Origin of the sequence: Streptomyces sp. NPDC091377, assembly GCF_044757045.1 — a bacterium.
Classification (GTDB): domain Bacteria; phylum Actinomycetota; class Actinomycetes; order Streptomycetales; family Streptomycetaceae; genus Streptomyces.
In genome coordinates this window covers 433376-476187 of sequence record NZ_JBIVUE010000003.1, presented here as the reverse complement: position 1 = coordinate 476187, position 42812 = coordinate 433376, and the positions used below count along the sequence as shown (strand labels likewise).

The window sequence follows — 42812 nt, the reverse complement described above, 5'->3', positions numbered from 1 at the left end:
GGGGGACCAGGTCCGTGCGACCGGGGCCGGGGGGACCAGGTCCGTGCGACCGGGGCCGGGGGGACCAGGTCCGTGCGACCGGGGCCGGGGGGACCAGGTCCGTGCGACCGGGGCCGGGGGGACCGGGTCAATGGGATCGGGTCAATGGGACCGGGTCAGGGGGGCGGAGTCGGGGCCGATCGGTCTCAGTAGCGATCGGCCTGCGGCGGACCGTCCGCGCCGGAGGCGTCTCCGTCAGCCCCCGCGCCTCCCCCGGCGGCACCCTGATCGCCCTCGCCGGCACCGCCGTCGCCCCCGGTGCCCAGGGTGGCGCCCACCTCCGCCAGCGCCGCCGTCACGGGCTGGAAGAAGGTCTCCCCGCCCGCCGTGCAGTCGCCGCTGCCCCCCGAGGTGAGGCCGACGGCATGGCCCTCCCGGGTGAACAGTGAGCCGCCGCTGTCGCCGGGTTCGGCGCAGACGTCGGTCTGTATGAGACCGGTGACGGTGCCCTCCGGGTAGTTGACGGTGGCGTTGAGGCCGAGGACCTGACCGTCGAAGAGGCCGGTCGTGCTGCCCATCCGGAAAACCGGCTGGCCGACGACAGCATCGGCGGCCTGGGTGATCGGGACCGTCCTGTCGCCCAGGTCGACCTCGCTCGGCGCCTGGGTGCCCGGGTCGTCGTACGTGACGAGCGCGTGGTCACCCGTCCCGGGGAAGACGGACTGCTCGACGGTGGCGACGGGGGCGTCGCCCAGGGTCTCGGACCACTGCTCGCCGACCTCCCCGCAGTGTCCGGCGGTGAGGAAGGCGGGGGTGCCGTCGTTCGCGGTGACGTTGAAGCCGACGGAACACCGGGCCTCTCCGGCGAAGATGGCGTCGCCGCCGGAGAGGAAGGTCCTGAAGGTGCCGGACGACTTCTTCAGGGTGGCCATGCCGTGGCCGAGGCGCTGGACGGTCGACTCCAGCACGTCCCAGCGCTCGCCGGTGACCGTGCTGTCGGCCGTGACGCGGAGCTTGTTGGTGCGCGGGTCGACGGCCCACGAGGTGCCGGGGATGGTCGCCTCGCTCCTCAGCGTCCTGGCGGCGGACATGAGTTCGGCGGTGCTGTTGTCCACCTCCCGAACGGCCGCGCCGGCCTTCTCGGCCCGGTCCACGAGCCTGTCGTCGTACCCGGCGACATTCACCACGAGTTGCCGTTCACCTTCGTCGTAATAGGAGCCGGCGAAGGCCGCGCCGAGGTCTCTGGCGACGCGGGTGGCGAGCACGGAGGCGTCCTGCGCCTTGAGGGTCCGGGGCGTCGGCGGGTCCGACGCTCCGTCCTGCGAGGCGTTGGCGTGCGGCAGCAGGACGGCCGCCGCTCCGATCACGACGACACTGCTCGCCGCGATCGCGGCCTTGCGCTTCGGGGTTCTCTTGTGAGTCAACTTCGTTCCTCCTGGGCACAGTTCCGCCCGGCGCGACGGCGGCGGACGGGGAGTCTTGAATGGCCACTCGTACGCAAAGGGCGTCGGGGCCGTTCAATTCCTCTCACACCCGAGGGAGTCGGCGGCCGAAATCCGCCGTCGGATTTCTCCGCGGCCCGACAAGGGTCCAGGGCGGCCACGTTCCGCGTTCACCCGGCCACGCACCGCCGATGTCGCGGGCCCGGCTCCCCCGGTCGGTGAATCTGCACATCGGATGCCCAGCGGGGTCACCGCAACCTGGGCTTCTGCACAATTCCGCACGCCCCCGCCCGTCCGTTGCGACCGGAGTGCCGGATTCGCCGCGCCCGGTCCGCGGTGGAGGCCGCACCCGGCGGTCGAGCCCTGTGAAGAAGTCGCCACCAAGGCGTGCCCGACCGTGCCGGGCCGGTCACCGCCTGGTCTCAAGTGCCCTGGTGGGACAGGGGTTTGAGTGGAGCCGTGCGGACGGCGCGTGCTTTGATCCATCGCACCGCAGGGACCGCGACAGCGTCCTTGCGACGGGCACCGAGCATCTGCGTGCACGGCCGCCCGGCTGTCCCCGGAGGGGGCCGCTCCCCCTTGACGAAGATCCATACGAAGGGAAGTTCCATCATGAACTCCACCCCCCAGGTCGAGACCGTCGAGATCTCCGACGCCGAGCTGGACAGCGTCTCCGGTGGCCTGTCGGTCAACGCCGTCGGCACCCTCACGGGCGCGGTGGACGACATCGCCCCGGTCTCCGGCGTGGTCGACACGGTGGTGGGCACCGTCGAGGGTGCCACCGGGCTGAACACCGCCCCGGTCACCAACCTGGTCGCCGGTCTCTGACCCGACCCGTCGTGCCATCCGGTCCCGGAGCCGTCATCCCGGCTCCGGGACCCCCGGGCCGCCCGCGCCCCACCGGGCCGCCCGCCGTCTCCTGCGTCCTCCGCGTCCTCCGCGTCCTCCGTGTCCTCCGGTGAGGGAAGATCCGTGCAGTTCCGCCGACAGGCCCTCACCAAGCTCCAGTCCCCCGACGAGCTGGACCTGCCGGTACGGCTGGCCCGTCCCGAGGGCCGGCTCGTGCTGTCGGTGACCGTCGCGGCGTTGGCCGCCGCCGCCGTGTGGGCGGTGACCGGTTCGGTCACCTCGACGGTCAGCGCCCCCGCCGTCCTCACCCACGGCCGGGGCAGTTACGTCCTCCAGAGCCCCGTCGCCGGTCAGGTGACGGAGATCCTCGCGAAGGAGGGCGAGTGGCTCCCCGCCGACGCCCCCGTCCTCACCGTCCGTACGGCGGACGGCGAGAGCCAGGTCCGTACGGTGGCCGCCGGCCGGCTGACCGCGCTCGCCGCGACCGTCGGCCAGATCGTCACCACCGGGGCGGACATCGCCGCCGTGGAGAAGGGTGCCCGCGCCGACGACCCGCTGTACGCCACCGTGTACGTCCCCGCCGAGAACGCCGCGTCCATCGAGACCGGCACCTCGGTCGACCTCACCGTGCAGACCGTGCCGGCCCAGGAGTACGGGGTGCTGCGCGGCCGGGTGGAGTCGGTGGCCCGCACGCCTCGGTCGGCCCGGCAGATCGGCGCGTTCCTCGGCGACAGCAGACTCGGCGAGCAGTTCACCGAGAAGGGCCGCCCGGTCGCCGTCACGGTACGGCTCGACAAGGCGGCCGGCACCAGGAGCGGATACCGGTGGTCGACGGCCGAGGGACCGCCGTACCCGCTCACCACCATGACCATGGCCTCGGGCTCCGTCCGGCTGGCCGATCAGCGCCCCGTCGATTGGCTGCTGCCGTGAGCGCCCAGGAGTCGCCGTGACCACCACCCGGGGGACGAGGAGCAGGCGCCGGGCCGCGCCCCCCGCGCGCAAGGTGCCGAAGGCCCGGGGACGGTCCGTGCGGACCCCGACGGTGCTCCAGATGGAGGCCGTCGAGTGCGGTGCCGCGTCCCTCGCGATGGTGCTCGCACACCACGGCCGGCATGTCCCGCTGGAGGAACTGCGCGTCGCCTGCGGAGTCTCCCGCGACGGATCACGCGCCGGTAATCTGCTGAAAGCCGCGCGCGGGTACGGCCTCACCGCCAAGGGCATGCAGATGGACCTGACCGCGCTCGCTGAGGTACCCGCGCCGGCCGTGCTCTTCTGGGAGTTCAACCACTACGTCGTCTACGACGGCATGGGCCGCCGCCTCGGCCGCCGCGGCGTCTTCGTCAACGACCCCGGCAAGGGCCGCCGGTTCGTTCCCATGGAGGACTTCGACGGCAGTTTCACCGGGGTCGTGCTGACCATGGAACCGGGCGACGGCTTCACGCGCGGCGGGCGCAGGCCCGGGGTGTGGGGCGCGCTGCCCGCCCGGCTGCGGGGCACCGCGGGCGCCCTCCCGGTCGCCGTGCTGGCGAGTCTGCTGCTGGTGCTGGTGGGTGCGGCGGTGCCCGCGCTGAGCCGGACGTACATCGACCTGTTCCTGATCGGCGGACAGACCTCGCCGCTGGATGTGCTGTTCCTGTCGATGGGCGCGTGTGTGCTGTTCACCCTGGTGCTGACCTGGTTGCAGCAGGCGAATCTGCTGCACGGCCGGATCATCTCCTCCACGCTGTCCAGCGCCCGCTTCCTCCGGCATCTGCTGCGGCTGCCGGTCACCTTCTTCGCCCAGCGCAGCCCGGCCGACCTGGTGCAGCGGCTCCAGTCGAACGACGCCGTCGCCGAGACCCTGTCCCGAGATCTCGCGGCGGCGGGCGTGGACGCGGTGGTCGTGGTGCTGTACGCCGGGCTGCTCTACACCTACGACCCACAACTGACCTTCGTCGGGATCGGCGTGGCTCTGCTGAACCTGGTCGCCATGCGGGTGGTCGTCCGGCTGCGGGCGACCCGTACGGCCAAGCTGCGGGCGGACAGCGCGCGGCTCACGCACACCGCCTACACGGGGCTCCAGCTCATCGAGACGATGAAGGCGACCGGCGGCGAGGACGGCTACTTCCGCAAGTGGGCCGGGCAGCACGCCACCACGCTGGAGGAGCAGCAGCGGCTCGGGGTGCCGAGCGCCTGGCTGGGCATGGTGGCGCCGACGCTCGCGATGCTCAACAGCGCGCTGATCCTGTGGATCGGCGGGCTGCGGGCCATCGAGGGGCATCTGTCGGTGGGGCTGCTGGTGGCGTTCCAGGCGCTGGTGACCCGGTTCACGGCGCCGCTGACCCGGCTGAACGCGGTCGCGGGCCGGATCCAGGACTTCGCGGCGGACGTGGCGCGGCTCAAGGACGTGGAGAACTTCCGCGCCGACCCGCTGCATCTGCGGACCGGCGGGGAGTCGACGCGCCGGCTGCACGGCCATGTGAAGCTGGAGAACGTCTCCTTCGGCTACAGCCCGCTGGACCCGCCGCTGCTGACCGGCTTCGACCTGACGGTGGGTCCGGGGCGGCAGGTGGCGCTGGTCGGCGGTTCGGGCAGCGGCAAGTCGACGGTGTCCCGGCTGATCGCGGGCCTGTACCAGCCGTGGGAGGGCGTCATCCGGATCGACGGGCGGCGGCTGGAGGACATTCCGCGGGGCGCGCTCGCGGCGTCCGTCTCCTTCGTGGACCAGGACGTGTTCCTGTTCGAGGGCTCGGTGCGGGACAACGTGGCGCTCTGGGACCCGTCGATCCCGGACGACGCGGTGGCGGCGGCGCTGCGCGACGCGGCGCTGTACGACGTCGTGATGCGTCGGCCCGGCGGTCTGCGCAGCCGGGTCGAGCAGGACGGCCGCAACTTCTCCGGCGGGCAGCGCCAGCGGCTGGAGATCGCGCGGGCGTTGGTGCGCCGGCCGAGCATTCTCGTGCTGGACGAGGTGACCAGTGCGCTGGACGCGGAGACCGAGCTGGTGGTGATGGACAATCTGCGCCGCCGGGGGTGCGCGTGTGTGGTGATCGCGCACCGGCTGAGCACCGTGCGCGACAGCGACGAGATCGTGGTCCTCCAGCACGGCTCGGTCGTGGAACGCGGGCGGCACGAGGAGTTGGTGGCGCGCGGCGGTGTGTACGCGGCGCTGGTCAGGGAGCGGTGAGATGACGTCCGAGGGCTCCGACGGCGGGGGCGATCCGGTGCTCGGGGCGCTGGGCGGGGCCGGCACCCGGCTGGACCCCGCCGGTCATCAGCGGCTCGACCTGGCGGGGCCGCAGGTGCTGTGGCTGGTCGAGGCGGGCGCGCTGGACCTGTTCGCGGTGGACGCGGCGGCCCGGGGCCACTGGCATCATCTGGGCCGTCTGGAGGCGGGCTCCCTGCTGCTCGGCCCGGTGACCGGCCCCCGGCACACCCTGGTCGCCCGTCCGGCGCGTGACTGTGTGGTGCGCCGGATCGGGCTGCGGGAGCTGTACCGGCCCGCGACCACCCAGACCTGGGCCTACGACGTCCACGGCACCCCGCAGTACGTGCCCCCGACGACGAGTGCGCTGGAGTACGCGCTCGCGCTGGGCGTCGGCCGGGGCCTGTCGGTGCTGTTCCAGGCGCCCACGGCGGACGAGCGGCCCGCGGAGGTGTCCGCCGACGACGATGTGCTCTGGATGCAGGTCCCGCCCGGCAGCGTGCAGTACGGCGCGCTGTACGGCGCTGAGGCCGCCGCCGATCTGCTGATGGACCCGGCGCTGTGGCAGAGCCTGGTCGATCAGCAGTTCCGCCTGCTGACCGCGCTGGACCGCTGGATCGAGCAGGTGGAGCGCACCCACGAGACCCGGGCGGCGGCCGGGATCAGGGCCGGTGAGGCGGTGCGCGACGCGGCGGACCGTACGCTGCTCGCCGCGATCGGCGGCACCTCCGCCCGGCGCGCGACGGCGGCCGACGCCGATGCCACGTACGCCGCCTGCCGGTTGGTCGCCCGTGCGGCGGGGATCACGCTGGCCGAACCGGCGCAGGGCGGCGCGGAGAGCGACCGGCTGGATCCGGTGGAGCGGATCGCGCTGGCCTCGCGGCTGCGCACCCGCCCGGTACGGCTCGACGGGCGCTGGTGGCGGGAGGACGTGGGCCCGCTGGTGGGGCACCGGGCGCTGTCCGGGGCGCCGGTGGCGCTGCTGTGGCGGCGGGGCGGCTATGTGGCGGTGCATCCGGCGACGGGGCGGGAGACATCGGTCGGGAAGGCGAACGCGGCGGAGTTCGAGCCGCGCGGTGTGATGTTCTACCGTCCGCTGCCCGATCGGGGGCTGGGTCCGCTGGGGCTGATGCGGTTCGCTCTGCGCGGCACCCGACGCGATGTCATCCGGCTGGTGCTGAGCGGGCTGGTGACGGTGGCGATCGGCGCGCTGGTGCCGATCGCGACCGGCAAGGTGCTCGGCGCGTTCGTGCCGCAGGCCCGCTCGGACCTGATCGTGCGGGTCTGTCTGGCGGTCATGGTCTCCAGTGTGGTCGCGGCGGCGTTCATGCTGCTCCAGAATCTGACGATCCTGCGCCTTGAGGGCCGGATCGAGGCCACGCTCCAACCCGCGGTGTGGGACCGGCTGCTGCGGCTGCCGACCGGGTTCTTCACGGGCCGTTCCACCGGGGAACTGGCCTCCGCCGCCATGGGCGTCAGCGCGATCCGGCGGCTCCTGGCGGGGGTCGGTCCGGTGCTCGCGCAGTCGGTGACGGTGGGGGTGATGAACCTGGGGCTGCTGCTGTGGTTCAGCGTGCCGATGGCGCTGGCGGCGCTGGGTGTGCTGGTGCTGATCGCGGGGGTGTTCCTGGGGCTCGGGCTGTGGCAGGTGCGCTGGCAGCGGCGGCTGGTCGTGCTCACCAACCGGTTGAACAACCAGGCGTTCCAGACCCTGCGCGGGCTGCCGAAGCTGCGGGTCGCGGCGGCCGAGAACTACGCGTACGCGGCCTGGGCGGACGCCTTCGCGCGCAGCCGTGACCTCCAGCAGCGGGTGGGGCGGATCAAGAACCTCACGGCGGTGCTCGGCGCGGTCTGTCTCCCGGTCACCTCGCTGCTGATGTTCATGCTGCTCGCCGGGCCGGCGCGGGGTTCGATGTCGGCGGCGGACTTCCTGGCGTTCAACGCGTCGGTGACCATGCTGCTGACCTCGGTCACCCAGCTCACGGGGGCGTTCGTGTCGCTGGTGGGCGCGCTGCCCCTGTACGAGGAGATCAGGCCGGTCCTGTCGGCGACGCCCGAGGTCCGCGCGGCGAGCACCCGGCCCGGTGTGCTGTCCGGGGCGTTGGAGGCGCGGCGGCTGTCCTTCCGCTACTCCGAGGACGGGCCGCTCGTCCTGGACGACGTCTCCTTCGAGGTGCGGGCGGGCGAGTTCGTGGCGGTGGTCGGCCCGAGCGGCTGCGGCAAGTCGACGCTGCTGCGGCTGCTGATCGGCTTCGACCGTCCGGTGTCGGGCAGTGTGCTGTACGACGGTCAGGATCTCGCGGCGCTGGACCGGTCGGCGGTGCGGCGCCAGTGTGGGGTGGTCCTCCAGCACGCGCAGCCGTTCACGGGCTCGATCCTGGACGTCATCCGGGGCGCCGAGCCGTACTCGGCGGAGGAGGCGATGGCGGCGGCGGAGATGGCGGGGCTGGCCGAGGACATCCGGCGGATGCCGATGGGGCTGCACACGGTCGTCGCGGGCGACGGGGCGGTCTCCGGTGGCCAGCGGCAGCGGTTGATGATCGCGCAGGCGCTGATCCGCCGGCCGCGCGTCCTGTTCTTCGACGAGGCGACCAGCGCGCTCGACAACGAGACGCAGCGGCGGGTCATCGAGAGCACCAAGGCGCTCGACGCCACCCGGATCGTGATCGCCCACCGGTTGTCCACGGTGCTGGACGCCGACCGGGTGATCGTGATGGAGCACGGCAAGGTGGCCCAGCAGGGCCCGCCCGCGCGGCTGCTCGCGGACCCGGGCGGCCGGCTCCACGAACTGGTGCGGCGGCAGTGGGCGTGAGGGGCCCGGGGCCGGGGTCAGTCCGCGCGCGGGACGGGGGCACCGGAGGGCACTCCGGCGTCGAGGTAGGCGGCGTAGTACGCCTTCCAGGGCTCGGTGAGCCCGGCGTGCGGGCCGGTGAACCCCACCCCGTGGGCCTTGGCGTCGAGGGCCGAGAGACAGACCTCCCAGCCGGCGCCGTTGCGCGCCGCGGTGTCCTCGGCGATCAGCACGTTGGTGAGGGTGAAGCGGGTGCGCCCGGTGTCGAGCGGTTCCAGGTCGAAGTGGAGTTCGTCGCCGCCCCAGTCGAAGGAGAGATGGCGGGGCGGCTCGACGGCGATCACCCGGCCGGGGAAGTCCTCCATGGCCGGGTCGCCGGTGAAGCTGACCAGGCCGCCCGGCCGCAGTTCCATCTCGGCGCGGGCGGGGAACCATCCGGCGAGTTCGTCGGGGTCGGTGACGAAGTGCCAGACCTTGTCGACGGGGTGGTCGTAGACCCGGCTGAAGCGGACGGCCGGGCGGCCGTCGTCGAGGGTCAGGAAGGTGCCGGTGAGGTCGGTGTGCTCGGCGGTCATGGCGCTCAGTCCTTCGGTGGGGGTGAGGGGGTTCCGGTGGGGTCCGGTGCTTCGTCCAGACGGTGGCCCAGGGTGTCGAGGCTGCGGTTCCACAGCCTGCGGTAGGGCGTGAGCCAGGCGTCGAGGGCGGCGATGGGCGCGGGGTCGAGGGCGTAGACGCGCCGCTGGGCGTCCCGCCGTACCCGCACCAGGCCCGCCGCGCGCAGCACCTTCAGATGCTTGGAGGTGCTGGGCTGGCTCAGTCCGCAGCGCTCCACGATCTCACCGACGGGCCGGGGCCGCTCCAGGAGCAGCGCGACGATCGCCCGCCGGTGCGGATCGGCGAGGGCGGACCAGAGCGAGTCGTCGGACATGCCTCCAATATGCCTCGGCGGTTATATGCCCGTCAAGGCATGCAAGCGTCGGCCGACACGGACGCGCCCCGGGCGAGGTGCTCGCCCGGGGCGCGAAGACTTGAGAGGGTCGGCGGGCGGCCCCACTCCGCCCACCGACCCTCTGTGCGAGACCGCGGATGTTCCCGTGCCGGGCACCCGCACTCCCCATTCGCGGGCCTTCCCACACACCCACGGGGATCCACGGCCTCGGTCCATGGGGGCCGGTCGGGAGCGACCGGCCCATGGCCTCCTAGAAGGCGAAGAAGCCCGCCCCGTACGACCGCATCACGCAGTCGTTGGAGAAGGTGCGCTCGTAGGCGACGCGGTGGCCCTGCCAGACGCCGTTGACGGTGACGACGACCGGGCGGTAGTCACGGGTGCACAGCACGCCGGGCTCGCTGACGAGGGCGTCGAAGTCGCCGCGGGCTCTGGTCAGTTCGGTACAGGCTCCGGCGGGCGCGGGGTGCGTGCCGCTCGGCGTGGGCGTACAGCTCAGGGTGACCGCACGGTCGGGGCCGACGGCGGTGGCGACCTCACCGCGGGCGACGGTGAGCACCAGGGCCGACGGGGCGTAGAGCGAGGCGGGAGCCGGGGCGGCGACGGCGGCCCCGGTGAGGGGCCCGCTGACGGCCGTGACGGCGAGACCCAGGGTCGCCGCCCAGCGCGCGGTGTTCCGCATTGTGTGCATCCTTCCGCTTGATTCGACGGGTGCCGGTCCGTGCCCGGTGGGGCCAGGAGCGGCGAGCGCGAGTCTGCCGAGTCCGGCGCCGAAACTCATCTCGACCCCATCCCTTTCAGTAACCTTGCGTATTGAATCAGTGGCGTGAAGTCACGGAAGCGGAACGACACGGCCGCGATTCCATGCGGCTCTTGATCGTCGGGGCTGGCCGAATGGTCGCTTTGTCCAGGCTCTTTAATCGGCCTGAAACACTCCGATTCCGCTGTCGGCGGACCGGACCGGAAGACCTTGCCTTTCTGACGCAATGGAGTAATCGTCATTACATGATTACTTCGGAGCAGATGGAGAAAGTACGCGGCTGGTTCGCGGGCCGGCTGCCCGACGACCTCTTCGAGGAGGTCACCGAGGTGACGGCCGACCGCGAGGAGATCACCGTGATCGGCCGGATCGCCGAACCCCGGTCGGCCGAGGACGCCTCGGCCGCCGAGCGGGAGGCGGCCATGCAGGGACGCGTCCAGGAGTTCCGGGAGCGGACGCGGGAGGCCCGGATGGCGGTGGCCCGCGAGGCGGAGCACCGGTTCGGCCGCAAGGTGTCCTGGGGCGTGGTGTGCGGCACCGAGCGCGCCCTGTTCACCCATGTCGCCGCCCCGGTGATGACCCGGCTGCGCCAGCCGGAGCGCCGGGTCCTGGACACGCTGATCGCCGCCGGGGTGGCCCGCAGCCGCAGCGAGGCACTCGCCTGGTGCGTACGGCTGGTGCAGCGGCACGAGGACGACTGGCTGACGGAACTGCGCGAGTCGCTGGAGCATGTGCAGCGGGTACGGGCCCAGGGGCCGGACGCGGCGGACGGCACCGAGCCGGAGGGCGCCGGCCCCGCAGCGTGAACCCCGATTGTCAGTGCCGGGGGCTACGTTGCCGCCATGACGGACTTCGTGATGGTGGCGGGTGCGTGGCTGGGTGCGTGGGCCTGGGACGAGGTGGCGGGGGAACCGCGTGCGTCGGGGCACGGCGCGCATCCCCTCTCGCTGTCCGGACTGGCCGAGAGACAGGGGCAGCACGCCGATCAGCGGACGCACGTCCAGGACATCGTGACGGAGGTCGAGCGGCTCGGCCTGCGGGACGTGGTGCTGGTCGGGCACAGTTACTCCGGCGTCCCCGTCGGCCAGGCCGCCGAGCGGATCGGTGAGCGGCTGCGGCGCGTGGTCTTCGTGGACTCCGACGTACCGGTGAACGGCGCGTCCTTCCTGTCCGGCTGGCCCAGTGAGCAGGTGGTTCGGGAGCTTGAGGAGAACGACGGCTTCTGGCCGCCGCGCACCGTGGAGGGGTACGCGGGACAGGGGCTCACAGAGGAGCAGAGGGCCCGCCTGGCGGCCGGCGGCACCCCTCACCCGGGCGCCACCCTCACCGAACCGGCCGTCCTGGAACGCCCCTTGGCGGAGCTTCCGGGGACGTACATCCAGTGCCTGCTGGAGGGGGACGACCTGATGCCGTCGGTGGCGCGGCTGGTCGAGGAAGGACACTGGGAGCTGATGACGATGGACACCGGCCACTGGCCGATGATCTCGCGACCGCGGGAGTTGGCCGGGCTGCTGGCGACGGCGGGACGCGACCGGGAGGCCGCTCCTCCCCTCCCGTCCTGAGGGAGCCGTTCCCGCCTCTGGACGCGTCCGGACCAACTGGTCAGTATCATCAGGGTCGCGACGCCGGACTCCACGGCTCCACAACTCCGCGACTCCGCGACTCCACGACGAGAGGCGGGACACCCGGATGGGCAAGCACTGGGCGGATTTCCAGTACGAGATCTATCTGCACGGGATGTCGGGGGCGGTGCCGCGGCTGCCCACCGATCTGACCCGGCTGGAGGAGCTGACCGCACAGCGCCTGGGCCCCGGCCCCGTCGGGTATGTGGCGGGAGGCGCGGGCGACGGCAGTACGGCCCGCGCCAATCGGGAGGCCCTGCGGCGGCGCAGGATCGTGCCGAGGATGCTGCGCGATGTGCACCAGCGGGATCTGTCGGTCGAGGTGCTGGGTCGCGCGCTGCCCGCGCCGCTGGCCCTGGCGCCGATCGGGGTGCTGTCCCTCATGCATCCGGACGCCGAGTCCGCCGCCGCCCGGGCCGCCGCCGCGCAGGGGGTGCCCTATGTGCTGTCCTCGGCGTCCAGCACCCCGATCGAGCAGGTCGCCGAGGCGATGGGGGACGCGGAACGCTGGTTCCAGCTGTACTGGTCCAAGGACCGGGAGGTGACGCGGAGTTTCCTCGGCCGGGCGAGGACGTCCGGGTTCTCGGTGCTGGTGGTCACCCTGGACACCCCGCTGCTGGCCTGGCGGCCACGCGATCTCGACCAGGCGTATCTGCCGTTCCTGCACGGTGTGGGCACGGCCAACTACTTCACCGACCCGGCGTTCCGGGCGGGGCTGGCCAAACCGGTCCACGAGGATCCGAACGCGGCCGTGATGCACTTCGTGGGCCTGTTCTCCGATCCCGCGAAGACCTGGCCCGACCTGGCGTTCCTGCGCGAGAACTGGGACGGCCCGATCGTGCTGAAGGGGGTACTGCACCCGGACGACGCACGGCTGGCCGCCGAGGCCGGGATGGACGGCGTGGTCGTCTCGAACCACGGCGGACGGCAGGTCGCCGGCGCGATCGGCGCGGCCGACGCCCTGCCCCGGGTCGCACAGGCCGTCGGCGACCGGCTGACCGTGCTCTTCGACAGCGGTATCCGCACCGGCGACGACATCTTCAAGGCACTGGCCCTCGGCGCCCGCGCGGTCCTGGTCGGCCGACCGTACGCCTACGGCCTCGGCCTGGACGGACAGCCAGGCGTGGAGCACGTCATCCGCTGCCTGCTGGCCGAACTCGACCTGACCCTCGCCCTGTCCGGCCACACGACACCGACTTCCGTCACCGCGACAGACCTGGTCGAGGGCCCCGGGGAGGCGGGGGGAGCCTGAGGCTCGGGGGAGGCGGAGGGCTGGGGGCTGAGGGCTGAGGGCTGGGGGCTGGGAGCCAGGGGCTGGAGGCTCGGGGCCGGGGAGACCCGGCAGCCGGAGTCGGGCCGGGGTGAGGGGCCGGGCACCGCGGGGAGCCGGGATTCCGGGAAGCGGGGGATGTCGGGGACGTCGGGGGCGTCGGAAGGCTCGGGAGGCTGGAAGGGGGCCGGAGCTGGGGCCTGTCGTTCGGATCAGCCTGGCTGTGGGAAGCGGTGCTGTTCGGTCGGGCCCAGTGGGGTCTGGTGCGTGGAGCTGCAAGGCGGCGGTGCGGAGCGTCGGCAACCGGCGACAACGCCGCTGGGGGTGCCCCCACGCCTTTCGGGCGGTGGGGGCGGGTGCCGGACCCCGCGACGCCGGGATCGGCGGTGGGGCTTGCGCGTCGCCGGTCCGGGGTTGCCGTGCCGCTACTCTTCCGCCGGCTCCGCCGCCCTCGGCGATGCGTTCGCGTTCTCCAGGGACAGTGACCCCGGCCCCGCGGGCGGGTCCGTGCGCCAGCGTTGGCCCGCCGAGCCGTCCCGTACCTTCACGACGATGTCGGCGGCCAGGTCCTCCGTGGTGGAGGCGAGGGCGAGGCGTTCGTCCCAGCGGGGCAGCAACTCGCCCTGGACGGTGAGGTCGTACCGGACGTCGTCCGCCCGCTCCGCGCGCTGGTCGGCGCAGCGGCCGACGATGACCACGCCCGCGTCGACCCGCGAGTCCAGGCACAGGCCGGGCTCGACCGCGCTGCGCAGCAGGCCGTCACGGTCGTACGACCAGAGTTGGGTGGCCTCGTCGGAGCAGACCGCCAGTTCGGTGCCGGCCCCGTCCTTCGCCTCGCCGCGGATGTCGAGGCAGGCGTCGGCGGCGATGTTGCGCAGCCGGGTGCGGGGCGGGATGCCGGGCAGTCCGGCTTCGCGAGGCGGGGCGGAGACCCCGGCACCCTGGGTGCCACCGCCCCCGCTGCCGTCGGCGGCGACCGGGTCGGTGGCGCCGCCGTCACCCCACAGGGCGGTGCCGAGGACCGCCGCGAGCAGTCCTGAGGTGACCACGCCGACCCCGGTCAGCAGGGCCCGTGAGGGCCGGGCGCCGACCGGTGCCCGGTACCGCAGCGGGAAGGTGATCCGGCGCCGTCCGGCCGCCGCGGCACGGCGTGCCGCGGCCCGCCCGCGCTGGCCCTGCTGGACCCGGCCGGGCCGTGAGTCACAGTAGCGGCGCGCTCCCCAGCCGAGCACGGCCTCCGCGAGGAGAAGGTCCAACCCGCCCTCGAAATGGCTCAGTTGCTCGGCCGCGTCACGGCAGTACCGGCATCCCGCGAGATGCTGCTGCACATCAGGGAGCAGTGCTCCCCCACGGCGCAGGGGAACGTCGAGGAGCCGGTTGTGGTAACCGCAGTCCTTGCTCGGCGTGAGTTCGCGATGGGCGCGGACGAGCCCTTCCCGGAATGCGTCCCGGGCATGTTCGAGTGCCACCGAAGCGCTGCCGACATCCATCCCGAGCAGTTCGGCGGGGACGGATATCGGCTCGGCCTCGACCTCGGTGTGCCAGAGCAGGCACTGGTCCACTCCGGGAAGGCCGTGGAAAGCACGTTCCGCCAGGGCCCGGTTTTCCGGTGTCAACGACGTGGCGGTGCGCAGGCCGCGCCCGCCCGCCGGTTTCCGCACCTCCGGGAGGGCGGCGGCGATCCGGTCGTCCGCCGACCAGAGCCGGACGGTGTCGCGCACGGTCACCAGCAGTCCGGGGCGCAGCGCGACCCCCGTCCCGCCGTGCGTGAGCCGCTCGCAGACCTGGTGGAAGGCGGCGCCCGTGACCATGTCGGCGAGGTCCGCGGAGGTCGCCAGGCAGATCACGGCGTAGTCCCGGACGGCACTCCAGTGCCGGGCGATCAGCAGGGCGGTGGCGTGGGCGACCTCCCCGTCCGCGCCGCCGCCGAGCCGCGCCGCGAGGGACTCGTCGGACGCGCCGGTGGGCCGGCCGGGCGCGGGGTGGGGTGGACCGAGGGGGTGGGGGGTGGGCACTGAGCGGATTCCTTCCCACGCGCGCGTGACACACAGGATTTCTCTTCGCCGGAAAGGCGGCCCGTGTTGTGGATGCGTACCTTTTGGCGTGCTCGGGGGTGTGAATGTGTCCGTGGTCTGCCGGACTTCGTTCACCGACGGGCCCTTGGGCCCCGGCCTTTCCCCCAGGGAGGTAAACCCTCGCACAGCTCCCACAAGGCCAACAAGGCCAACAAGGCACTTGGGCAACATCCATAACCCCGAGGGAAAGTCCGGCGACGGGACGTGCAGTTCGCACGGGCCGGCATTTCTCCCTTTCCCGCGCCCCGGGTGAATCCCGCACACGCATCGGGGCGCCGCGCACACTCCCGGCCCACCCGGGCCGGGAGTGCACTGGCCGTGGCCCCCTCCGGTGAGGCCACGCGCGGGACGGCGGTTCTCCCAGCGGTTCTCCCGCGCGTCAGATCTGCCAGGACCGCAGCCGGTCCGCCGCCCCGTACACGTCGGTCTTGCTGTCGATCAGATCGCGGGCGAGGTCGACGAGCGCCCCGTAGGGCGGGTCGATGCCGACACCGCTGACGAACATGTAGGCCACCGCCGTGGCGCAGGCGAAACGGGCGTTGGCCGCCGGGAGCGGTTTGAGCAGGGCGAGGGTGTGCAGCAGCGCGGCGGCCCGCCAGGCGGGGTCGGAGTCCACGCCGAGCCGGGGCGGATCCACGCGGTGCCGGGCGACGGCGGCGACCAGCGCGGAGAAGTCGTTGACGGTCGGCTGGTCCGGCAGCACCTCTTCGTGCCGTTGGAGCAGCCAGGGGACGTCGATATGGATGACGGGTCCGGTCATCGGTCAGCCGACCGCCCCGGCTTCCTTGGGGGACGGTTCGTCCTCGGGGAACGCGGCGGCGAATTCATCCGCATGGGACGCGAAGAACTGGCGGAACGCCTCCGCCCCTTCCTGCAACGCCCGGTGTCGCGCTATGTCGGCGGCGGCGGCCTCACGCACGAGCGCCTTCATCGACGTACCGCGTTCCTTGGCGATCTGCCGGAGATCCTCCAGTTCGCGGTCACTGAACTCCACATTCAGAGCTGGCATGCCCCAACGGTACCGCCGGGGTACTGGCGAGTAAATATCGCCTGTTCATCGGCAGCGTACGGCGGTACCGGAGGGTCGTACCGGGAGTGAGGTCGGGGTCCGATTCCCGCCAGCGTGCGCCGGGCGTGCCGTACGAGACTACGAGGACGGGCGAGGCAGGAGGAGACCGCCATGACGACGAAGATGACGAAGATAACGAAGATGGCGAAGAAGGTGACGACACCTACTGCCGCGCAGGCCCGTCGCCGGGTCGCCGGGACCGACTGGGCGGCGCTGGCCGGGGAGTTGGACCGGCACGGCTGTGCGCCCACCGGACCGTTGCTGACGCCCGCCGAGTGCCGTGCGCTGACGGCGCTGTACGACGAGCCGCAGTGGTTCAGGACCCGGGTCGACATGGCGCGGCACCGCTTCGGCTCGGGCGAGTACCGCTACTTCACACACCGGCCGCCCGCCCCGGTGGCGGCGCTGCGGGCCGCGCTCTATCCACGGCTGCTGCCGATCGCCCGGGAGTGGGCGCAGCGGCTCGGCCGTCCCGCGCCCTGGTCCGACACGCTGGAGGAGTGGCTGGAGCGGTGTCACGAGGCAGGCCAGGACCGCTCGGCGCAGATCCTGCTGCGCTACACGGAGGGCGACTGGAACGCCCTGCACCGGGACGTCTTCGGCGATCTGGTCTTCCCGCTCCAGGTGGTGATCGGTCTGGACGCGCACGGCGACGACTACACGGGCGGCGAGTTCCTGATGGTGGAGCAGCGGGCGCGCGCCCAGTCGCGGGGCATCACGACCGTGCTGCCGAGGGGCCACGGTCTGGTGTTCACCACCCGCGACCGGCCGGTGCGCTCGGCGCGCGGCTGGTCGGCCGGGGCGATGCGGCACGGGGTGAGCACCGTCCGCTCGGGCCGCCGCCACGCCCTCGGGCTGGTCTTCCACGACGCCTCCTAGGTGCCCGCCCCAAAGGTGAGACGTGGGTCACATGAGGCTGATCCCTGTCACATTCCGCAGCGCCGGACCCCTCCCCGTAGTGAGCGAGCGCACTGCTGCGGAGGCACACCCATGTCCGACCCGTTGTCCGGCCCCTCGTCCGGCCCCTCGTCCGGCCACCCACCCGTTCCCGCCCCTGACCGCCCTGACACCGTGGAACGCCCCGGGAAGGGGGAGCGGGTCGCCGACTGGTTCGACGGCCGGCTCGGCATCCACACACTGGGCAGGCGGTACCTGCGCAAGGTCTTCCCGGACCACTGGTCCTTCCTGCTCGGCGAGATCTGCCTCTACAGCTTCGTCATCCTGATCCTGACCGGCGTCTGGCTGACCTTCTTCTTCCATCCGTCGATGAACGAGGTGGTGTACGACGGCAGTTACGTGCCGCTGAACGGGGTGCGGATGTCGGAGGCGTACGCCTCCACGCTGGACATCAGCTTCGATGTGCGCGGCGGGCTGCTGATCCGCCAGCTCCACCACTGGTCGGCGCTGGTCTTCGTGGCGGCGATGCTGACGCACATGATGCGGCACTTCTTCACGGGCTCGTTCCGCAAGCCCCGTGAGGTCAACTGGCTGTTCGGCTGGACGCTGCTGTTCCTCGGTATGTTCGAGGGCCTGTTCGGCTACTCGCTCCCGGACGATCTGCTGTCGGGCACCGGGATGCGGTTCGTCGCGGGCGCGCTGCTGTCGGTGCCGGTGGTGGGGACGTATCTCACGATGTTCCTGTTCGGCGGGGAGTTCCCGGGCGACGACATCGTGGGGCGGTTCTACTCGCTGCATGTGCTGGTGATCCCCGGGATCATGGCGGCGCTGGTGGTGGCGCACATCCTGCTGGTCGTGTACCACAAGCACACCCAGTTCCCGGGGCCGGGCCGCACGGAGCGCAATGTGGTGGGCGCCCCGTTCATGCCGGTGTACCTGGCGAAGGCGGGCGGGTTCTTCTTCCTGGTCTTCGGGGTGCTGACGGCGATCGCGGCGGTGGCGGCGGTCAACCCGGTCTGGAGCTACGGCCCGTTCCGCGCCGACCAGGTCTCCACGGGCGCCCAGCCGGACTGGTATCTCGGTTTCGCCGAGGGCCTGGTGCGGGTGATGCCGGGCTGGGAGATCACCCTGTGGGGGCACACGCTCGTCCTGGGGGTGTTCATCCCCGTCGTCGTCTTCCCGCTGCTCCTGCTGTTCATCGGCGTCTATCCGTTCATCGAGGCCCGCTTCACCAAGGACCGGCACGAGCACCATCTGCTGGACCGGCCCCGCGACCGGCCCGTGCGCACGGCGATCGGGGCGGCCTGGATCAGCCTCTACCTGGTGCTGCTCGCGGGCGGCGGCAACGACCTCTTCGCGACCAGGCTCCATCTGTCGATCAACACGGTGACCTGGGCGGTGCGGATCGCCGTGTTCGCCGTCCCGGCGGTGGTCTTCGTCGTCACCCGGCGGATCTGTCTGGGGCTGCGGCTGCGGGACCGGGAACAGGTGGCGCACGGCCGCGGGACCGGCCGGATCAAGCGGCTGCCGCACGGTGAGTACGTCGAGGTCCACGAGCCCCTCGACCCCGGCCGCCGGGACACCCTGACCGCCCATGAGCGGCCGGGTCCGTACGTGGAGCACGAGCGGCCGGCGGAACTGGTCGAGTCGTCCGCCGCTCCTGACCACACCGAGGGGCCACGAGTCCCGCCGCCCGGGCCGGCACGGGGTTCCGGCTGAGGGCGACGCTCGCCCCCGGCCCCGCTCCGTGAGGGGCGGGGCCCGGGGGCCGGGGGCCGGGCGGCCCCCTGGGGGCCGGCGGGCCGGGCAAGCGCGGCAGGCGTGCCGGGCCCGGGCGGGGGCCATGAGGGGCGCCCAAGGCCGTGAACCAGGCCCTGGGAGCGCTTCCAGCGCAGGACGCCCGGTACCACCCGTTCCCGCCCATCAGCCCGCGTCAGCGGCTGACGCCGGGCGGGGCGACCGGGCGGGGCGGCGCGGTGAGCGATCAGGGGCTTCCGCCGACCAACGAGCCCGGTCCGGTTCGCAACGGATCGCCGATGACCGGGCGCTGACTGAACGTCAGCCGAATGCGTCGCTCGCCCGGCGTCCCGGCCACGCCCCGAACGCCAGATCGGCCGAATCTCGTCCTTGACCGCCTGGCGTGGATCGGCACCGGTTAGGGGGGCTCGCCGATCGGGAGGCGCCGGGACGCACTACGCTGGAACCCAAGTGACGCACTTGTGCACCGTGCGTGTGCGCGTAGGAGTGGCGACGATGAGCCCGGAGTACCCGTTCGACGATGCCGCGACGGCTCGGGCGGTCATCGACGCCCAGGGTGATCTCGCGGAATGGGGCGAGGGCGCCCACCGGCTGCTGGGCTGGACCGCCGCCGAGGTCGTGGGCCGCCCCGCCACCGCGCTGCTGGGCGGCGAGTACCCGGTCCCGGACGGCGAGCGCTGGTCCGGAACGCTCACTTTGCGCCATCGTGACGGTCGTACCGTCCCGGTGTGGCTGCTGGCCCATCTCGTCCGCTCCCCCGACGGCCACCACGACCGGTGGACGGTGGTCACCCCGCTGGACCAGGGACCACCGGCCGCCGCCGGCGACCCGTTGAGCAGCGCCGTGCTCACCCAGTCCCCGTGCGCGGTGGCCGTCTACGACGAACGGCTGCGGCTGCACACCCTCAACAACGCCATGGCCGAGGTGATCGGCCTGCCCCCCGAGCACATCCGGGGACTGCTGGTGTCCGAGATCGGCGGGACCCCGCAGAGCGAGGACCTGGAACTCCAGCTGCGCCATGTGCTCACCACCGGACACGCCCTGGACGTGCAGACGACGATCCGGGTCGGCCTCACCGACCGCACCCGGGCGTGGCTGGCCCGCATGGCGCCGGTCACCGACGCGGACGGCCGGGTGCGCGGGGTGTGTCTCGCCGCGCACGATGTCACCGAGAGCCACATCGCCCGCGAGCAGCTGCAACTGCTCAACGAGGCCAGTGTGCGCATCGGCAGCACCCTCGACATCACCCGCACCGCACAGGAACTCACGGATGTGTGCGTGCCCGCGCTCGCCGATTTCGTCAGCGTCGACCTGCTCGACCCGGAGGCGTACGGCGGTGAACCCCCGCCGCGGCTGACCGCCCCCGTCGAGCTGCGCCGTACCGCGCACCGGTCGATCACCCCCGGCACCCCGGAGGCGATGGTCAGGCCGGGCGACGTCGAGAGCTATCCGGAATCCTCCCCGCACGCGGCCTCGCTGATGGCGGGGCACACGATCCTCGCCTCGGTGGCGGCGGGCGATCTGGACCCCTGGCTGGCCACCGCCACCGACCGCGCCGAACGGGCCCGGCGGCTCGGGGTGCACTCCAGCATGTCCGTACCGATCCAGGCCCGGGGCATCACCCTGGGGGTCGCGGTCTTCACCCGGTTCCGGCGGCCGGACCCCTTCACCGAGGACGACGTCCTCCTCGCCGAGGATGTCACCGCGCGGGCCGCGATCTGTCTCGACAACGCCCGGCGCTACAACCGTGAGCGGCAGACGGCCCTCGCCCTCCAGCGCAGCCTGCTGCCGCGCACCCTGCCCCGCACGGCGGCCGTGGACGCGGCCTCCCGCTATCTGCCGGCCGCGCGGGCCGGAGTGGGCGGCGACTGGTTCGACGTGATCCCGCTGTCCGGGCTGCGGGTGGCGATGGTCGTCGGTGACGTGATCGGTGAGGGCGTCCAGGCGTCGGCGACCATGGGCCGGCTGCGGACCGCCGTACGCACGCTCGCCGACATCGATCTCGCGCCGGACGAGCTCCTCACCCACCTGGACGATCTGGTGCTGCGGCTGTCCGAGGAGTCCGGCGGCGAGAGCAGCCCCGGTGAGGTGGGGGCGAGCTGCCTGTACGCGGTGTACGACCCCGTCTCCCGGCGCTGCGCCATGGCCAGCGCGGGGCATCCGGCGCCGCTGCTGCTGCCGCCCGGCGGGGAACCCCGGCAGGTGGAGGTGCCGGAGGGGCCGGCGCTGGGGGTGGACCGGCTGCCGTTCGAGACCGCCGAGCTGTATCTGCCCGAGGGCAGCGTGCTGTCGTTCTACACCGACGGGCTGCTGGAGAACGGCGACCACAGCCACGAGGAGGGGCGGCGGCTGCTGGGCGAGGCTCTCGCGGACTTCGACGGTTCGCTGAACGAGTCCTGCGACCACATCCTGCACACGCTGCTCCCGTCGGGCGGCGCCTGCGACGATGTGGCCCTGCTGCTGGCCCGTACCCGGGGGCTGCCCGCGTCCTCCATCGCCACCTGGGACATCCCGGCCGACCCGGCACTCGTCGCGCCCATCCGCAAGCAGGTGGTCGAGCGGCTCGACGCCTGGAACCTGAGCGCGGAGTCGTTCACGACCGAGCTGGTGGTGAGCGAACTGGTCACCAACGCCATCCGGTACGGAGCGCATCCGATCCGGCTGCGGCTGATCCATGACACGGACACCCTGATCTGCGAGGTGTCCGACACCAGCCACACCGCGCCCCATCTGCGCCGGGCCCGCACCTGGGACGAGGGCGGCCGGGGGCTGCTGCTGGTCGCCCAGCTCACCCAGCGCTGGGGCAGCCGCCACACCGCCGAGGGGAAGACCATCTGGGCCGAACTGGGGCTCGTCGACGACGGGGACTGAGGTCGGGGCGCGGGGCGCCGGTCACGGTTCACCGTTCCTCGCGGTCACCGCCCCCGGGCCGGTCACCACGGTCCCGGCGGTCGTCGCCGTCCACGTCGTCCACCTCGTCCACCCCGTCCACCTCGTCCGCGCCGTCCTCGCACACGTCGTTCCGGTCATCCCGGTCGTTCCGGTCGTTCCGGTCCTCGCCGTCGTCCCGGTCAGGGCGGTGGTCGCGGTCGCCGTCCGGGCGGCAGGGACTCTGCCGCGGCCCCGGCGTTCGTTCCGTCGGGGACGGCCGCGGGGGCTTCGAGGGTTCCGGGGAGGCCGCGGTGTCCCGGGCCGGGGCGGGGCGGTCGTCGGGGGACGCCGTGCCCGTGTCCTCGCGGTCGGCCCTGGTCGTCCGCAGGTCGGGGCCTGGGTCGAACTCCCAGCGCTGGACCCTGCCGTCGTCGCGCGGCTTGACCGTGAGGGCGCCCGAGCCGTCGGTGGCGGCCGGGGCGAGCGTGAGTCCCTGGTCCCAGCGGGGCACGAGGGCGCCCCGGCGGGTGAGGTCGTAGCGGACCTCCTCGATGTCGGCGCAGACGTCGAGCCGTACGGAGTGCCCGACGCTGGAATCCACACACAGGCCGGGATCGGCGACGCTGCGCAGCAGCCCGTCCGTCTCGTACGACCACTGCTGGGCCGGTGAGCCGGAGCAGACGGCGAGTTCGGTCCGCGCGCTCCTGGTGACCTCGCCGTCGGCGGGGGTGAGGCAGAGACCGGAGGCGGCGTTGCGCAGTCGGCCCCGGACCTCCTTCTCGGGTGGCGCGGCGGCGTCGATGCCGGAGGGGTTCGGCCCGGGTCCGGGGCGGTCGGTGTCCGGGGTGGTCTGCGCGGCGACCGGCATGCCCTCCCCGGAGTCGCCCGCGGCCCACAGGCCGAGCGGGACGGCGACGAGCGCGCCCACGGTGACGAAGGCGGCGGCGCGGCCCCTGCGGCGGGCCGCGGCGCGGCGGGCGAGGACCCGGGGTGCCGGTGGGCGGGGGCCCCGGGTGGCCGGGGGGACGGAGGTGTAGGGCTCGCCTGTGGGTGCCGGGCCCGTGGGTGCCGGGCCCGTGGGTGCCGGGCCCGTTGGTGCCGTCCCGGTGGTGGGCGGCGGGGGCATGAAGGCGGGGCCGTCCGGGCGGGGCGGGAGGTCGGCGGCCGGTGGGTCGGCGGCCGGTTCGAAGCGGGCGGCGCGGGCGGTGACGTAGGGGCGGGCGGCCCAGCCGAGGACGGCCTCGGCGAGGAGTGTGCCCAGTTCGGTGGGGAACCGTCCGAGCTGGTCGGCGGCGTGCCGGCAGTGCGGGCAGGCGTCGAGGTGGGTGGCGAGGTCGGGGTCGACGGGGGTGCCGCCGCGCCGGTAGGTGACGTCGAGCATGCGGCTGAAGTGGCGGCAGCGCGGTGAGGGCGCGAGGTCGTGATGGGCCTGGACGCACTCGGCGCGCAGCCGCTCCCTGGCTCGCCGCAGTTCCAGGGCCGCGGCCGTCTCGTCCAGGCCGAGCAGGGCAGCCGGGGTGGTGAGCGGGTCGGACTCGGCCGCGGTGTGCCAGAGCAGACAGCGGGCCGGCTCCGGCAGTCGGTGGAACGCGGCCGTGAGGAGCCGTCGTTCGGAGGGCGGGAGCAGCGGGGCCGGGGGGCCCGGGGCGTTGTCGCGGCGCAGTGCGGGGGCGAGCAGTGCGCGCCGGTCGCCGGTGGCCCATTCCGCCGCCAGGTCACGGACGGTGAGCAGGAGGACGTATCGCCAGGTCGGCGTGGTGTCACCGCGCGGCGGCACCGCGCCGAGCTGCCTTGTGAACGCGGCCGTGGTGAGCATTCCGGCGGCGCGGGAACCGTCGGTGCACAGCCTTGCGTAAGCGAAGGCCGCCTCCCAGTGCCGGTCGAGCAGTTCACCGACGCGATGGGGCACGAGGTCCGGGGAATCAGAGGGGTCTGCGGGGAGCACGGCTGCATTCCTCTCACAGGACATGCGGCGGGCGCACAGTTTGCACACCGACTGACCACACCTTGGCACAGGCCCCCAGACGGGACAAGGGACATCCGGAATCTCCGGTCGGTACGGCTACGGCCCTGTGGGGAGCGGTATTTGAACCTGTGTCAACTTCTCGGCGAGCCCGTGGAACGAAGCCGGCGCGGTGTCGACAAAGTGGTAAGAGTTCCTGTCGACCCGCTGGGTCCGCTCGGCTCACCCACCTGGTCCGACCGGCTCGACCGGTTCGACAAGCCCGCCCCGCCCGGTGGTTCCGGCCGGGCCCCGGCCTGTCCGGCCGGAGCGGGGCGGGCTCGACGGGTATTTGCTTCAGCGATGCGCCGCCCGCTCAGTGACCGGCGACGGGGTGGGCGGTGTAGGCGCGCTCCAGTTCCTCGCGCTCCTTGTCGCCGAGGACCAGGTCGACGGCGGCGACGGCGTCCTCGATGTGTCCGGGCTTGGCCGCGCCGACGATCGGGGCGGTCACCGTCGGCTGGTGCAGCAGCCAGGCGAGGGCCACCTGGGCGCGCGGGACGCCCCGCTCGGCGGCGATCCGGGTGACGGCCTCCACGATCGTACGGTCACCGTCCTGGTAGAGGGTGCCGCCGAACCTGTCGGTGGCGCTGCGGTCGGTGGTCGTGTCCCAGTCGCGGGTGAGACGGCCCCGGGCCAGCGGGCTCCACGGCAGCACCCCGACGCCCTGGTCCGCGCAGAGGGGCAGCATCTCGCGCTCCTCCTCGCGGTAGATGAGGTTGTAGTGGTTCTGCATGGAGACGAAACGCGTCCAGCCGTGGGCCTCGGCGGTGTACTGGGCCTTGGAGAACTGCCAGGCGTACATCGAACTCGCCCCGATGTAGCGCACCTTGCCCGCCTTCACCAGGTCATGCAGGGCCTCCATCGTCTCCTCCACGGGGGTGTGCGGGTCCCAGCGGTGGATCTGGTAGAGGTCGATGTAGTCGGTGCCGAGGCGGCGGAGACTGTGGTCAAGCTCCGTCATGACGGCCTTGCGCGAGAGACCGCGCCCGTTGGGGCCGGACCGCATCGGCTGGTGGACCTTGGTGGCGAGCACGATCTCGTCCCGGTCGGCGTAGTCGCGCAGCGCCCTGCCGACGATCTCCTCGCTGGTGCCGTCGGAGTAGACGTTCGCCGTGTCGAAGAAGTTGATGCCGGCGTCGAGGGCCTGCCGGATCAGCGGGCGCGCGGCCGTCTCGTCGAGGGTCCACTCGTGCGCGCCCCGGGCGGGGACGCCGTAGGTCATGCAGCCCAGACAGATCCGGGAGACGTCCATTCCCGTCGAACCGAGCTTCACGTACTGCATCGTCGCTGCTCCTGCCGTCGTGTACGGGGCCACAGGAAGCCTACGACTTCAGCGTCCCAGCAGATCCAGTGCCCGCGCCCAGCCGAACCCCGGCCGCTCCCCGTCCGCGTCCGGTGTCCCGGAGTACGGTTCGCCGAAGCGCACGCCCATGGCCCGCAGCCGGGTGAGGCTGTCCTGGTAGGCGGGGTGGGCGGTGTGGGCGGGGGCGACACAGGGCAGGACGGCGACCGGGACGCCGAGGCCGGACGCCTCGCAGAGGGTCGCCACGGCGAGGGTGTCGGCCAGGCCCGCCGCCCATTTGTTGACGGTGGGCCCATTTCCGGAAGCCTACTGAAGGGGAAGAGCCCGCTGGTGAGGGGCTGGGCGGGGAGCGGCTACCGGAGCGGGAAGGGCTGTCCGTGTTCGGCGGCGGGGCGGGGGCCGTGGATGCGGCGCTCGTGCTCCTCGATGCGTACGTCGTCGATGCTGGCCTCGCGGCGGGTCATCAGGCCGTGGGTGTCGAACTCCCACAACTCGTTGCCGTAGGACCGCCACCACTGGCCGTCGGTGTCCCGGCACTCGTACTGGAAGCGCACCGCGATGCGGTCGCCGTCGAAGGCCCAGAGGTCCTTGCGCAGGGCGTAGTCCTGTTCGCGTTCCCACTTGCGGGTGAGGAAGGCGACGATCTGCGGGCGGCCGGTGACGAAGATGTCGCGGTTGCGCCAGACGGAGTCCTCGGAGTAGGCGAGGGCGACCTTGTGCGGGTCGCGGGTGTTCCAGGCGTCCTCGGCCGCCTGCACCTTGCGGGCGGCGGTCTCCTGGGTGAAGGGCGGCAGGGGCGGGCGGTCCATGGGCTGCTCCTCGGGGTGTCACCAACGGGGAGAACGGCCGTTCTCCGCCGAGGGGACCACCGTAGAGAACGACCGTTCTCTGGGTCAAGCGGGTCGGACCAGGGACCGGATCGTCTCCTCCGCCCCGGCCAGGGACGCGGCGGCCAGGTCTTCGAGGCCGGCCAGGTGGTGCAGGACGTCGACGCGGGTCAGTTCGGCGGCGACGACGGTCAGGTCGGTGACGCCGAGGTTGCCGAAGTAGGCCCGCAGGTAAGGGGCCTGGAAGTCGGACCGTTCGCGCGGTGTGCCCGGTCCGTACGCGCCGCCCCGGGCCAGGACGCAGATCACCCGCGTGTCGCGCAGCAGGCTCTCCCCGGAGTCCGGATCGGTGAAGGCGCCGGGGAAGGTGACCCGGTCGATCCACGCCTTCAGGGAGGCGGGCACCGAGAAGTTGTACATCGGCACACCGAGCAGGAGGGTGTCCGCGGCGAGGAGTTCGTCCACGAGCGGGGCGGTCTGCCGCCACTCCCGCTCCTCTGCGGCGTCCGCGATCAGCGCGGGCACCTTGGCGGGTGGGACGAAGCCCTCGCGCTCCACCCGGCGGCCGAGGGTGGTGTAGGCGGGGGTCAGCGGCGGTACCGGGTCGGCGGACAGGTCGCGGTACCGGTGGCCGCGCTCCCCGTGCCGGTCCCGCCAGCCGCTCACGAAGAGGCCGGTGAGCCGCCGGGACACCGAGTCGGCGGGCAGGTCGGCGCTGGAGTCCAGGTGCAGCAGGGTCGGGTGGGGCGTGGCCGTCTCGCGTGTCCTGGGTGTGAGCGGGGTCATCCGTGGTCACCTCGGTCGTCGTGGGTTCGTCACAGGGATGACGGGGCCGCACGAGGAAAGGTGACCGATGGACGTCCAGGACGATCTCGCGCGACGGTTCGAGGAGCAGCGCGGGCGGCTGCGCGCGGTGGCCCACCGCATGCTGGGCTCGCCCGACGAGGCCGACGACGCCGTGCAGGAGACCTGGCTGCGGCTGAGCCGGACCGGGGCCGAGGAGGTCACGAATCTGCCGGGCTGGCTGACGACGGTCCTCTCACGGGTGTGCCTGGACCTGCTGCGGGCGCGCGCGGCACGGCGGGAGGAGCCCTACGAGCCGCCCGCGCCGGAGTCGTCCGGTGCCGGGAACGTGCCCGAGGAGGAGGCGGTGCTGGCCGACTCCGTCGGGCTGGCGCTGCTGGTGGTGCTGGACCGGCTCACCCCGGCGGAGCGGGTCGCGTTCGTGCTGCACGACCTGTTCGCGATGCCGTTCGAGGAGGTCTCCCGGGTCGTGGACCGCTCCTTGCCCGCGGCGAAGAAGCTGGCCAGCAGGGCGCGGCACAAGGTGCGGGGCGGCGGGAACGCGGTGCCCGGCGGCGGGCTCGACCGGCGACGGCGGGTGGTCGAGGCGTTCCTGGCGGCGGCGCGGGGCGGGGACACGGCCGCGCTGCTCGCCGTCCTCGCACCCGAGGTCGTACGCCACGCCGACCCGGCCGTGCTGCCGCCGGGCGTGCCGAGCGAACTGCGCGGGGCGCGGGCGGTCGCCGAGGGGACGCTGCTGCTGCGGGACCGGTCCCGGTTCGGGGCGGTCGCCCTGGTCGACGGCGCGCCCGGGATCGTGGTGGCGCCGGGCGGCCGGCTGCTGTGTGTGCTGCGGGTGGTGGTGGACGGGGAGCGGGTCGCCTCGTACGAAGTGATCGCGGACGCGCGGCGGTTGGCGGCGGTGGAGGTGCGGGTGCTGGAGGGGGTGATGTGAGTCGGTCGGCGGGCGTTGCCGGGGCCCGTGGCGACCGGCCCGTGCGGGTGGGTGGTCGGTGACGGCGTTGCTGTCGGGCGTGCTGATGGACCGCGCCGGGGGGGTGCGCGGGGTGCCGGGGCCGGGCCGGCCGGGTGCGTGCCGCCGTCCGTGGTCGTGTCGGTGGTGGCGGTCATGGGTCTCCCCTGTTCTGATGTGTGCTCGGTCGTGCGTCTGCCGAGGTGTCGTCGGCCGCTTGGCGTACGCGTCGGTCATCACGGTGCGGGTCGGCGGTCGGTGGCGCGAAGACGTACCGGGTAGGTGCTGTGGGCGAGCCGTGGATGAATCCGGTGGTTGCCCGTGTTGGCGCAGGGGTAGACGCGGTGCGGATGGACCGCGAGGCAGTGGGAAGGAATGCGCATCATGCCTCTTGAAGGTGAGTACGAGCCGAGCCCGACGAAGTGGGTGGAGGAACAGGTCGACCTGTACGAGCGGACCGGCGGTGCCGAGGGGAACCATCAGCCGGGCGGTGACCTGCCGGTGGTGATCCTGACCAGTGTGGGCGCGAAGAGCGGCAAGCTCCGCAAGACCCCGCTGATGCGGGTCGAGCACGACGGGCGGTACGCCGTCGTCGCGTCGCGGGGCGGCGCTCCCCAGCACCCGGTCTGGTACTTCAATCTGAAGGCCGACCCGAGGGTGGAGCTCCAGGACCGTGCGGTGAAGCAGGACATGACCGCACGTGAGCTGAGCGGCGCCGAGCGGGAGGAGTGGTGGGCGCGGGCGGTCGAGGCGTACCCGCCCTACGCCGAGTACCAGCTCAAGACCGACCGGGTGATCCCGGTGTTCGTGGTGGAGCCGACCGGCGGGCACTGAGCCGGAGCACGGCGCCGGGGGCCCGGGTTCCGGTTGCCGTGATGCAGGCTGGCGTGCCTGATTCCGGTTGGGTGCGGGGGTCTTGAGCGGAGGGAAACTCTCCGCGACAGGCATGCATAAATCTGACGGGGCCCGGGCACTCGTCAGTCAAGCCCCGCCGTGTTCCCCCGTCGCGGCGGGGCTTCCCACCGCTCGGTGCGCCGGGCGGTGGACGCTTCCCCCGAGAGACCCCCCGCCCGGCAAGAGTCGCCTCGCCCGGCGGGGGCTCCTTCTCCGGCGGATCTCCCTACGTCTGGCGAAGGGTGAAGGTGTGGCCCGCCGGGTCGGCGCAGACGCGTTCCCCGGCCGACCCCGACGAGTCGTCCAGCTCCAGGATCCGTCCGCCGAGGCCGATGATCTCGCGCTCGGCGGCGTCCAGGTCGGGGACGAGGAACTCCAGATGGGCCTGGAAGGAGTCGTCCGGTCGCGGCCAGCTCGGCGGAGTCACGGTCGCGTCGCGGCGGAACGCGATCCGAGTGCCGTCGGCGGCCTCGACGTCCACGCGGTCGAGGCTCACCTCGCCCTCCTCGGCCCCCAGCAACCGTCGGTAGAACTCCGCGAGTTCGGCGGGCTCGGCGCAGTCGAGCACCACCACCCCCGTGTGCAGCAGTGCCATGGCCACTCGTCTCCTGTCGTGGGTCCGGGATCGGTACGTGTCCTGGATCGGTACGTGTCCTGGATCGGTACTTGCCGGATGTCCCGGAGCGGCGCTTTCAGTCCCGGAGGCGGGGGTTCCGTGTATGGGATGCGGGAGCCCGGTGAGCGGAAGGCGGGAGTCCGGTGCGCGGAAGGCGTGGATCCGGTGCCTGGAAGGCGTGGGATCTGCGCCTGGGGCCCGGTTCGGTCACTCCCCCGACGGACCCGGACGCCCCTCACACAGATGAACTCGCTCTCAATTCGACGACATATGTCAATCGAACATGCTGGAATTCCTTCTATCGGGGGTAACTTGCTGGGCATAGAACGGTGTTGGGCCGAGTTCCCGGGTCAAGAGGCAGGAGGCGATGTCGTCGTGCAGCAGGACCCCGCGCCGCTCACCCGGCATCTGCGCGTTCACCGGGTGCGGGGCCACACCGTGCTGGAGTTCCGGGGTGAGATCGACATCGCCGCGGCGGCGGAGATCGCGCCCGCCCTGGACGTCGTCACCGCGCGCCCCGGCTCGCTGGTCGTGCTCGACCTGACGCACGTCGAGTTCTTCGACTGCAGCGGGCTGCGGCTGCTGTACCGGGCCAGGAGCCGGGTACTGGCCCGTGACGGCCGGCTTCTGCTCGTCTGCGACCACCCGCTGACCCTGCGCGTCCTGCGGGTGACCGGGCTGGCCCGGCTGCTGCCGCCGCTGCCCACCCTGAAGGCGGCGACGGAGCGACCGGGAGCGGCGTCCGGCTCCGTGTGACGCCCCGGCCGCCCGGCGGGCTCACCAGGTGACCGGCAGGCGGAGCGGGAAGCGGCGGATGGTCTCCGTGTCCCACTCGATCGCGGCGGCGGGCTCGGCGAGCCTCAGGGCCGGGAAACGGGCGAGCAACCCGGTCACCGCGATGTCGAGTTCGGCCCGTGCGAGCGGGGCCGCGACACAGTGGTGGCCGCCCCAGCCGAAGGTCATGTGCGGGTGCGCCGGCCGGCCCAGGTCGAGACGGTCGGGGTCGGCGAAGACCTCGGGGTCGCGGTTGGCCGTGAGGTAGGAGACATGGACGTAGTCGCCCGCGCGGATGAGGATGCCTTCGACCTCCGTGTCCTGGAGGGCGATCCGGGGAATGCCCACGCCCTTGCGGAAGGGGATGTACCGGAGCAGTTCCTCGACGGCGAGGGGGACGCGGGCGGGTTCGCGCACCAGCGTGGCGCGCTCCTGGGCCCGGGTCAGCAGCAGATAGGCGATGTTGCTGATCTCGCAGGTGGCGGTGTCGTTGCCGCTGAGGATGAGGGTGACGGCGAGGACCGCGAGTTCGTCGTCGCCGAGCGGCTTCTCACCGTCCGGGACCTCCGCGGCGGCCATCGTGCTCAGCAGGTCCTCCCCCGGCCGGCGCCGCCGCTGCGGCACCAGTTCGGCGAAGTACGCGCGCAGCCGGGCCTTGGCGTCGGCGGCGTCCTGGCGGGTGCCGGGGGCGGTGGACAGCAGCCGCATGGCGTAGTCCCGCAGGAGGTCGCTGTCGGCCTCGGGGACGGCGAGCAGTTCACAGATCGTCAGGTGCGGCAGCGGGACCGACAGATGGGTCACGAGATCCGCCGGCGGCCCGGTCTCGGCCATCGTGGTGAGCAGGTTCCCCACCACCCGCTCCACGGCGGGCCGCATGGCCGCCACCCGCTCCCGGGTGAACGCCTGGGCGGCCACCCGCCGCAGCCGGGTGGCGTGCGGCGGGTCGGCCACATTGACCGACTCCGGCGAGACGATGGGCTCGGGCGTCATCCTCGGGTAGTCCCGGCCGACGATCGCCGCCCGGCTGAATCGCGGGTCGCAGGTCACCTGCCGCACCCCGGCGAAACTGGTCACCAGCCACGCCTCGGCCTCGCCGTACGGCAGCCGGATCCGGCTGACCGGGCCCCGCCCGGCCAGTTCGGCGAGCGACGGGTCGAACTCCAGGGCGTCACTGAAGTCGAAGGGGCAGGCGGGGACGGGCGGGTTGGGCGACGGCATACAGGGCTCCTTCGGCTGCGCGGCACAGGTTCCGACCTGCCCAACGCCGCTTACGCCCAAAAGGGCGCGCGGAGTCACGGACACGCCCCAGGCCCCGTGCTCGCACGCCCCCTACGTCCCCCTGTCTGCTGTGCCCTGCGCTGCCTGCGCTGCCTGTCCTGTCTGCCCTGACTGTGCTGTCTGCCCTGACTATGCTGCCTGTGCTGCCTGTCCGGCAGGCCCCGTCCGCCGGTCCCCCGCCGCCACCGGCCGTGCGCCGCTCACCCCTGCGGTGCCGTGCCGAAGCGCAGGAAGCCCGCGGCGCGCGGGGAGAAACTGGCCGGGCACTGGTCGCCGAGGCTCTCCCGCAGTCCGGCGGCGACCCCGGCGTCCGGCTCGCCGAACACCTCGAACTGCTCCACCACGCAGTGCTTCATGACCTCCTGGATGTGGGGGTCGGCGAGCTTCCAGTGCAGGCGCACGGCGTCGGAGTCCTCGTAGACCTGGAAGCTGTGCGCGAGCATCTGCTCCTCGTCCACGAAGGTCTGCACCATGAGCTGGGGTCCGTGCCGCTCCGCGAAGTCCACGGCCTGGGCGATGGCTTCGCGGAAGCCCTCCAGATGGCCGGGGGTGATGCGCATGGTGTTGCGGAAGAGAATGATCGTGTCGTTCTGAGTGGTCATGTGGTGATCCTTGAACGTCAACCGCACTTGAGGTCAAGGGCCGGTTCCGGAAGGCGGGAGCGGCCCGGATCCCGAGGTGGGAGCGGCCGGGACCCGAAGGCCGGGACAGCGGGCCCAAGATGGTCCGGACCAGAGTCTTGACGCCCTCTTATCTCACCACTTAAATCAAGTCGACCCCACCCGTTCCTCCCCCTCCACCCCCCACCTCGGCAGGCGCTCCGTCCTCCGGGACGTCTGCGGAAGGGAGAGCCGTGGCCACTCCACGTCTGCTGCGCACCTGTCTGCTCGCCGCCCTGTCCGCGGTGATGGTCGGCTCCGCCGCCGTCGCCGCCCCCGCGACCGCGCCCGCCCGGGCCCAGGCCGAACCGGTCGGCACCCAGGCGGTCGTCTTCTCCGACACCTTCGACGGCCCGGCCGGTGCCGCTGTCGACGGTTCGAAGTGGCAGATCGAGACCGGCGACAACGTCAACAACCACGAGCGCCAGTACTACACCGCGGGCAACGGCAACGCGGCCCTCAACGGACAGGGCCAGCTCGTCATCACGGCCCGCCGCGAGAACCCGAACAACTACCAGTGCTGGTACGGCCGCTGCGAGTACACCTCGGCGCGGCTGAACACCGCGGGCAGGTTCACCGCCCAGTACGGGCATGTCGAGGCCCGCCTGAAAGTGCCGCGCGGGCAGGGCATGTGGCCGGCGTTCTGGATGCTCGGCAACGACCTGGGGCAGGTCGGCTGGCCCGCCTCCGGCGAGATCGACGTCATGGAGAACGTGGGCTTCGAGCCCGCCACCGTCCACGGCACGCTCCACGGCCCCGGCTACTCCGGCTCCGGCGGAATCGGCGCGGCCTACTCGCTGCCCGGCGGTCAGGCGTTCGCGGACGGCTTCCACACCTTCGCCGTCGACTGGGCGCCCGACTCGATCACCTGGTCCGTGGACGGCACCGTCTACCAGCGGCGCACCCCGGCCGACCTCGGCGGCCGTCAATGGGTGTTCAACAAGCCGTTCTTCCTGATCCTCAACCTGGCCGTCGGAGGCTACTGGCCGGGCGACCCCGACGGTTCGACCGTCTTCCCCCAGCAACTCGTCGTGGACCATGTGTCGGTCACCACCGGCGACACCGGCACCGGTTCGGCCATCCGGGGGCCGGCCGGGAAATGCGCCGACGTGGCCGGCGGCAGTTCCGCGAACGGGACCGCCGTACAGCTCTACGACTGCAACGGCAGCGCCGCCCAGCGCTGGACCGTCGGCTCGGACGGCACCCTGCGGGTGCTCGGCAAGTGCCTGGACGCCACCGCCGGCGGCACCGCGGACGGGACCAGGCTCCAGCTCTGGGACTGCAACGGCTCCGGCGCCCAGCGATGGACGGTCAGCGCCGCCCGGGACATCGTCAACGTCCAGGCGAACAAGTGCATGGACGTGACGGGCGCCAACACGGCCAATGGCACCCGGCTCCAGCTGTGGACCTGCAACGGCACCTCGGCGCAGAAGTGGACGGTCGGCTGAGCCCCCGCTCCCGCCCCCGGGTCCCGCCCCTCCCCCGGGTCCGGCCCTCGCCCCCGGGGGCCGGCCCGTCGGGTCGGGACGATCCGGACGACAGGCCCTAGCGTCGCCGCGGAGTCCAGGTGAACTTGTCGCCGCCCACCCAGCGGACCACGTCGGGATCGTCCAGGTCGTGGACGACGATCCCCCACTCGGCGGCCACCAGGAGGACATCGGTGACGGTCCTCGCCTCACCGACCATCTCGCCGTCGATCTCCACGATGCGGAACGGCGGAGTGCCCGGCTGTACCGCGAGCACCAGGATCCGCGGGTGCGAAATGTACGGACTCTCTACTTCGGTCATGTCTAGAGACTAGATCGACTTCGTCATGAGTGATCTGTCGATTCGTCCCGATCGGTATCCTCCGGACCTCGGTGGTCCGTCCCGCGGATGCCCGCCGCCGTGCGCCGGGCGCCGCGCTGCGGAACCCTGTGGGAGGAGGAGGTGGCGATGGATCCCGTCGAGGCCCTGGAACGGATCGCCTTCCTGCTGGAGCGGTCCCTGGCGCCGACCTACCGCGTCCGCGCCTTCCGCACCGCCGCCCAGGTGCTCACGGAGCTGGGCCCCGAGGAGGTACGTGAGCGGGCGGCCACCGGGACGCTGAAGTCGCTCAAGGGCGTCGGCCCGAAGACCGCCCAGGTCGCCCAGGAGGCGCTCGCGGGGCAGCTCCCGGGCTATCTGGAGCGGCTGGAGACCGAGGCGGCGGCCGAGCCCCGGCCCGAGCGCGGACAGGGGCTGCGGGCGCTGCTGCGCGGTGACTGCCATCTGCACTCCGACTGGTCGGACGGGGGCAGCCCGATCGAGGAGATGGGCCGTACGGCCGCCGCCCTGGGCCATGAGTGGGCGGTGCTGACCGATCACTCGCCCCGGCTGACCGTGGCGCGCGGACTCAGCCCCGACCGGCTGCGCGAGCAGCTCGACGTGATCGCCGCCCTCAACGACACCTGGGCGCCCTTCCGGCTGCTCACCGGCATCGAGTGCGACATCAACGAGGACGGCTCGCTGGACCAGGAACCCGAGCTGCTGGAGCGGCTGGACGTGGTCGTGGTGTCCGTCCACTCCAAGCTGCGGATGGACGCCCGCGCGATGACCCGGCGGATGGTGGCCGCCGTACGCCATCCGCTGTCGGACATCCTCGGCCACTGCACCGGCAGGCTGCTGATCGGCCGCAACGGCGGCGACGCCCGGCCTGAGTCGCGGTTCGACGCCGACGAGGTGTTCGCCGCGTGCGCCGAGACGGGCACGGCCGTGGAGATCAACAGCAGGCCCGAGCGGCTGGACCCGCCGCGCCGGCTGCTGCGCCGGGCCGTGGAGGCGGGGGTGCTGTTCTCCATCGACACCGACGCCCACGCGCCGGGTCAGCTGGACTGGCAGATCCTCGGCTGTGCGCGGGCGGAGGAGTGCGGGGTGCCCGCCGGGCGGGTGGTCACCACCTGGCCGCGGGAGGAGCTGCTGGCCTGGTCACGGGAGGGACGGGTGCCGACCGGGGCCGGGTGACACAGTTCACCGGGGCGCGAGGGAACACCCGAGGGTGGTTTTCCGTTGAACAGGATGTGGGTGTGGTCGGAACAGTGTCCCCGGGCCTCACCTTTCGCCCACAGGGACGATCGTCCGGCTGAAGCCCTGTGGAGCCTTCCGCCGAGAGGCGACCGCCTTCCGCACCCACCACAGACCGCCCCGGTCGTGATTCCCCCGTCACGGCCGGGGCTCCCTCATGTGCGGCCCGGCCCGGCTTCGAGCACGCTCCAGTTCGTAACGTTCCGTGTATGAGTACTGCACAGCAAGGAATCGGCTCGGGCTTCGGTGCCCGGAGCACCGCTGACGAGGTCCTGAAGGACATCGACCTGACCGGGAAGCTGGCCCTCGTCACGGGCGGCTACTCGGGGATCGGTCTGGAGACCACCCGTTCACTGGTCAGGGCGGGCGCGCGGGTCGTCGTACCGGCGCGACGGCCCGAGGCGGCGCGCGCGGCACTGGACGGGCTGGACCGGGTCGAGGTGGACGCCCTGGACCTCGGCGATCTGGAGAGCGTGCGCGCTTTCGCGGAGCGGTTCCTGGCCTCCGGACGGACCCTGGACATCGTGATCGACAGCGCCGGGATCATGGCCTGTCCCGAGACCCGGGTGGGTCCGGGCTGGGAGGCCCAGTTCGCCACCAACCATCTCGGGCACTTCGCCCTGGTCAACCGGGTGTGGCCGGCCATCGAGCCGGGGGGTGCGCGGGTGGTGTCGGTGTCCTCCGCCGGTCATCACCGCTCCGGCATCCGCTGGGACGACATCGACTGGCGGCACGGCTACGACAAGTGGGCGGCGTACGGGCAGGCGAAGACGGCGAACGTGCTGTTCGCCGTGGAGCTGGACCGGCTGGCCCGGGAGCGTGGCGTACGGGCCTTCGCGCTGCACCCGGGCGGCATCATCACCCCGCTCCAGCGCCATCTCACCACCGAGGAGATGGTGGAGCGCGGCTGGATCGACGCCGACGGCAACCCGATCGACCCGGATGCCTTCAAGTCGCCGCAGCAGGGCGCCGCGACCCAGGTGTGGGCCGCGACCTCGCCCCGGCTGGACGGCATGGGCGGGGTCTATCTGGAGGACTGCGACATCGCCGGGCTCGCTCCGGAGGACGGTGGGCCCGGCGGGGTCAAGCAGTGGGCGATCGACCCGGAGCAGGCGACCCGGCTGTGGGCCCTGTCGGCGGAGCGCACCGGTGTGGACGCCTTCGCGGACCGGAGCTGATCTGCCGGACCGGGCGGCGTGCGGGGCGTGGACGGGGAACGGGCCGGAAGCCCGGGGGAGCTTCCGGCCCGTCGCCGCCCGGCGGTGCTACCGCTGGAAGCGGCCGACCCAGTACGCGGTGCGGTCCAGGTAGGCGGTCTCCGCCGCGGCCCCGGTCCGCCCGTAGGCGCCGTTGTAGGTCTGGTAGCCGTGGCCCGCGGGCGGGGTGGAGTCGGCTGGCTCGATGGAGCTGCCCTCGTGCCACTCGTTGAACGAGGTCACCGAGACCCAGGTCGGGTCGCCGCCGATGGCCGGGTCGAGGGCGTTGTTCCACTGCCGGTCGTAGGCGGCCCCGTCGGCGCGGGCCACGGTGGGTGTGGTGTTGCCGGGGACGGCCCGGTCGTCGAGGTAGCCGGGCGCGACGGACGGGGACCAGATCAGCCCGTTGGCGCGGGCGTGGTCGCCGGCCTGCTTCCAGCCGGGGGCGGTGGCCCCCGCGATCCCGTCGTAGGTGTACATGCCGGAGAAGTGGGCGATCTTGGTGGTGTCGGTGGTCTGGGCGAGCACGATGCTGCTGCCGGTGACCTGGTCGAGTGCCGTCCAGTCGGGGATGTCGAGGCTCTGGAAGACGTAGTAGGCGCCCTTGCCGCCGTGGTCGTCGGAGCGGTAGAAGGCGGGGTGGTCGCCGTAGGTGCTGTTGATGTACTGGATGTCGGCGACGGTGGAGGCGGCGGTGCGGCCCGCGTAGGGCTCCAGGTGCCAGGCCACTTCGACGCCCCGCTCCTCGGCGGCGTCGAGCACACCCCGGGCGAGCCGGTCCTCGTAGCTGCCCCGGCCCCACCAGCTGTAGACGATCACTCCGGCACCGGAGCGTTCGACCCACTCCATGTGCCGGGCCACGGCGCCGTCGAAGTCGCCGGAGTCATAGGCGCCGAGGGTCGGGTAGAGGTCGGCGCCGACGTCGTTCGGCGGGGTGCGCCCGCCCTGCTGCCAGTGCCGGTAGCCGCCGTTGACGGCGGGGCTGCCGTACCACGGGTAGTAGAAGAGATGGACGCTGTCGGCGAGGGCCTCGTCGGCCGGTGCGGAGCCGAGGCTGAAGGTGTCGATGTCGAAGAGGGCGCCGGAGCCGCCGGTGAATCTCAGGAAGAGCGGTCCTGAGGCGGTTGCGGTGAGCGGGGTGGTGACGGTGGTGAAGGTCTCCCAGCCGCCGGTGACGGGGACGGCGACCGAGCCGAGCAGGGTGCCGGTGGCGGAGCCGGAGCGGACCTCGATCCGGCCGCCCGCGCCCGCCGAGGACACCTTGGCGGTGAAGGTGCGGGCGCCCGCCGTGGTGACGGAGGAGTAGCCCGCCCAGTCGCCGTTGTCGATGTAGCCGAGGGTCCGGCCGCCGCTGGCCGGGCCGTGCGCGGCGGCCTGGACACCGGAGGCCGAGCTGTACGACTCCGCCTCCACCGGTGTGCCGCCCGTGGGGGCCGAGCAGTTGGCGGTGGCCTGTCCGGCGGCGTAGCGGACCGCGCCGAGGAGCAGGGAGCGGAAGGCGGGGTCCGCGTAGGACTCGGCGGTGTGGCCGAGACCGGTGTAGAAGGAGCGGCCCTGTCCCTGGTTGTGGCACCAGGTGATGGGGTGGTCGCCGCCCATGGAGCCGCCGCTGTAGGTGCTCTCGTCGAGCGTCTGAAGGACACGGACGTTCGGGCGCGGGTTGGCGCGGTAGTTGTACCACTCGTCGGTACGGGTCCAGGTGGCGCCGAGGTGGGAGGTGGCGGGGTGGGTGCGGTCCTCGTTCCTGAGGGTGGCCGACTGGATGGCGGGGTGGCTCTGGAACCAGGCGCCGACGAGCTGTCCGTAGTAGGGCCAGTCGTACTCGGTGTCGGCGGCGGCGTGCACACCGACGTAGCCGCCGCCGGAGTCGACGTAGGACTGGAGGGCGGTCTGCTGTCCGGCGTCGAGGACGTCACCGGTGGTGTTGAGGAACACCACCGCCTCGTAGGTCGCGAGGTTGGCGGTGGTGAAGGCGGCGGCGTCCTCGGTGGTGGTGACGGTGAAGTCGTTCTGGCCACCGAGGGTGCGCAGGGTGTCGAGGCCGGCCGGGATGGCGTCGTGCCGGAAGCCGGCAGTCTTGGAGAAGACGAGGATCTCGTAGGCGGCGGCGTGGGCGGTCTGGGCGGGGACGATCAGGGAGCCCAGCAGGGCGAGGGCCGCGGCGGTGATCAGCCGGCGCAGTCGGCGGGCCGGTGCGGTGGGCCGGGTCGCCCGGGTCGGTGCGGTCGATCGGGTCGCCCGGGTCGGTGCGGTCGATCGGGTTCCGGGGGTCGGTCGGGTCATGGTGGTCACCCCTTTCGGGCCGTGCCGAGCGTGAAGGTGTCGAGGTCGAAGAGGGCGCCCGCGCCGCCGGTGAAGGTGAGGAAGAGCGGGCCGCTGCCCTTGCCGTTGAGGGTGGTGCTGACGGTGGTGAAGGTCTCCCAGCCGCCGGTCACCGGGACCGTCACCGAGCCGAGCAGGGGTCCGGTCGGGGAGCCGGAGCGGATCTGCACGGTGCCGCCCGCGCCCGCGGAGGAGACCCGGGCGGAGAACGAGGTGGCGCCGGTGGTGGAGACGGAGGCGTAGCCCGCCCAGTCGCCGTTGTCGATGTAGCCGAGGGTCTGGCCGCCGCTGGCCGGGCCGTGCGCGGCGGCCTGGACACCGGAGGCCGAGCTGTACGACTCCGCCTCCCAGGGGGTGGTCGTGGCGCCGCCGGTGGCGAGGGTGAAGGCGTCCAGGTCGAAGAGGTTGCCCTGTCCGGTCGGGCCGCGGAAGACCAGATACAGCTCGGTGGTCCCGGCGGGCGCCCCGCTCAGATCGGCGGTGACGTCGGTGAAGGTCTCCCAGCCGCCGGTCACCGGCACGGTCGCGGTGCCGAGCAGGGTTCCGGTGGTGGAGCCGGCGCGGACCTCGATCCGGCCGCCGGTGCCGCCGGAGGAGACCCGGGCGGTGAACTTGGTGGCGCCGACGAGGGCGTAGGGCTTGAAGGAGATCCAGTCGCCGTCGTCGGTGAAGCCCACGGTCCTGCCGCCCTCGGCGGGGGCGTGGTCGGCGATCTGGATGCCCGACTGGGCGCCGAAGTGTTCGCCCTGGCGGTGGCGTGGTTGCAGGGTGCGCAGGGAGTGGCCGGTCAGTCCGGCGCTGTCGGTGTACTCGGCGTCGAACACTCCGTAGAGGTTGGCGGCGCTGTCGTGTTCGCCGTCGGCGGGCACGGTGAGGGTGCCCTGGCAGCCGTTGGTGGAGGTGATGGCGTGGGTGTGGCTGTCGTGGCCGAGGAGATAGGTGACCTTGACCTTGGCGCAGTCGACCGTGCCGTCCTCGGGGTCGGTGACCTGTACCCGGAAGGGCACGGTGTCGCCGAAGGAGAACGGCTGTCCGTCCAGGGGTTGTTGCAGGGTCACCGTGGGCGCGGTGTTCCCGGTGGTGATCACCAGGCTGGCGGTGCCGGTGAGCCCTTGGGGGTCACGGACGATGAGGGTGGGCCGGAAGGTGCCCGCGGTGGTGTAGGTGTGGCTGGGGTTGGCCTGGGTGGAGGTGGTGCCGTCGCCGAAGTTCCAGGAGTGGGTGAGGGCGCCGCCCTCGGGGTCGGAGCTGCCCTGGGAGGAGAACTGCACGGTGAGCGGGAGGGCGCCGGAAGTGCGGTCGGCGGTGGCCTGGGCGACGGGGTTGCGGTTGGCGCCGCCGAGGTACTCGATGCGGTACAGGGCGGAGTTGTTGCTCCCGGTGCCGTAGTCCAGGACGTAGAGCGCGCCGTCGGGGCCGAAGTCGGTGTCCATCACCTGGGTGCCGTTCCAGGGCATGTTCTCGATGGCGCCGTACGAGCCGTCGCTCCTGACCTCGATGGCCTTGATCCACCGGCGGCCGTACTCGGCGGCGAAGAAGCGGCCGTCGAGGGACTGCGGGAACTTCACCGTGGAGGTGGAGTTCGGGTCGTAGCGGTAGACCTCGCCGCCCATCGGGGACTCGGAGCCGCCGCCGAACTCCGGGGGTGAGCCGTCCAGTCCGTACTTGATCCAGCTCGGGCGGGCGGGCGGGAGGGTGGCCCGGCCGGTGTTGCGGAAGGAGTTGTTGGCGGGGCCGCCGGAGCAGTTGTACTTGGCGGCCGAGGGGCCGCTCGGGAAGGTGTACTCGTTGTACGTCTCGCCGGCCGTGTTCGTTCCCGTGCAGTACGGCCAGCCGTAGTTGCCGGGCGAGGTGATGCGGTCGAACTCGACCTGGCCGCCGGGGCCCCGGCCGGGGTCGGTGCCGCCCGCGTCGGGGCCGTAGTCACCGAGGTAGACAGTGCCGGTCGCGCGGTCCACGGACATCCGGAACGGGTTGCGGAAGCCCATGGCGTAGATCTCGGGCCGGGTGCCTGCTGTGCCGGGTGCGAAGAGGTTGCCCGCGGGGACGGTGTAGCCGCCGGCCGCGGTCGGCCTGATCCGCAGCAGTTTGCCGCGCAGGTCGTTGGTGTTGCCGGAGCTGCGCTGGGCGTCGAACTGCGGGTTACGGTCGGTGCGTTCGTCGATCGGCGCGTAGCCCGCGGAGTCGAACGGGTTGGTGTCGTCGCCAGTGGTCAGATACAGGTTCCCGGCGGCGTCGAAGTCCAGGTCGCCGCCGACGTGGCAGCACTGTCCGCGGTCGTTGGGCACTTCGAGGACGATCTTCTCGCTGGCCATGTCCAGGGTGCCGTCGGCGCGCAGGGTGAACCGGGACAGGTTGAGGTGGCCCTTCCAGGGCTCGAAGTCGGCGGCCGTGCCGGTGGTGGGGGCGTCGCCCGCCGGGGTGCCGAGCCTCGGGGAGTAGTAGACGTACACGTGGCGGTTGGTGGTGAAGGCGGGGTCGGCGACGATCCCCTGGAGCCCTTCCTCGTCATGGGTGTAGACGTCCAGTTTCCCGGCCTGCCGGGTGTTGCCCGCGGCGTCGGTGAGGCGGATCGTGCCGTCGCGGGCGGTGTGCAGCACCGAGCGGTCGGGCAGCACGGCCAGCGACATGGGCTCGCCCGTCTCGGCCGCGCCGGTGGCGAGTCGGACCTGTTGGTAGTCGGCGGGCGGGAGGTCCGCCGGGGCCGCGGACGCCGTACCGGCCGCGGGCGCCGTGACGGCTCCGGCCAGTACGAGCGCGAGCGCGGCGAGCGTTCTCAGCCCTGCGCGTGGGCGCCAAGACATGGAGGATCGTCCTTCCTGACGGTGGGGGATGTCAGGCAAGACGCGCGCCGGCCGCGCTTGCCGGGTGCAGGTGTGATGCCCGGACCGGTGCTCGGCCGAGGGACGGTCGAGTCCGTGCCCTGTGCATTAATTGCGTTACACATCAAGGGAATTGCAGAGTTCTGCTGACCCTTTGCATGCTGCGAGGCACCCGATGATTTGTCAAGAGCCTGTCAAAATTGCGTGACGGGCGGTTGTCGCGGGCGGGTTACTCACGAGGCCGCACCCTCCCGGAGGGCACGTCACCGTGGGGCCGCGTCCGCGCGGAGGTCGCGTCCGCGCGGTGGACGGGTCACCGCGGGGCGCGTCCGCGCGGAGGGGCGGGTCACCGCGGGGCGCGTTCCTCCAGGACCGCCTGCCAGGCGGGTGTCGGCCCCTCCGGTACGGGCTCGGGGCGTCGGCCGCCCCGGGCGAAGAAGTCGGCCAGGGGCAGGATCGCGGCGCCGACGGTGACCGCGTCGGGCCCGAGCCGGCCCAGTTCGACCGTCACCTTCCGCGCCGGGTACGTCAGCGCGTACGACGTCGCGTGGCGCCGCACGGCCGGCAGGAACCGGGTCCCGAGCTGGAGCCCGGCCCAGCCGCCGATCAGGATGCGTTCGGGCTGGAAGAGGTTGATCAGGTCGGACAGTCCCGCGCCCAGGTACTCGGCCGTCTCCTCCAGCACCCCGAGGGCGACCGGGTCGGGCTCACCGCCCTCGGCCGGGTAGGCGGCGGCGAGCATCGCGGTCAGCGCGGTCTCCTCGTCGGTGTCCCGCGGGGGCCGTCCACCCGCCTCCCCCCAGCGCTCCAGCAGCGACTCGGCGCCCGCGTACGCCTCCAGGCAGCCGAGGGCGCCGCAGCGGCAGCGCCGGCCGCGCACCCGGACCGTCAGATGCCCCCACTCGACGGCCCGCCCGTGCTCCACCTCCGGGGTGACCAGACAGGCGCCGACACCGGAGCCGAAGAGCACGACCACCGCGTTGTGCGCCCCGCGCCCGCCGCCGAACCACATCTCCGCCTGGCCCAGGGTCTTGGCGCCGTTGTCGATGAAGTACGGGACCGGGCCCGGGAGCGGGGACCCCTCGCGCAGCAGTTCCTCCAGCGGCACCGCGTCCCAGCCGATGGTCTGCCCGTGCACGACCGCGCCGCGCTCCGGGGTGCGCTCGACGATGCCGGGCACCCCGATCCCGACGCCGAGCAACTGCTCGGGCCCGATGCCCGTGGCGGCGATCACCTCGGTGACGGCGTCGCGGACATGGCCGACGACGACCTCCACGTCGTACCGCTGGGGCTCCAGCGGGCGCTCGGTGCGGGCGAGTTCGGTGAGCGCGAGGTCGAACAGCTCGACCCGCACCCTGGTCTCGCCGACGTCCACGCCGATCAGGTGGCCGCTGGTGGGCGCGACCCTCAGCAGGGTGCGGGGCCGGCCGCCGTCGGATTCGACACTGCCCGCCTCCTCCACCAGACCGTCCCCGACCAGGTCGGCGACGACATTGCTGATCGATCCGGAGCTGAGGCCCGTCGCGGGGCCCAGTTCGAAGCGGCTGAGAGGGCCGTCGAAGTACAGCCTCTGCAGCACGGCCGTGCGGTTGGCCCGCCTCAGATCCCGTACCGTGCGCCCGTTCCGCCCCGTCATACGACTCCTTCCGCCCCGTGTCCGACCTGCAACATACCTCTCGGGTCGCGCGGGGCGCGCCCTTCCTCGAACCCTTAATTCACGTAATGAGCGAAGCGGAGGGCGGAGCCGATGCGGCGGGTCGCCCCGGGCGCGTGCGGAAGATCGCGGGATCTCGCTGTGCGCCCCC

General features: G+C 72.6%; 34 protein-coding genes and 1 pseudogene. 16 read left to right on the top strand and 19 right to left on the bottom strand.

What is annotated here, in order from left to right; all coding sequences use genetic code 11:
- Positions 1 to 185 precede the first annotated feature (185 nt).
- Positions 186 to 1403, bottom strand: coding sequence for a S1 family peptidase (locus tag ACIQNG_RS09830; RefSeq protein ID WP_401483684.1), 1218 nt, complete (start codon positions 1401 to 1403; stop codon positions 186 to 188).
- 630 nt (positions 1404 to 2033) lie between these two features.
- Between ACIQNG_RS09830 and ACIQNG_RS09825 the strand changes: the two genes are divergently transcribed.
- The 4 genes from ACIQNG_RS09825 to ACIQNG_RS09810 all read left to right on the top strand — a co-directional run bounded on the left by ACIQNG_RS09825 (position 2034) and on the right by ACIQNG_RS09810 (position 8266).
- The gene (locus ACIQNG_RS09825) at positions 2034 to 2249 is read left to right on the top strand and encodes a type A2 lantipeptide (protein ID WP_401431756.1); all 216 of its coding nucleotides are present in this window, start codon (positions 2034 to 2036) and stop codon (positions 2247 to 2249) included.
- Positions 2250 to 2393: 144 nt separating this feature from the next.
- On the top strand, positions 2394 to 3200 hold the full coding sequence (locus ACIQNG_RS09820) for an HlyD family efflux transporter periplasmic adaptor subunit (protein ID WP_401483682.1): 807 nt from the start codon (positions 2394 to 2396) through the stop codon (positions 3198 to 3200).
- Positions 3201 to 3216: 16 nt separating this feature from the next.
- Positions 3217 to 5436, top strand: a complete 2220-nt coding sequence (locus ACIQNG_RS09815) for an NHLP family bacteriocin export ABC transporter peptidase/permease/ATPase subunit (RefSeq protein ID WP_401483681.1) — start codon at positions 3217 to 3219, stop codon at positions 5434 to 5436.
- Position 5437: 1 nt separating this feature from the next.
- Complete coding sequence (locus ACIQNG_RS09810) at positions 5438 to 8266, top strand: NHLP bacteriocin export ABC transporter permease/ATPase subunit (RefSeq protein WP_401483679.1); 2829 nt, start codon at positions 5438 to 5440, stop codon at positions 8264 to 8266.
- Between the two features lie 17 nt (positions 8267 to 8283).
- Here ACIQNG_RS09810 and ACIQNG_RS09805 read toward each other — a convergent pair whose 3' ends face one another.
- The 3 genes from ACIQNG_RS09805 to ACIQNG_RS09795 form a co-directional block, all read right to left on the bottom strand.
- Positions 8284 to 8820: an SRPBCC family protein gene (locus ACIQNG_RS09805; protein ID WP_401483678.1), complete on the bottom strand. Its 537-nt coding sequence runs from the start codon at positions 8818 to 8820 to the stop codon at positions 8284 to 8286.
- Between the two features lie 5 nt (positions 8821 to 8825).
- Entirely contained in the window at positions 8826 to 9173 is a 348-nt protein-coding gene (locus ACIQNG_RS09800) for an ArsR/SmtB family transcription factor (RefSeq protein ID WP_401431744.1), read from the bottom strand.
- A 271-nt stretch (positions 9174 to 9444) separates the two neighbouring features.
- Positions 9445 to 9873, bottom strand: a complete 429-nt coding sequence (locus tag ACIQNG_RS09795; RefSeq protein ID WP_401431741.1) for a subtilase-type protease inhibitor — start codon at positions 9871 to 9873, stop codon at positions 9445 to 9447.
- A gap of 323 nt (positions 9874 to 10196) precedes the next feature.
- Between ACIQNG_RS09795 and ACIQNG_RS09790 the strand changes: the two genes are divergently transcribed.
- The 3 genes from ACIQNG_RS09790 (at position 10197) to ACIQNG_RS09780 (ending at position 12825) form a co-directional block, all read left to right on the top strand.
- On the top strand, positions 10197 to 10757 hold the full coding sequence (locus ACIQNG_RS09790) for a hypothetical protein (RefSeq protein WP_401483675.1): 561 nt from the start codon (positions 10197 to 10199) through the stop codon (positions 10755 to 10757).
- Positions 10758 to 10793: 36 nt separating this feature from the next.
- Positions 10794 to 11513, top strand: a complete 720-nt coding sequence (locus ACIQNG_RS09785) for an alpha/beta fold hydrolase (RefSeq protein ID WP_401483673.1) — start codon at positions 10794 to 10796, stop codon at positions 11511 to 11513.
- A 127-nt stretch (positions 11514 to 11640) separates the two neighbouring features.
- Complete coding sequence (locus ACIQNG_RS09780) at positions 11641 to 12825, top strand: lactate 2-monooxygenase (RefSeq protein WP_401483671.1); 1185 nt, start codon at positions 11641 to 11643, stop codon at positions 12823 to 12825.
- Between the two features lie 443 nt (positions 12826 to 13268).
- Here the strand turns inward: ACIQNG_RS09780 and ACIQNG_RS09775 are convergent, their stop codons facing one another.
- From ACIQNG_RS09775 to ACIQNG_RS09765, 3 genes are all read right to left on the bottom strand, one after another.
- Entirely contained in the window at positions 13269 to 14858 is a 1590-nt protein-coding gene (locus ACIQNG_RS09775) for an RICIN domain-containing protein (RefSeq protein ID WP_401483669.1), read from the bottom strand.
- Positions 14859 to 15297: 439 nt separating this feature from the next.
- Positions 15298 to 15678 carry a toxin Doc gene (locus tag ACIQNG_RS09770; protein WP_401431728.1) on the bottom strand — a complete coding sequence of 127 codons (381 nt, stop codon included), beginning with the start codon at positions 15676 to 15678 and terminating at the stop codon, positions 15298 to 15300.
- A gap of 3 nt (positions 15679 to 15681) precedes the next feature.
- Entirely contained in the window at positions 15682 to 15927 is a 246-nt protein-coding gene (locus ACIQNG_RS09765) for a hypothetical protein (protein ID WP_401431725.1), read from the bottom strand.
- 201 nt (positions 15928 to 16128) lie between these two features.
- Between ACIQNG_RS09765 and ACIQNG_RS09760 the strand changes: the two genes are divergently transcribed.
- The 3 genes from ACIQNG_RS09760 to ACIQNG_RS09750 all read left to right on the top strand — a co-directional run bounded on the left by ACIQNG_RS09760 (position 16129) and on the right by ACIQNG_RS09750 (position 21513).
- Positions 16129 to 16866: a 2OG-Fe(II) oxygenase gene (locus ACIQNG_RS09760; RefSeq protein WP_401483883.1), complete on the top strand. Its 738-nt coding sequence runs from the start codon at positions 16129 to 16131 to the stop codon at positions 16864 to 16866.
- 111 nt (positions 16867 to 16977) lie between these two features.
- Positions 16978 to 18603, top strand: coding sequence for a cytochrome bc complex cytochrome b subunit (locus ACIQNG_RS09755; protein ID WP_401483667.1), 1626 nt, complete (start codon positions 16978 to 16980; stop codon positions 18601 to 18603).
- A 534-nt stretch (positions 18604 to 19137) separates the two neighbouring features.
- Positions 19138 to 21513 carry a SpoIIE family protein phosphatase gene (locus ACIQNG_RS09750; protein WP_401483665.1) on the top strand — a complete coding sequence of 792 codons (2376 nt, stop codon included), beginning with the start codon at positions 19138 to 19140 and terminating at the stop codon, positions 21511 to 21513.
- Between the two features lie 28 nt (positions 21514 to 21541).
- On the opposite strand, the gene ACIQNG_RS09745 is transcribed toward ACIQNG_RS09750, so the two are convergent.
- The 5 genes and pseudogenes from ACIQNG_RS09745 to ACIQNG_RS09725 form a co-directional block, all read right to left on the bottom strand.
- Positions 21542 to 23458: a ricin-type beta-trefoil lectin domain protein gene (locus ACIQNG_RS09745; protein ID WP_401483663.1), complete on the bottom strand. Its 1917-nt coding sequence runs from the start codon at positions 23456 to 23458 to the stop codon at positions 21542 to 21544.
- 373 nt (positions 23459 to 23831) lie between these two features.
- Positions 23832 to 24800 (bottom strand): aldo/keto reductase, encoded by a 969-nt coding sequence (locus ACIQNG_RS09740; protein WP_401483661.1) that lies wholly within the window; start codon positions 24798 to 24800, stop codon positions 23832 to 23834.
- A gap of 48 nt (positions 24801 to 24848) precedes the next feature.
- Positions 24849 to 25200, bottom strand: a pseudogene (locus ACIQNG_RS09735) (flavoprotein); the annotation flags it as partial.
- Positions 25175 to 25630: a DUF1348 family protein gene (locus ACIQNG_RS09730; RefSeq protein ID WP_401483659.1), complete on the bottom strand. Its 456-nt coding sequence runs from the start codon at positions 25628 to 25630 to the stop codon at positions 25175 to 25177. The pseudogene ACIQNG_RS09735 and the gene ACIQNG_RS09730, both read right to left, overlap by 26 nt.
- Positions 25631 to 25714: 84 nt before the next feature.
- A complete protein-coding gene (locus ACIQNG_RS09725; RefSeq protein WP_401483658.1) occupies positions 25715 to 26434 on the bottom strand; it encodes an FMN-dependent NADH-azoreductase in 720 nt (239 codons plus the stop codon).
- Between the two features lie 67 nt (positions 26435 to 26501).
- Between ACIQNG_RS09725 and ACIQNG_RS09720 the strand changes: the two genes are divergently transcribed.
- Both ACIQNG_RS09720 and ACIQNG_RS09715 read left to right on the top strand, forming a co-directional pair.
- Complete coding sequence (locus ACIQNG_RS09720; RefSeq protein ID WP_401483656.1) at positions 26502 to 27386, top strand: sigma-70 family RNA polymerase sigma factor; 885 nt, start codon at positions 26502 to 26504, stop codon at positions 27384 to 27386.
- A gap of 402 nt (positions 27387 to 27788) precedes the next feature.
- Positions 27789 to 28238 (top strand): nitroreductase family deazaflavin-dependent oxidoreductase, encoded by a 450-nt coding sequence (locus tag ACIQNG_RS09715; RefSeq protein ID WP_401483654.1) that lies wholly within the window; start codon positions 27789 to 27791, stop codon positions 28236 to 28238.
- Between the two features lie 286 nt (positions 28239 to 28524).
- Here ACIQNG_RS09715 and ACIQNG_RS09710 read toward each other — a convergent pair whose 3' ends face one another.
- Positions 28525 to 28893, bottom strand: a complete 369-nt coding sequence (locus ACIQNG_RS09710; protein WP_401431703.1) for a VOC family protein — start codon at positions 28891 to 28893, stop codon at positions 28525 to 28527.
- Between the two features lie 396 nt (positions 28894 to 29289).
- On the opposite strand from ACIQNG_RS09710, the gene ACIQNG_RS09705 reads away from it, so the two are divergent.
- Positions 29290 to 29670: an anti-sigma factor antagonist gene (locus ACIQNG_RS09705; RefSeq protein WP_401483652.1), complete on the top strand. Its 381-nt coding sequence runs from the start codon at positions 29290 to 29292 to the stop codon at positions 29668 to 29670.
- Between the two features lie 21 nt (positions 29671 to 29691).
- On the opposite strand, the gene ACIQNG_RS09700 is transcribed toward ACIQNG_RS09705, so the two are convergent.
- Together ACIQNG_RS09700 and ACIQNG_RS09695 are read right to left on the bottom strand one after the other, a co-directional pair.
- Positions 29692 to 30906 (bottom strand): cytochrome P450, encoded by a 1215-nt coding sequence (locus tag ACIQNG_RS09700; RefSeq protein WP_401483650.1) that lies wholly within the window; start codon positions 30904 to 30906, stop codon positions 29692 to 29694.
- Positions 30907 to 31166: 260 nt separating this feature from the next.
- Positions 31167 to 31568 (bottom strand): hypothetical protein, encoded by a 402-nt coding sequence (locus ACIQNG_RS09695; protein WP_401483648.1) that lies wholly within the window; start codon positions 31566 to 31568, stop codon positions 31167 to 31169.
- 251 nt (positions 31569 to 31819) lie between these two features.
- Between ACIQNG_RS09695 and ACIQNG_RS09690 the strand changes: the two genes are divergently transcribed.
- A complete protein-coding gene (locus ACIQNG_RS09690) occupies positions 31820 to 33073 on the top strand; it encodes a lectin (protein WP_401483646.1) in 1254 nt (417 codons plus the stop codon).
- Between the two features lie 97 nt (positions 33074 to 33170).
- On the opposite strand, the gene ACIQNG_RS09685 is transcribed toward ACIQNG_RS09690, so the two are convergent.
- The gene (locus ACIQNG_RS09685) at positions 33171 to 33413 is read right to left on the bottom strand and encodes a hypothetical protein (protein ID WP_401483644.1); all 243 of its coding nucleotides are present in this window, start codon (positions 33411 to 33413) and stop codon (positions 33171 to 33173) included.
- A gap of 147 nt (positions 33414 to 33560) precedes the next feature.
- On the opposite strand from ACIQNG_RS09685, the gene ACIQNG_RS09680 reads away from it, so the two are divergent.
- Both ACIQNG_RS09680 and ACIQNG_RS09675 read left to right on the top strand, forming a co-directional pair.
- Complete coding sequence (locus tag ACIQNG_RS09680; protein ID WP_401483881.1) at positions 33561 to 34607, top strand: PHP domain-containing protein; 1047 nt, start codon at positions 33561 to 33563, stop codon at positions 34605 to 34607.
- Between the two features lie 269 nt (positions 34608 to 34876).
- Positions 34877 to 35845 (top strand): SDR family NAD(P)-dependent oxidoreductase, encoded by a 969-nt coding sequence (locus ACIQNG_RS09675; protein ID WP_401483643.1) that lies wholly within the window; start codon positions 34877 to 34879, stop codon positions 35843 to 35845.
- A gap of 87 nt (positions 35846 to 35932) precedes the next feature.
- On the opposite strand, the gene ACIQNG_RS09670 is transcribed toward ACIQNG_RS09675, so the two are convergent.
- The 3 genes from ACIQNG_RS09670 to ACIQNG_RS09660 form a co-directional block, all read right to left on the bottom strand.
- Positions 35933 to 38146, bottom strand: a complete 2214-nt coding sequence (locus ACIQNG_RS09670; protein WP_401483641.1) for a ThuA domain-containing protein — start codon at positions 38144 to 38146, stop codon at positions 35933 to 35935.
- A gap of 5 nt (positions 38147 to 38151) precedes the next feature.
- A complete protein-coding gene (locus tag ACIQNG_RS09665; RefSeq protein ID WP_401483639.1) occupies positions 38152 to 40989 on the bottom strand; it encodes a carbohydrate-binding protein in 2838 nt (945 codons plus the stop codon).
- Between the two features lie 364 nt (positions 40990 to 41353).
- Complete coding sequence (locus ACIQNG_RS09660; RefSeq protein ID WP_401483637.1) at positions 41354 to 42643, bottom strand: ROK family protein; 1290 nt, start codon at positions 42641 to 42643, stop codon at positions 41354 to 41356.
- Positions 42644 to 42812: the final 169 nt, after the last annotated feature.

Coding starts and splice junctions, on each gene's coding strand:
- ACIQNG_RS09825 (WP_401431756.1), top strand. CDS start 2,034: ATGAACTCCACCCCCCAGGTCGAGACCGTCGAGATCTCCGACGCCGAG.
- ACIQNG_RS09810 (WP_401483679.1), top strand. CDS start 5,438: ATGACGTCCGAGGGCTCCGACGGCGGGGGCGATCCGGTGCTCGGGGCG.
- ACIQNG_RS09805 (WP_401483678.1), bottom strand. CDS start 8,820: ATGACCGCCGAGCACACCGACCTCACCGGCACCTTCCTGACCCTCGAC.
- ACIQNG_RS09800 (WP_401431744.1), bottom strand. CDS start 9,173: ATGTCCGACGACTCGCTCTGGTCCGCCCTCGCCGATCCGCACCGGCGG.
- ACIQNG_RS09795 (WP_401431741.1), bottom strand. CDS start 9,873: ATGCGGAACACCGCGCGCTGGGCGGCGACCCTGGGTCTCGCCGTCACG.
- ACIQNG_RS09790 (WP_401483675.1), top strand. CDS start 10,197: ATGATTACTTCGGAGCAGATGGAGAAAGTACGCGGCTGGTTCGCGGGC.
- ACIQNG_RS09785 (WP_401483673.1), top strand. CDS start 10,794: ATGACGGACTTCGTGATGGTGGCGGGTGCGTGGCTGGGTGCGTGGGCC.
- ACIQNG_RS09780 (WP_401483671.1), top strand. CDS start 11,641: ATGGGCAAGCACTGGGCGGATTTCCAGTACGAGATCTATCTGCACGGG.
- ACIQNG_RS09770 (WP_401431728.1), bottom strand. CDS start 15,678: ATGACCGGACCCGTCATCCATATCGACGTCCCCTGGCTGCTCCAACGG.
- ACIQNG_RS09765 (WP_401431725.1), bottom strand. CDS start 15,927: ATGCCAGCTCTGAATGTGGAGTTCAGTGACCGCGAACTGGAGGATCTC.
- ACIQNG_RS09760 (WP_401483883.1), top strand. CDS start 16,129: ATGGCGAAGAAGGTGACGACACCTACTGCCGCGCAGGCCCGTCGCCGG.
- ACIQNG_RS09755 (WP_401483667.1), top strand. CDS start 16,978: ATGTCCGACCCGTTGTCCGGCCCCTCGTCCGGCCCCTCGTCCGGCCAC.
- ACIQNG_RS09750 (WP_401483665.1), top strand. CDS start 19,138: ATGAGCCCGGAGTACCCGTTCGACGATGCCGCGACGGCTCGGGCGGTC.
- ACIQNG_RS09740 (WP_401483661.1), bottom strand. CDS start 24,800: ATGCAGTACGTGAAGCTCGGTTCGACGGGAATGGACGTCTCCCGGATC.
- ACIQNG_RS09730 (WP_401483659.1), bottom strand. CDS start 25,630: ATGGACCGCCCGCCCCTGCCGCCCTTCACCCAGGAGACCGCCGCCCGC.
- ACIQNG_RS09725 (WP_401483658.1), bottom strand. CDS start 26,434: ATGACCCCGCTCACACCCAGGACACGCGAGACGGCCACGCCCCACCCG.
- ACIQNG_RS09720 (WP_401483656.1), top strand. CDS start 26,502: ATGGACGTCCAGGACGATCTCGCGCGACGGTTCGAGGAGCAGCGCGGG.
- ACIQNG_RS09715 (WP_401483654.1), top strand. CDS start 27,789: ATGCCTCTTGAAGGTGAGTACGAGCCGAGCCCGACGAAGTGGGTGGAG.
- ACIQNG_RS09710 (WP_401431703.1), bottom strand. CDS start 28,893: ATGGCACTGCTGCACACGGGGGTGGTGGTGCTCGACTGCGCCGAGCCC.
- ACIQNG_RS09700 (WP_401483650.1), bottom strand. CDS start 30,906: ATGCCGTCGCCCAACCCGCCCGTCCCCGCCTGCCCCTTCGACTTCAGT.
- ACIQNG_RS09695 (WP_401483648.1), bottom strand. CDS start 31,568: ATGACCACTCAGAACGACACGATCATTCTCTTCCGCAACACCATGCGC.
- ACIQNG_RS09685 (WP_401483644.1), bottom strand. CDS start 33,413: ATGACCGAAGTAGAGAGTCCGTACATTTCGCACCCGCGGATCCTGGTG.
- ACIQNG_RS09680 (WP_401483881.1), top strand. CDS start 33,561: ATGGATCCCGTCGAGGCCCTGGAACGGATCGCCTTCCTGCTGGAGCGG.
- ACIQNG_RS09675 (WP_401483643.1), top strand. CDS start 34,877: ATGAGTACTGCACAGCAAGGAATCGGCTCGGGCTTCGGTGCCCGGAGC.
- ACIQNG_RS09670 (WP_401483641.1), bottom strand. CDS start 38,146: ATGACCCGACCGACCCCCGGAACCCGATCGACCGCACCGACCCGGGCG.
- ACIQNG_RS09665 (WP_401483639.1), bottom strand. CDS start 40,989: ATGTCTTGGCGCCCACGCGCAGGGCTGAGAACGCTCGCCGCGCTCGCG.
- ACIQNG_RS09660 (WP_401483637.1), bottom strand. CDS start 42,643: ATGACGGGGCGGAACGGGCGCACGGTACGGGATCTGAGGCGGGCCAAC.